General features: G+C 73.5%; 54 protein-coding genes, 1 tRNA gene, 1 pseudogene and 1 riboswitch (2 of these 57 only partly in view). Of the genes and pseudogenes, 22 read left to right on the top strand and 34 right to left on the bottom strand.

All coding sequences use genetic code 11. From position 1 onward, the window contains the following. The 3 genes in view from G339_RS35155 to G339_RS0124185 are tightly spaced (at most 23 nt apart) and all read right to left on the bottom strand, a layout consistent with a single transcriptional unit that may run on beyond the window. Positions 1-1,668: the 5' portion of a heavy metal translocating P-type ATPase gene (locus tag G339_RS35155; protein WP_019633647.1), read on the bottom strand. Its footprint begins 633 nt before the window's first position; 1,668 of the gene's 2,301 nt are visible here — the first part of the coding sequence; the start codon lies at positions 1,666-1,668; its stop codon lies off the left edge, out of view. A gap of 23 nt (positions 1,669-1,691) precedes the next feature. Then, on the bottom strand, positions 1,692-2,570 hold the full coding sequence (locus tag G339_RS0124190) for a hypothetical protein (RefSeq protein ID WP_019633646.1): 879 nt from the start codon (positions 2,568-2,570) through the stop codon (positions 1,692-1,694). Positions 2,571-2,577: 7 nt separating this feature from the next. Beyond that, a complete protein-coding gene (locus G339_RS0124185) occupies positions 2,578-2,784 on the bottom strand; it encodes a heavy-metal-associated domain-containing protein (protein WP_019633645.1) in 207 nt (68 codons plus the stop codon). Positions 2,785-3,078: 294 nt separating this feature from the next. Between G339_RS0124185 and G339_RS0124180 the strand changes: the two genes are divergently transcribed. Together G339_RS0124180 and G339_RS0124175 are read left to right on the top strand one after the other, a co-directional pair. Continuing rightward, entirely contained in the window at positions 3,079-3,942 is an 864-nt protein-coding gene (locus tag G339_RS0124180; protein WP_019633644.1) for an Fpg/Nei family DNA glycosylase, read from the top strand. Positions 3,943-4,012: 70 nt separating this feature from the next. Next, positions 4,013-4,861, top strand: coding sequence for an SAM-dependent methyltransferase (locus G339_RS0124175; RefSeq protein ID WP_026341735.1), 849 nt, complete (start codon positions 4,013-4,015; stop codon positions 4,859-4,861). A 1-nt stretch (position 4,862) separates the two neighbouring features. Here G339_RS0124175 and G339_RS0124170 read toward each other — a convergent pair whose 3' ends face one another. Together G339_RS0124170 and G339_RS0124165 are read right to left on the bottom strand one after the other, a co-directional pair. After that, positions 4,863-5,402 (bottom strand): cysteine hydrolase family protein, encoded by a 540-nt coding sequence (locus tag G339_RS0124170; RefSeq protein WP_019633642.1) that lies wholly within the window; start codon positions 5,400-5,402, stop codon positions 4,863-4,865. 28 nt (positions 5,403-5,430) lie between these two features. After that, positions 5,431-5,829 (bottom strand): SSI family serine proteinase inhibitor, encoded by a 399-nt coding sequence (locus G339_RS0124165; protein ID WP_240489884.1) that lies wholly within the window; start codon positions 5,827-5,829, stop codon positions 5,431-5,433. Between the two features lie 88 nt (positions 5,830-5,917). Here G339_RS0124165 and G339_RS0124160 point away from each other — a divergent pair, with 88 nt between their 5' ends. Further along, positions 5,918-6,253: a rhodanese-like domain-containing protein gene (locus G339_RS0124160; RefSeq protein ID WP_019633640.1), complete on the top strand. Its 336-nt coding sequence runs from the start codon at positions 5,918-5,920 to the stop codon at positions 6,251-6,253. Between the two features lie 11 nt (positions 6,254-6,264). Here G339_RS0124160 and G339_RS37080 read toward each other — a convergent pair whose 3' ends face one another. Together G339_RS37080 and G339_RS0124150 are read right to left on the bottom strand one after the other, a co-directional pair. Next, positions 6,265-7,173: a hypothetical protein gene (locus G339_RS37080; protein WP_019633639.1), complete on the bottom strand. Its 909-nt coding sequence runs from the start codon at positions 7,171-7,173 to the stop codon at positions 6,265-6,267. After that, on the bottom strand, positions 7,170-7,718 hold the full coding sequence (locus tag G339_RS0124150) for an RNA polymerase sigma factor (protein WP_019633638.1): 549 nt from the start codon (positions 7,716-7,718) through the stop codon (positions 7,170-7,172). Before G339_RS0124150 ends, G339_RS37080 begins: the two co-directional genes overlap by 4 nt. A 129-nt stretch (positions 7,719-7,847) precedes the next feature. Beyond that, positions 7,848-7,962, top strand: a riboswitch (TPP riboswitch). Here G339_RS0124150 and G339_RS0124145 point away from each other — a divergent pair. From G339_RS0124145 to G339_RS0124135, 3 genes are all read left to right on the top strand, one after another. Further along, on the top strand, positions 7,955-9,298 hold the full coding sequence (locus G339_RS0124145; protein WP_019633637.1) for a purine-cytosine permease family protein: 1,344 nt from the start codon (positions 7,955-7,957) through the stop codon (positions 9,296-9,298). (Overlaps the previous riboswitch by 8 nt.) A gap of 77 nt (positions 9,299-9,375) precedes the next feature. Then, a complete protein-coding gene (locus G339_RS0124140; RefSeq protein ID WP_019633636.1) occupies positions 9,376-11,262 on the top strand; it encodes a PAS domain-containing sensor histidine kinase in 1,887 nt (628 codons plus the stop codon). A 401-nt stretch (positions 11,263-11,663) separates the two neighbouring features. Continuing rightward, the gene (locus G339_RS0124135; RefSeq protein WP_240489883.1) at positions 11,664-12,188 is read left to right on the top strand and encodes an ATP-binding protein; all 525 of its coding nucleotides are present in this window, start codon (positions 11,664-11,666) and stop codon (positions 12,186-12,188) included. Positions 12,189-12,319: 131 nt separating this feature from the next. Here the strand turns inward: G339_RS0124135 and G339_RS0124130 are convergent, their stop codons facing one another. The 3 genes from G339_RS0124130 to G339_RS0124120 are packed head-to-tail and all read right to left on the bottom strand — an operon-like array spanning position 12,320 to position 14,937. After that, complete coding sequence (locus G339_RS0124130) at positions 12,320-13,558, bottom strand: arginine deiminase (protein WP_019633634.1); 1,239 nt, start codon at positions 13,556-13,558, stop codon at positions 12,320-12,322. A gap of 35 nt (positions 13,559-13,593) precedes the next feature. Continuing rightward, positions 13,594-14,340: an SDR family NAD(P)-dependent oxidoreductase gene (locus tag G339_RS0124125; RefSeq protein WP_019633633.1), complete on the bottom strand. Its 747-nt coding sequence runs from the start codon at positions 14,338-14,340 to the stop codon at positions 13,594-13,596. A 24-nt stretch (positions 14,341-14,364) separates the two neighbouring features. Further along, a complete protein-coding gene (locus G339_RS0124120) occupies positions 14,365-14,937 on the bottom strand; it encodes a TetR/AcrR family transcriptional regulator (RefSeq protein WP_019633632.1) in 573 nt (190 codons plus the stop codon). 58 nt (positions 14,938-14,995) lie between these two features. On the opposite strand from G339_RS0124120, the gene G339_RS38155 reads away from it, so the two are divergent. Beyond that, complete coding sequence (locus tag G339_RS38155; protein ID WP_157407983.1) at positions 14,996-17,245, top strand: MFS transporter; 2,250 nt, start codon at positions 14,996-14,998, stop codon at positions 17,243-17,245. Between the two features lie 144 nt (positions 17,246-17,389). Then, a complete protein-coding gene (locus tag G339_RS0124100; protein WP_019633628.1) occupies positions 17,390-18,289 on the top strand; it encodes an endonuclease/exonuclease/phosphatase family protein in 900 nt (299 codons plus the stop codon). 34 nt (positions 18,290-18,323) lie between these two features. On the opposite strand, the gene G339_RS0124095 is transcribed toward G339_RS0124100, so the two are convergent. Continuing rightward, positions 18,324-19,880: a long-chain-fatty-acid--CoA ligase gene (locus G339_RS0124095; protein ID WP_019633627.1), complete on the bottom strand. Its 1,557-nt coding sequence runs from the start codon at positions 19,878-19,880 to the stop codon at positions 18,324-18,326. A gap of 89 nt (positions 19,881-19,969) precedes the next feature. Continuing rightward, positions 19,970-20,140, bottom strand: coding sequence for a hypothetical protein (locus G339_RS39550; RefSeq protein ID WP_019633626.1), 171 nt, complete (start codon positions 20,138-20,140; stop codon positions 19,970-19,972). Between the two features lie 359 nt (positions 20,141-20,499). Between G339_RS39550 and G339_RS40915 the strand changes: the two genes are divergently transcribed. Together G339_RS40915 and G339_RS0124080 are read left to right on the top strand one after the other, a co-directional pair. After that, complete coding sequence (locus tag G339_RS40915; protein WP_019633625.1) at positions 20,500-21,342, top strand: M23 family metallopeptidase; 843 nt, start codon at positions 20,500-20,502, stop codon at positions 21,340-21,342. Next, the gene (locus G339_RS0124080) at positions 21,342-22,157 is read left to right on the top strand and encodes a peptidoglycan-binding domain-containing protein (protein WP_019633624.1); all 816 of its coding nucleotides are present in this window, start codon (positions 21,342-21,344) and stop codon (positions 22,155-22,157) included. The genes G339_RS40915 and G339_RS0124080 overlap by 1 nt, the downstream gene beginning before the upstream one ends. Before the next feature lie 47 nt (positions 22,158-22,204). Here G339_RS0124080 and G339_RS40605 read toward each other — a convergent pair whose 3' ends face one another. Together G339_RS40605 and G339_RS40600 are read right to left on the bottom strand one after the other, a co-directional pair. Continuing rightward, entirely contained in the window at positions 22,205-23,005 is an 801-nt protein-coding gene (locus G339_RS40605; RefSeq protein ID WP_019633623.1) for a GNAT family N-acetyltransferase, read from the bottom strand. Then, a complete protein-coding gene (locus G339_RS40600) occupies positions 23,006-23,338 on the bottom strand; it encodes a hypothetical protein (RefSeq protein ID WP_019633622.1) in 333 nt (110 codons plus the stop codon). It abuts the gene before it with no gap. Between the two features lie 102 nt (positions 23,339-23,440). Between G339_RS40600 and G339_RS40595 the strand changes: the two genes are divergently transcribed. Together G339_RS40595 and G339_RS0124060 are read left to right on the top strand one after the other, a co-directional pair. Further along, positions 23,441-24,220: an aminotransferase class IV family protein gene (locus tag G339_RS40595; RefSeq protein ID WP_019633621.1), complete on the top strand. Its 780-nt coding sequence runs from the start codon at positions 23,441-23,443 to the stop codon at positions 24,218-24,220. Between the two features lie 212 nt (positions 24,221-24,432). Continuing rightward, positions 24,433-24,843 (top strand): hypothetical protein, encoded by a 411-nt coding sequence (locus G339_RS0124060; RefSeq protein WP_019633620.1) that lies wholly within the window; start codon positions 24,433-24,435, stop codon positions 24,841-24,843. 161 nt (positions 24,844-25,004) lie between these two features. On the opposite strand, the gene G339_RS0124055 is transcribed toward G339_RS0124060, so the two are convergent. The 3 genes from G339_RS0124055 to G339_RS39130 form a co-directional block, all read right to left on the bottom strand. After that, positions 25,005-25,814 (bottom strand): SAM-dependent methyltransferase, encoded by an 810-nt coding sequence (locus tag G339_RS0124055; RefSeq protein WP_019633619.1) that lies wholly within the window; start codon positions 25,812-25,814, stop codon positions 25,005-25,007. A 108-nt stretch (positions 25,815-25,922) separates the two neighbouring features. Beyond that, positions 25,923-26,285 carry a cupin domain-containing protein gene (locus tag G339_RS0124050; RefSeq protein WP_019633618.1) on the bottom strand — a complete coding sequence of 121 codons (363 nt, stop codon included), beginning with the start codon at positions 26,283-26,285 and terminating at the stop codon, positions 25,923-25,925. 36 nt (positions 26,286-26,321) lie between these two features. Then, positions 26,322-28,640 carry a nucleotide-binding protein gene (locus G339_RS39130; RefSeq protein ID WP_240489882.1) on the bottom strand — a complete coding sequence of 773 codons (2,319 nt, stop codon included), beginning with the start codon at positions 28,638-28,640 and terminating at the stop codon, positions 26,322-26,324. Positions 28,641-28,820: 180 nt separating this feature from the next. Between G339_RS39130 and G339_RS0124040 the strand changes: the two genes are divergently transcribed. Together G339_RS0124040 and G339_RS0124035 are read left to right on the top strand one after the other, a co-directional pair. After that, positions 28,821-29,777: an NAD(P)H-quinone oxidoreductase gene (locus G339_RS0124040; protein ID WP_019633615.1), complete on the top strand. Its 957-nt coding sequence runs from the start codon at positions 28,821-28,823 to the stop codon at positions 29,775-29,777. A gap of 13 nt (positions 29,778-29,790) precedes the next feature. Then, entirely contained in the window at positions 29,791-30,342 is a 552-nt protein-coding gene (locus G339_RS0124035) for a bacterial proteasome activator family protein (RefSeq protein WP_019633614.1), read from the top strand. On the opposite strand, the gene G339_RS0124030 is transcribed toward G339_RS0124035, so the two are convergent. Continuing rightward, positions 30,339-31,139: an HAD family hydrolase gene (locus G339_RS0124030; RefSeq protein WP_019633613.1), complete on the bottom strand. Its 801-nt coding sequence runs from the start codon at positions 31,137-31,139 to the stop codon at positions 30,339-30,341. The two genes, G339_RS0124035 and G339_RS0124030, sit on opposite strands and share 4 nt — an antisense overlap. A gap of 77 nt (positions 31,140-31,216) precedes the next feature. Between G339_RS0124030 and G339_RS35125 the strand changes: the two genes are divergently transcribed. After that, positions 31,217-32,077, top strand: coding sequence for a tyrosine-protein phosphatase (locus tag G339_RS35125; protein ID WP_084693389.1), 861 nt, complete (start codon positions 31,217-31,219; stop codon positions 32,075-32,077). 10 nt (positions 32,078-32,087) lie between these two features. Here the strand turns inward: G339_RS35125 and serS are convergent, their stop codons facing one another. Next, a complete protein-coding gene (serS, locus tag G339_RS0124020; protein ID WP_019633611.1) occupies positions 32,088-33,350 on the bottom strand; it encodes a serine--tRNA ligase in 1,263 nt (420 codons plus the stop codon). Positions 33,351-33,882: 532 nt separating this feature from the next. Between serS and G339_RS0124010 the strand changes: the two genes are divergently transcribed. Further along, positions 33,883-34,065: a hypothetical protein gene (locus G339_RS0124010; protein ID WP_019633609.1), complete on the top strand. Its 183-nt coding sequence runs from the start codon at positions 33,883-33,885 to the stop codon at positions 34,063-34,065. A gap of 142 nt (positions 34,066-34,207) precedes the next feature. On the opposite strand, the gene G339_RS0124005 is transcribed toward G339_RS0124010, so the two are convergent. From G339_RS0124005 to G339_RS0123975, 6 genes are all read right to left on the bottom strand, one after another. Continuing rightward, positions 34,208-34,726: a hypothetical protein gene (locus tag G339_RS0124005; RefSeq protein ID WP_019633608.1), complete on the bottom strand. Its 519-nt coding sequence runs from the start codon at positions 34,724-34,726 to the stop codon at positions 34,208-34,210. A gap of 107 nt (positions 34,727-34,833) precedes the next feature. Beyond that, positions 34,834-35,259, bottom strand: a complete 426-nt coding sequence (locus G339_RS37075; RefSeq protein WP_157407981.1) for a hypothetical protein — start codon at positions 35,257-35,259, stop codon at positions 34,834-34,836. Positions 35,260-35,433: 174 nt separating this feature from the next. Further along, complete coding sequence (locus G339_RS37070; RefSeq protein WP_157407980.1) at positions 35,434-36,708, bottom strand: hypothetical protein; 1,275 nt, start codon at positions 36,706-36,708, stop codon at positions 35,434-35,436. A 220-nt stretch (positions 36,709-36,928) separates the two neighbouring features. Next, entirely contained in the window at positions 36,929-37,855 is a 927-nt protein-coding gene (pheA, locus tag G339_RS0123985) for a prephenate dehydratase (RefSeq protein ID WP_019633605.1), read from the bottom strand. A gap of 55 nt (positions 37,856-37,910) precedes the next feature. Continuing rightward, entirely contained in the window at positions 37,911-38,396 is a 486-nt protein-coding gene (locus G339_RS35110; protein WP_019633604.1) for a DUF4446 family protein, read from the bottom strand. Next, a complete protein-coding gene (locus tag G339_RS0123975) occupies positions 38,396-39,751 on the bottom strand; it encodes a glycosyltransferase 87 family protein (RefSeq protein ID WP_019633603.1) in 1,356 nt (451 codons plus the stop codon). Before G339_RS0123975 ends, G339_RS35110 begins: the two co-directional genes overlap by 1 nt. Positions 39,752-39,790: 39 nt before the next feature. Here G339_RS0123975 and G339_RS0123970 point away from each other — a divergent pair, with 39 nt between their 5' ends. Continuing rightward, the gene (locus G339_RS0123970) at positions 39,791-42,007 is read left to right on the top strand and encodes a hypothetical protein (protein WP_205625624.1); all 2,217 of its coding nucleotides are present in this window, start codon (positions 39,791-39,793) and stop codon (positions 42,005-42,007) included. A 523-nt stretch (positions 42,008-42,530) separates the two neighbouring features. Here the strand turns inward: G339_RS0123970 and mptB are convergent. The 3 genes and pseudogenes from mptB to G339_RS35105 form a co-directional block, all read right to left on the bottom strand. After that, positions 42,531-43,364, bottom strand: a pseudogene (gene mptB, locus G339_RS41210) (polyprenol phosphomannose-dependent alpha 1,6 mannosyltransferase MptB); the annotation flags it as partial. Then, on the bottom strand, positions 43,361-44,098 hold the full coding sequence (locus G339_RS0123960) for a glycosyltransferase family 2 protein (RefSeq protein ID WP_033324133.1): 738 nt from the start codon (positions 44,096-44,098) through the stop codon (positions 43,361-43,363). The pseudogene mptB and the gene G339_RS0123960, both read right to left, overlap by 4 nt. A gap of 46 nt (positions 44,099-44,144) precedes the next feature. Beyond that, on the bottom strand, positions 44,145-44,480 hold the full coding sequence (locus tag G339_RS35105) for an STAS domain-containing protein (RefSeq protein ID WP_051107950.1): 336 nt from the start codon (positions 44,478-44,480) through the stop codon (positions 44,145-44,147). A 239-nt stretch (positions 44,481-44,719) separates the two neighbouring features. Between G339_RS35105 and G339_RS0123950 the strand changes: the two genes are divergently transcribed. Further along, positions 44,720-45,094: a hypothetical protein gene (locus G339_RS0123950; protein ID WP_019633598.1), complete on the top strand. Its 375-nt coding sequence runs from the start codon at positions 44,720-44,722 to the stop codon at positions 45,092-45,094. Between the two features lie 11 nt (positions 45,095-45,105). Here G339_RS0123950 and G339_RS0123945 read toward each other — a convergent pair whose 3' ends face one another. Both G339_RS0123945 and G339_RS0123940 read right to left on the bottom strand, forming a co-directional pair. After that, a complete protein-coding gene (locus G339_RS0123945; RefSeq protein ID WP_019633597.1) occupies positions 45,106-46,527 on the bottom strand; it encodes an FG-GAP-like repeat-containing protein in 1,422 nt (473 codons plus the stop codon). A 467-nt stretch (positions 46,528-46,994) separates the two neighbouring features. Beyond that, a tRNA-Ser gene (locus tag G339_RS0123940) sits at positions 46,995-47,084 on the bottom strand. Between the two features lie 225 nt (positions 47,085-47,309). Here G339_RS0123940 and G339_RS0123935 point away from each other — a divergent pair. Genes G339_RS0123935 through G339_RS39545 form a run of 3 tightly spaced genes read left to right on the top strand, consistent with a single transcriptional unit; the run spans position 47,310 to position 49,416 of the window. Then, a complete protein-coding gene (locus tag G339_RS0123935) occupies positions 47,310-48,329 on the top strand; it encodes an isopenicillin N synthase family dioxygenase (RefSeq protein WP_019633596.1) in 1,020 nt (339 codons plus the stop codon). Positions 48,330-48,366: 37 nt separating this feature from the next. After that, positions 48,367-49,203: an alanyl-tRNA editing protein gene (locus G339_RS0123930; RefSeq protein ID WP_019633595.1), complete on the top strand. Its 837-nt coding sequence runs from the start codon at positions 48,367-48,369 to the stop codon at positions 49,201-49,203. A 42-nt stretch (positions 49,204-49,245) separates the two neighbouring features. Continuing rightward, positions 49,246-49,416: a hypothetical protein gene (locus G339_RS39545; protein ID WP_019633594.1), complete on the top strand. Its 171-nt coding sequence runs from the start codon at positions 49,246-49,248 to the stop codon at positions 49,414-49,416. A gap of 52 nt (positions 49,417-49,468) precedes the next feature. On the opposite strand, the gene G339_RS0123920 is transcribed toward G339_RS39545, so the two are convergent. Beyond that, positions 49,469-50,923, bottom strand: coding sequence for an MFS transporter (locus G339_RS0123920; protein WP_019633593.1), 1,455 nt, complete (start codon positions 50,921-50,923; stop codon positions 49,469-49,471). A gap of 66 nt (positions 50,924-50,989) precedes the next feature. Here G339_RS0123920 and G339_RS0123915 point away from each other — a divergent pair, with 66 nt between their 5' ends. Continuing rightward, entirely contained in the window at positions 50,990-51,577 is a 588-nt protein-coding gene (locus G339_RS0123915) for a TetR/AcrR family transcriptional regulator (protein WP_019633592.1), read from the top strand. A 20-nt stretch (positions 51,578-51,597) separates the two neighbouring features. Here the strand turns inward: G339_RS0123915 and G339_RS0123910 are convergent, their stop codons facing one another. The 3 genes from G339_RS0123910 to G339_RS0123900 all read right to left on the bottom strand — a co-directional run. Further along, positions 51,598-53,370, bottom strand: coding sequence for a S9 family peptidase (locus G339_RS0123910; RefSeq protein ID WP_026341731.1), 1,773 nt, complete (start codon positions 53,368-53,370; stop codon positions 51,598-51,600). Positions 53,371-53,400: 30 nt separating this feature from the next. Next, complete coding sequence (locus G339_RS40015; protein ID WP_205625622.1) at positions 53,401-54,612, bottom strand: serine hydrolase; 1,212 nt, start codon at positions 54,610-54,612, stop codon at positions 53,401-53,403. A gap of 295 nt (positions 54,613-54,907) precedes the next feature. Next, positions 54,908-55,563 carry the 3' portion of a MerR family transcriptional regulator gene (locus G339_RS0123900; RefSeq protein WP_240489881.1) on the bottom strand. Its footprint extends 100 nt past the window's final position, so only the last 656 of its 756 coding nucleotides appear in the window; its start codon lies beyond the right edge, outside the window; its stop codon occupies positions 54,908-54,910.

The raw sequence follows: 55,563 nt of genomic DNA, 5'->3' as shown, positions 1-55,563 counted from the left end.
GCCGACCGCGACGGCCGTCCGCCCCGCCGCGCGCGCCGCGGTCATGGCGCGTTCCAGCTCGGGCGGCAGGTGCTGCGACCACTCCGCGAGCAGCGCGGGCCGCCCGACGATCACGCCGTGCCCGTTGATGACGCCCTGCACGCCGAGGCCGTCGATCGCCTGGAAGTCCGCGACGGGCGCGAGCGGGCCGGTGCGCTCGGCCGCCGCGCGGGCGACGGCGCGGGCGATCGGGTGCTCGGACGCGTCCTCCAGCGCCCCCGCCAGGCGGAGGGCCTCGTCGGCGTCCACGCCCTCGGCCGGGACGACGTCGATGAGCGCCATCGTGCCGGTCGTGACCGTGCCGGTCTTGTCGAGGACGACCGTGTCGATCCGGCGCGTGGACTCCAGCACCTCCGGGCCCTTGATCAGGATGCCGAGCTGCGCGCCCCGGCCCGTCCCGACCAGCAGCGCGGTCGGCGTCGCCAGGCCCAGCGCGCACGGGCACGCGATGATCAGGACGGCGACGGCGGCGGTGAACGCGGCCGCGACCGACCCGCCCGTCCCGAGCCAGAACCCGAGCGTCGCGACGGCCAGCGCGATCACGACCGGGACGAACACCCCGGAGATCCGGTCCGCGAGCCGCTGGACGCGCGCCTTGCCGTTCTGCGCGTCCTCCACGAGCCGCGCCATCTGCGCGAGCTGGGTGTCGGCGCCGACGCGCGTCGCGCGGACCAGCAGCCGCCCGCCCGCGTTGACGGTCGCGCCCGCGACCGCGTCGCCCGGCCCGACCTCGGCGGGCACCGACTCGCCGGTCAGCAGGGACGCGTCCACGGCGGACGAGCCCTCGGCGACGACGCCGTCCGTGGCGATCTTCTCGCCGGGGCGGACGACGAACACGTCCCCGACCGCCAGCGCGTCGATCGGGACGCGCTGCTCCCGGCCGTTCCGCACGACCGCGACGTCCTTCGCGCCGAGTTCCAGCAGCGCCCGCAGCGCCGAGCCCGCCCGCCGCTTGGACCGCGCCTCGAAGTAGCGGCCCGCGAGGATGAACGCGACGACGCCCGCCGCCGCCTCCAGGTAGATGTTCGACGAGCCGTCCGAGCGCGTCATCGTGAACTCGAACCCGTGCCGCATCCCGGGCTCGCCCGCGTCGCCGAGGAACAGCGCCCACAGCGACCAGCCGAACGCGGCGAGCGTGCCGACCGACACGAGCGTGTCCATCGTCGCCGCGCCGTGCCGCAGGTTCGTCCACGCGGCGCGGTGGAACGGCCAGCCGCCGTACACGACGACCGGGGCCGCCAGCGTCAGCGACAGCCACTGCCAGTTCGTGAACTGCAGCGCCGGGACCATCGCCATCGCGATGACGGGGACGGCCAGGACGACGGCGGTGACGAGGCGGTTCCGCAGCGGGGCCAGCTCGTCCGGCGCGGGCGCGGCCGGCGCGCCCTCGGGCTCGGGCGGGGGCGGCGGCTCGGCGGTGTAGCCGGCCTTCTCGACCGTCGCGATCAGGTCGTCCAGGGTGACCCCCGCGGGGTATTCGACCCGGGCCTTCTCCGTGGCGTAGTTGACGGTCGCCGTCACGCCGTCGATCTTGTTCAGCCGCTTCTCGACACGGGCCGCGCAGGACGCGCAGGTCATGCCGCCGATGGACAGCTCGATCCTGCTGTCCGGCGCGGTGTCGGCAGACATCGTGGTGCTCCTCTCGGTCCGTGTCAGTGGTCGGCGGCGGTGGCGGTGAACTCGGCGGTGCGGACCTTGCCGTCGTGCTGGAAGTCCAGGAACAGACGGTAGGCGCCCGGTCCGGGCACTTCCGCGTGGAACGAGATGTCCGGGCCCGGCTCCGTGGTGCCGTCGCCGGGCTCGCCCATCGGGTGGACGTGCAGGTACGCGAGGTCGCCGCGGCGGATCGCGACGAGGTGGCCGTACGCCTCCAGGTAGGGCTGGAGGTCGGTGACGGGCTTCCCGTCCCGCTCGACGTGCAGCGTCAGCGGGCTCGCCGCGCCCGCGACGAGGTCGCCCCGCAGGGTGACGCGGTAGCCGTCGACCTCCGCGACGCGCTCGTCGCTTCCGAGCGGGTGCGGCCGGTAGTCGCCGGGGACGTCCAGATCAGCGCCGAGCGTGACCTGCTCGTGCGCCCCGGCGGGCTGGACGTCGGTGAAGATCCGGTAGCTGCCCGCGTCCGGCAGGTTCAGCGGGACGGACCAGACGCCCGCCGCGTCGCGGACGGGATGCAGGTGGCGGTAGTCCGACAGGTCGCGCCGCACGGCGATGAGGTGCAGTTCCTTGCCGTGCAGCGGCGTGTACCGGGTGACGGGCGCGCCGTCCGGGCCGGTCACGCGGAAGCGGAACTCGGTCGGGCGGCCCGCGGGGACCGTCGTCGTCTCGGGGACCAGGGTGTAGCCGTCCGCCGACGCCTCGAGCCCGCCCGGCCGGGGAGCCGTCCCGTGCGCGCCGTGGTTCATCGTGTTCATGTGACCGCCCTTCTCGTCGGTCGCGCCCACGGGACCGGCGAGCGTGCCGATCCCGAGGGCCGCGGCGAAGACGGCGGCCAGCCCGGTCCCGTAGGCGCCGAGCCTGGTCGCGGTGTTCATGGCACGCTCACGCCTTCAGTTCGTATCCGGCCTCCTCGACGGCGGCCCGGACCTGGGCGTCGTCGAGGGGCGCGTCGCTGGTGACGGTGACGGCGCCGGTCGACAGCTCGACCTCGACGCCGGTGACGCCGGGCACCTGCCCGACCTCCTCCTTGACGGAGTTCACGCAGTGCCCGCAGGTCATGCCGGTGACGGTGTAGGTGGCGGCGGTCATGTCCACTCCTTCTCATTTACCCCTAGGGGGTATGTCGTGCGCCTCATCGTGGCACAACCGGACGTGAGCGACAACCCCTACCCCCTAGGGGTTATTTCGTGACCCCGGTCATGTTCGCGGCGGTCCGGGTTATCCACAGGTCGGGTGCGGAGTGGCGGACGCGGGACTCTGGGGCTTTGTCAGGCTTTGTCGAGGTTAAGGGGATACGGCCCCGGTCCCCATGCGCGACCCCCGAGTTATCCACAACTCCGTCCACAGGTGTCCACAGGCTTGTGGATCACTGATACTGGAGGCATGCCCGAGCTGCCCGAGGTCGAGTCGCTGGCCGGTTTCCTGCGGGAACACGCGGTCGGCCGCACCGTCGCGCGCGTCGAGGTCGTCGCGATCTCCGCGCTCAAGACCTACGATCCGCCGATCACGGCGCTCGGCGGGCTGACCGTCACCGGCGTCGCCCGGCACGGCAAGTTCCTCGACCTCGACGTGGACGGGCTGCACCTCGTCGTCCACCTGGCGCGGGCGGGCTGGCTGCGCTGGCGCGACGAGCTGCCCGAGCGGCCGGTGCGGCCGGGCGGGCGCAACCCGCTCGCCGTCCGCGTCCACCTGGCCGACGGGTCCGGGTTCGACCTGACCGAGGCCGGGACGAAGAAGGGCCTCGCGGTGTACCTCGTCCGCGACCCGGCGGACGTCCCGGGCGTCGCCTCGCTCGGCCCCGACCCGCTGGACGACGCGTTCACCCCGGCCGCGCTCGGCGCGATCCTCGCGGGCCGCCGCACGCAGGTCAAGGGCGTCCTGCGGGACCAGAAGATCATCGCCGGGATCGGGAAAGCCTACTCCGACGAGGTGCTGCACGCCGCCCGCATGTCGCCGTTCAAGATCGCCGCCTCACTGACCGAGGACGAGGTCGAGCGGCTGCACGCCGCGATCGGCTCGACGCTGCGCGCCGCCGTCGCCCGCGCCGAGGGCGTCGCCGCGCGCGACCTCAAGAGCGAGAAGAAGTCCGGCCTGCGCGTCCACGGCCGCACCGGCGAGAAGTGCCCGGTCTGCGGCGACGTGATCCGCGAGGTGTCCTTCGCGGACTCGTCCCTCCAGTACTGCCCCACCTGCCAGACCGGCGGAAAGCCGTTGGCCGACCGCCGCATGTCCCGTTTGCTGAAGTAGTCGCCGCCAATTCCGGGCCGATTCGCTAGGGTTTCGACCGACAGCGCACCGACGTCCCGGGGAGCGGTCCGTGACCACCGATGAACCCTTCGTCGACATTCCCACCGATGTGCCGACGTCGGCGCGGATCTACGCCTGGAATCTCGGCGGCAAGGACAATTTCGAGATCGACCGGCAGTTCGCCCTGAGAAACGGCCCGGCGTTCCCCGAGACCGTGGACATCACCCGGCAGAACCGGCTGTTCCTGTACCGGGCGGTGCGGTACCTGGCCGTCGAGGCGGGAATCCGGCAGTTCGTGGACCTCGGCTGCGGGCTCCCGACCGAGAACAACGTCCACCAGGTCGCGCAGCGGTTCGCCCCGGACGCCCGCGTCGTCTACGTCGACGTGGACCCGATCGTGGCCGTCCACGCCCGCGCGCTGCTCGCCGACGACGATTCCACGGCGTTCGTCACCGCCGACATGCGCGACCAGGAAGCGATCATCGAGCACCCGAAGTTCCGGCGGCTCATCGACCTGGACGAGCCGGTCGCCGTGCTGTTCCTGTCGGTCGGCCACCATCTCCCCGACGCCGACGACCCGCGCCGCGTCCTGCGCGCCGTGATCGACCGCGCGCCGGTGAACAGCCATCTGGTGTTCACGCAGGTCGCCTATCTGAACGCCGAGCGCGGCGCCGCGATGACGGAATTGATGAACTCGGCCGGCATTCCCTGGCAGACGCGTTCCCCCGCCGAGATCGACGCGCTGCTGGACGGTTTCGAGCCGGTCGCGCCGGGCCTCGGCGACGTCAAGGAATGGCGGCCGGACCCGGACCAGCCGCCGCTCGCGCCCGTCCCCGCGGAACTGGCCGACTACGTGGGCGCGTCCGAGCGGCGCAAGGAACTGATCGAGTACGGCGGCGTGCTGCGCAAGGCCGACTGAGTCACGCCAGGCACGCGGCGGCCGTCGTCACGTCCGCGCGCATGTTGCGCTCCATCATCGCCAGGGCGGCGTCGCCCAGGCGCGGGTCGATCGAGGCGACCGCGTCGCGCGGGACCTTCACCGTCAGGTGGCGGATGTAGGCGTCCAGCGCGGTGTAGAGGATGCACTGCTCGGTGACCTGGCCCGTCAGGACGATCTCGCTGATCTCGGCGTTCGCGAGGATGTACTCCAGCGGCGTCCCGAAGAACGCGCTGTGCCGCACCTTCGGCAGGAACGCGCAGTCGTCGGGCGGGACGATCGGCTTGATCAGGTCGGGCCGCTCGCCCTGGAACGCGGCGGTGACGAGGTCGTCGCGGGTGGCGGAGAAGTCCCCGTGGTTGTCGTTGACGTAGATCACGCGCGCGTCGTCGCGGGTGCGGGCGCGCCCGATCAGGCCGGCGAGCGGCTCGGTGATCCGCGCGGCGCTGGCCTGGAGGAGTCCCGCGTCCTCGTGGCGGTAGGGGTTCAGCATGTCGATGACGACGACGGCGACGGTGCTCATGGACGCCCCCTTCCCCGCGGGGCGCGGATCAAGGGCGTTTCGCGCCGTCCCCGAACAGCGGCGCCAGCTTCTCCCACCGGCTGATCTCGCAGCCGTTGGTCCGCTTGAACGTCCACGTGACCGACCGCCGGTCGAACGTGCCCTTGACGGTCGCGGTCTGCGGGCCGCCGTAGATCTCCGTACACATCCGGTCGGGGCCGGGGGCGGTGAAGACGTCGGCGGGCGCGGCCTTCAGCGCCGCGCACGCGCGGTCGGCCGCGGGCAGGTCGCCGCCGACGGGATCGCAGGTCAGCGCCCAGGTCTTCGGCGCGGCGTCTTTCGACGCCCTGACCTGTACCGTCAGGCTCGTGGCCGGGGCGCCGGACGGCCGGACGGACGTCCCGCCGCCCGCGTGCTCCGAACCGCACGCCGCCAATGACAGGATCATGGCGACAACGGGCGCTGTGTGGATGAACGTCCGGTACCGCATGCGATATTCGACGCGCGGGAGCGCCGCGCGGTTCCAAGGAGGTCCGATGTTTCTCGGGGAAGACGTCCCCGCGGTGGACGCGGCGGAGGTCCCGGCCGACGCGTACCTGCTGGACGTCCGCGAGCAGGACGAGTGGATCGCGGGCCACGCGCCCGAGGCCGTCCACATCCCGATGCGGGACCTCGGCGACCGCGCCGCGGAGATCCCCCGGGACCGCGAGGTCTTCGTGATCTGCCGGTCCGGGGGACGGTCCGCGCAGGTGACGGTCGCGCTGAACCAGGCGGGCTGGCTCGCCAGGAACGTCGCGGGCGGGATGCAGCGCTGGGCGCAGGCGGGCCGCCCGATGGACTCGGAGCTGGGCGGCCCGCCGCAGGTCGTCTGAGCGGACGCCCGTCAGCGGCCGGGCGTCGGAGTGGCCCGCACCGGCGGGGCCGCCGCCGGACCGGCGTCGCCCGACTTCTTCGGCCCGACCCACAGCCGGACCTGGCCGGGGGCCAGCGGGTCCGCGTCGTGGACGTACCAGCCGTCGGGGATCTCGGCGCGGCCGACGTTCTTGCCGATCACCGAGCCGTCCGCCTGAGCTTCGTCGATGTGGAACTCCGGCACGGCGATCCCCCGGGACTCGATCCGGCGCAGCGCGGCCGCGACCGTCAGGCCGCGCACGTCCGTGCCGTGCAGCGCCTCGCCGGGCGCGAAGGCGCTGGCCGTCGAGTCGTAGCGCTCACCGGGCCGCGCCTTCCGGCCGAACACCACCGTCGCCTTGCCCCGGAAGTCGGCCGGGACGCGCAGCGCGATCGGGCACGCGCCGCCGCCCGTCACGCACTTGCCGTCCTTGATCGGCTTGATCCGGCTCCCGTCCAGCATCAGGACCGTGTTGACGATGCTCGGCGACGCCGGGAGCAGCTTGAGCGAGATGTCGAACCCCCGCTCGGCGAACTCGCGCCGGTACCGCGCCGGGTCGGCGGTCGGGTCCTTGATCTCGACGTCGATGTACTTGCCGTGCGGCACGAACGACAGCGCCGCGACCTGCTTGATCGCGGACGGCGCGGGCGCGGGGGCGGGCGAGCCGCCGCCCGGCACGAGCAGCGCCGCCGCCGTCGCGGCCGCCGCGAGCCCGACGCCGACCGGCAGCGCGAGCCGCAGCCGCGGCACGCGCCGGGCGCGGGGCGCGGCCTCCGGCTCCGGCTCCGCCGCCATGATCCGCTGGGCCAGGTCGCGGCGCGTGTCCCCGCCGACCGCCCCGGCGATCTCGGCGTCCGTGGGCGCGAGCCGCCGGACGAGGGAATCGAGGTCGGTGGTCATGCGTACTCCTTCTTCGGTCGGACGGCCGGGGCGACCCCGTGCTGTTCCAGTTCGCGGGCGAAGCGGCGGCGGGCGCGGTGCAGCCTGATCCGGACGGCGTTGCGGGAGACGCCGAGGACGGCCGCGATCTCCCCGGCGTCCAGGCCCTCCCACGCGACGAGCGACAGCAGCTCGCGGTCGCCGTCGCGCAGCCCCCGGAAGGCGGCGGCGACCCCGCCGGGGCCGTCGTCGGCCGGCGCGGCGGCCGCGAGGTCGCCGCCCAGCTCCGCGCCGACGCGCGCGGCGAGGTCCCGGCGGCGGTGCTCGCCGCGCCGCTGGTTGGCGAGGGTGTTGCGGGCGACGCGGTACAGCCAGTAGCGCGCCTGCTCGCCGGGCGGGACGTCCGCGAGCCGCCGCCAGGCGACCAGGAACGTCTCGGCCACGGCGTCGGCGGCGTCGTGCGGGTCGTCCGCGCGGCGGCGCACGAACCCGGTGATCGCGTCGAAGTGGGCGTCGTACAGGGCGCGGAACCGCTCTTCTTCGGGCGGATGGTCGGTTTCTCGCAAGCGGCGGTCTCCTCGTGCGGCGCGCTGGGCGCGGTGGGCCGGACGACCGGTGAATGTCCGGCACCGCGCGGTGCATTTCGCCCCGGCACGCGACACGTGCCGGATCTTTCGCGCTGTACGATGCGATTTGACCGTATCCGCGGGAGCTTGGGCCAAGCCAGGCTGAGAGGGCGACACACGGGCGTCGCCGACCGCATGAACCTGTCCGGGTAATGCCGGCGTAGGGAGAGTGTCCTGTGACGTCCGCAGTCAAGGCGCGTGCCGACGAGGTCCCGTACACGCTGGACGAGCCCGCGCCGAAGGTCCTCGGCTTCTGGGACCAGAGCGCGTTCTGGGCGAACCTCGGCGTCAGCCTGTTCGCGTTCTCCGGCGCGTACACCGTCCTCGCGCCGGACGCCGACGGCCGCCCGACGATGTCGATCATGGCGGGGATCGTGGCGATGGCCGTCGGCACCGCGATCGGCGGGCTGATGCTCGGCCTGGCCGCCGCGCCCGGCGCACGCACCGGGCAGCCCGCGATGGTGCTGCTGCGCGGCCTGTTCGGCGCGCGGCTGTCGTACGTCCCGACCGTGCTGAACATCGCGCAGCTCATCGGGTGGGGGACGTTCGAGCTGATCGTCATCGCCGACGCCGCCCGCGCGCTGTGGGACGGCGTCCCGCGCTGGGGCTACGTCGTCGCGGCGGGCGTCCTGACGACGGCGCTCACGATCCGGCCGCTCGGCTCGGTGCGGCTGCTGCGCCGGTACGTGACGGTCGCGGTGCTGGTCGCGCTCGTCTACTTCTACGCGCAGCTCCTGCGCGAGCCGCTGCCCGACCTGAACCACGGCTCGTGGGGCGGGTTCTGGACGGGCGCGGACGCGGCGCTCGCCGTCTCGATCTCCTGGGTGCCCGTCGCCGCCGACTACACGCGGCACGCCCGCAGCGCGCGCGGCGCGTTCGGCGCGGCGGCGGTCGGCTATTCGGCGACGCAGATCATCGCGTACGTGCTGGGCCTGCTGGCGCTCGCGCTCGTCGCGGGCGACTCGGCGCGCGTCTTCGACCCGTTCCTGCATGTCACGCTCGGCGTCCTGTTCTTCGCCGTGTTCGTACTGCGCGAAGCCGACCAGTCGTTCGCGAACGTGTACTCGACGGCCGTGTCGATCCAGAACCTCGTGCCGCGCGCGGACCGGCGCATCCTGTCCGTCGCGCTCGGCGTCGGGATCACCGCGCTCGCACTGCTGCTGGACATCGGGGACTACGCCGGATTCCTGTCGCTCATCGGCTCGGTGTTCGTGCCGCTGCTCGGCGTGCTCGCGGCCGACTTCTTCCTCGGCAGCGGCCGGCGCGGCTGGGACACCGGCCGCGCGGCCCCGTCCCGCTGGACGATGATCGCCGCATGGGCGGTCGGGTTCGCCGCCTACCAGCTCATCTACCCGGGCTCGATCGGGTGGTGGACGAGGCTGTGGACGGACATCGCCGACGCGCTCCACTTCACCCCGCAGAGCTGGATGAGCGCCTCGCTGCTCTCGTTCGCCGTCGCGGCCGTCGCGGCGCTCGTGATCGGCCGGGTCTTCCGCCGGGTCGACCGCGCGGCGGTGTGATCCGCCGCGCGCACCGCCTCTGACGTGGAAACCTTTCGGCGAAGGTCACCCTCGCGGCGGCCCCGCGCGGTGGCACGATGGCTGGCGTGCCGTCCCACGACCCGATCGCCCGCGCCGTCATCGAGAGCGCGGCCGACGCCATCGTGGCCGTGGACGCCCGGTCCCGCGTCACCGTCTGGAACCCGGCGGCGGAGCGGATGTTCGGCTGGTCGGCGGCGCAGGTCGTCGGGCAGGTCCCGCCGATCGTGCCGCACGAGCTGAAGGCCGAGCACAACGCGGTGCAGGAGCGGCTGCTGACCCGTCCCGAGGGCGACGGCGGCCAGATCTCCATCGCGACGCGGCGGCTGCGCCGCGACGGCCGCCTCATCGACGTCCGCATCGACACCAGCCTGCTCAAGGACGGCGGCGGCGCGCCGCTCGGCTGGGTGATGGTGTACCACCCGGCCGAGGAGGACGAGGCGCTGCAGCGGCACATGGCCGAACGGGCGCGGCTGGTGCGGCGGCTCAACGACATCGTCGCGGACCTCAACGCCGAGCTGGACCTGGACGTCGTCCTCGACCGGATCACCGCGGCGCTGATCGAGCTGACCGGCGCGGACGCGGGCGGTTTCGTCCGCATCCAGGACGACCGGCTGTGCCTGGTCAGCCTGTCCGGGCTGCCCGAGCGGATGCGCGGCACGACCGCCGACCGGGAGACGAGCCTGGTCGGGGAGCTGCTGCGGTCGGAGAAGGCCGTCATGCTCGCGACCGGGAAGGAGCGCATCGGCGACCTGATCTGGTCGGAGCTGGAGGGTTTGACGGCGGTCGCGCTCGGCCTGTCGTTCCTGAAGAACGAGCCGTACGGCGCGCTGTACGCGCTGTTCTCCGGCCGCAAGGTCGGCCACACCGAGCTGGAGCTGCTGGAACTCCTCGCCGGGCACGCGGGCGTCGCGGTCGGGAACGCCGTCGCGTACGCGGAGGTCGTGCGGCAGCGCGCGCACGAGCGCGCGGTGATCGACTCCAGCGCGGACGGGATCGCGGTGCTCGACCGGGACGGCATCGTCCGCCAGTGGAACCCGGCGGCGCACGCGCTGACCGGCATCGCGGCGGCGGACGCGGTGGGCGGCAGGCTGCCGTTCGACGTCCCGCCGCCCGGCGAGAGCCGCACGTTCCGCGCCGACTCCGGGACGTGGCTGAGCGCCGTCGCCGCCGAGATCGAGGAGACGGGCGAGCGCGTCGTGGACTTCCACGACGTCTCGGAGTCCAAGGCGCTGGAGGAGGCCAAGGACCTGTTCCTGGCGACGACGAGCCACGAGCTGCGCACGCCGATCACGGTCGTGCAGGGGTTCGCGAGCACGCTCGTCCGCCGCTGGGACGACCTCCCGGACGCCGACCGGCGCGCGGCCGTCGCGACGATCGCCGAGCGCGCGCAGTCCCTCGGCCGCCTGGTGGAGCACCTGCTGCTCGGCGCGCGGGCGGGCGCGGACGAGCTGGCCGTCACCATCGAGGACTTCGACGTCACGCGCGTGCTGCGCGGGGTGACGGGCGGGTTCCGGTCGCTGTCGGGGCGGCACCGGGTGGCGCTGCACGTCGAGCCGGACCTGCCCGCCGTGCGCGGGGACGCGATGGCGACCGACATCGTCCTCGGCCAGCTCCTGGAGAACGCGTTCAAGTACTCGCCGGACGGCGGCGCGGTCGTCGTGCGGGCGGGCCGCGCCGGGCCGGACGTGGTGATCACCGTGGACGACGACGGCATCGGCATCCCGCCGGAGGACCGGGAGCGGGTCTTCGAGCGTTTCGTGCAGGGCGAGGCGGGGGACCGCCGCCGATTCGGCGGCATCGGCCTGGGCCTCTACATCGTGCGGCGGCTGACGGAGGCGCAGGGCGGCTCGATCGCCGCGCACCCGCGGGCGGGCGGCGGTACGCGGATGCGGCTCGTGCTCCGCGCGGCCGCGCGCCGCGAGGGTGAGGAAACAGTGCCGTAACGGGTCGAACCGGACTCGGTGCGCGGGCGTCTGAACCGGTGTTCTACCCTCCTTCCAGGCCGGGTTCCGTGCCTGGTCGAGGGCGCTTTCACATGATCTTGCCGGCGGCCCGGCGGGCATCGCGCGGAAATGTGTGGTGTCGCCACGGTGTGACGGACGAAACGTATGCGTGAGGAGTATTCCGTCCGGCGCTGGATAGATCCACTGTGGGTTCCCGCTGGAGGTGGAGTTTTCCGTTGGCCGTCGCGACCGGGGGTGGACGTGGTGTACGCAGGACGTTCCGCTCGTGGGGCGCGGCTCGAATCCGTCCGAACGGGTTTCCGGACCGGCGCAACCGGGCATTTCGGTCGTACCGGAAGGGTGGCGACGGCACCGGCCCCCGCCACCCGAGAGACGGGGAGGTGAGACCGACGAGCGTCGCCATGCTCCCGCACGCGCCCGCCAGCGTCGCGCTCGCCCGCAGGCGCCTGCGCTCCGAACTGACCGACGCCGGAGTCTGCGACTCCGCGGTGGACGACGCGAACCTGATCGTCAGCGAGCTGCTGAGCAACGCGCTCCGGCACGCCCGCCCGCTCGCGTCCGGCAAGATCAAACTGGCCTGGTTCCGGCGCGGCGACACCATCGAGGTGTCGGTCAGCGACGGCGGCGCGAGCACCGAGCCGCGCTGCGGGCCGAGCACGCTGTCCTCGCTCGGCGGCCGCGGCCTCGGGATCGTCGAGAGCCTCGCGCAGCGCTGGGGCGTCCGGCACGACAACGGCGCCACCACCGTGTGGGCGCTGGTGGACGCGCCGTCCGCCGCCGCGCCCGCGGGCGCCCGGGTGACCGCGCCGGTCGGCGCGGCCGCCATCGCCGACTTCGCCGACCTGCCCGACCTGGACGACGAGTCCCGGCCGAGCGGTCCGGCCACCCGCGCCTACCCCGCCTGAAACGCCGTTCGGGGGGCCTTGTAGGGTCCTGCCCAAGCTCGGGCGCTGTCGTGCCCCCGTCGGCACCGCCCGAGCGTCCAACTCCGCCGAACCGCCCCGGACCGCGCCTGGTCCGGGGCGGTTTCCGCGTTTCAGTCCGCGACGGGCGTCGCCGTCGGAGCGGGCGGCGGGTCGCGCAGGATCGGGCACGACATGCAGCGCGGGCCGCCGCGCCCGCTGCCGAGTTCGCTGCCGCTGATCCGGATGACCTCGATCCCGGCCTTCTCCAACTGCTCGTTGGTCTCGACGTTGCGCTCGTACGCCACGGCCAGGCGCGGCGCGACGGCCAGCGTGTTGTTACCGTCGTCCCACTGCTCGCGCTCGGCCGTCACCGGGTCCAGGCCGGTGTCGATCACCTTGAGCCGGTCCAGGCCCATCGCGTCGGCGGCGGCGCGCAGGAACGGGCGCGGCTCCGCGACGCGCAGGCCGCCGTCGCCGTCCGCCGTCACCGGGTACGCGGTCAGCGAGTCCGCGACCGGCGGGTACATCAGGACGGTGTCCACGTCGACCATCGTGCAGACGGTGTCCAGGTGCATCGTGGCGCGGCGCTGCGCGATCGGGACGGCCAGCACCGTCCGCGCGAGCCCGGCCGCGAACACCTGCCGGGCCAGCCGCTCGGCCCCGGCGGGCGTCGTCCGCTCCCCGACCCCGACCGCGATCACGCCGGGCGCGAGCAGCAGCAGGTCGCCGCCCTCGACGTGCTCCAGCGACGGGTCGTACACGCGCTCGACGTGCGCGAACCGCGGATGGTGCCGGTAGATCAGCCCCGTCAGCGCCGACTCGCGGCGGCGCGCGGGCATCGCCAGGCTCGTCACCGCGACGCGCTCGCCGATCCACGCGCTGCTGTCGCGGGTGAACAGCAGGCTCGGCAGCGGGTCGATGATGAAGTCCGCGCGGTCCATCAGCCGGTAGACCAGGCCGCGGCCGGTCTTCAGCTCCTCGTGCGCCAGGCCCGCGACGAGGATCGCCGCCAGGTCCTCCGGGTCCTGCGCGCACAGGTGCTCGCGGACGATCGCGCGGAGCCGGTCGCCCCAGCGGCGGTCCGCGACCGCCTCCGCGACGGCCTGGTCGCGCGCCGCCCCGAACTCCAGCACCTCCTGCAGCAGCTCGGTGACGTACAGGACCTCGACGCCCCGGTCGCGCAGCGCCTGCGCGAACGCGTCGTGCTCCTCCTGCGCGCGGCCCACCCACGGGATCGCGTCGAACAGGAGCTTGTCGTTGTTGCGCGGGGTCAGGCGCTTCAGCTCCGCCCCCGGCCGGTGCATGAGGACGGTCCGCAGGCGGCCGACCTCGCTGGTGACCCGGTGCTCGCTGGCCGTTGTCTCCGTCACCCTTCGCAGTCTAGGCGGCGACATTTTCGTGGCCGTCAGGCGGTGGCGCCGCCGTCCACGACGTAGTCCTGGCCGACGACGAACGACGACGCGTCCGACGCCAGCCACAGCACGGCCGCGACGACCTCGCCGGGCGTCGCGACGCGGCCGAGGGGGTTGCCGGTCCGCATCCGGGCCGCTCGCTCCGCCTCCGTCTCGCCGGGGCGCAGCGACATCGGGGTGTCGATCGCGCCGGGGCTGACCGCGTTGATCCGGATTCCCTCGCCGATGTACTCCAGCGCGGTGTTCCTGGTCAGCGCGCTGACCGCCGCCTTCGCCGCCGTGTACGGGCCGAGGCCCGCCAGCCGCCGGTGCGCGCCGATGTTGGACGCGGTGTTGACGATGACGCCGCCGCCCCGCTCGCGCATCGCGGCGATCTCGTACTTCATCGAGAGGAAGACGCCTGTCGCGTTCGTGGCGAGGACGGCGTCCCAGTTCTCCTCGTCCTGGTCCGCCAGCGGGGCAGCCGCGCCGCGGACACCCGCGTTGTTGAACGCCACGTCGAGCCGGCCGTGCCGCTCCAGCACCGTCGCGACCATGCGCCGCACGCTCGCGGGCTCGGTGACGTCCGCGAGGACGCCGGACGCCCGCGCGCCCGCCGCCTCGACCGTGCGCGCGACGGCTGCCTCGTCCCGGCCCGCCGCGACCACGTCCGCGCCGGCCCCGGCGAACGCGACGGCGGCGGCGCGGCCGAGGCCGCCGCTCGCCCCGGTGATGAGGACCGTCTTACCGGTGAAGTCCATGACAACCCGCCTTATCTGGATCGGTCAGTCCTGAATGGCGGCCATCGTCTGCTCGACGGCGTCCCAGAGGCGGCGCGGATCGGCGTCCGCGCGCCCGACGACGCGCAGGCCCTGCGCGACGACGAGCAGGAAGCGCGCCAGCGCGCGGGGGTCGCGGTCGGCCGGGATCTCGCCCTGCGCGCGGGCGCGGACGAGCGCGGCGGCCAGCGCCGCCTCCAGGCCGTCCCACGCCGCCGCGACCCGCCGCGCCGCCGCCGCGTCGCGCGGCGCCAGCTCGACCGCCGTGTTGACGACCATGCAGCCGCGCCGGTCGGCCAGGTCGGCGGCCACGTAGGACGCGAGCAGCGCCCGGACGGCGGGCAGCGCCGGGCCGGGGCGGGCCAGCGACTCGACCGGGTCGGCGCGGTCGCGGTAGCGCTCCAGCGCGCGCAGGAACAGGTCGTGCTTGCCGCCGAACGTCGCGTAGAGGCTGGCCCGGCCGATGCCGAGGCGCGCCACGAGGTCGGCCATCGACGTCGCCTCGTAGCCGCGTTCCCAGAACAGTTCCAGGGCCGCGTCGAGGGCGGCGTCCGGATCGAACTCCTTGGTTCTCGCCACGGCCGGGAGCGTAGCCCTATCTGGAACGATCGGTCAATTCAATGGGGATGATCGGAAAGTGTCCGACCTGGGACGCTCCGCACTGAGGCGCGGATCAGGTCCGCAATGTCACGATGCGGAGATGTCGGATCGCTCCCTGCCCCTGCACCTCACCGCCGCGACGCTCCTCCGGGTCTCGGCGGAAGGGCTGGCGACGGCGCTGGTGCTGACCGTCCAGGCGCGGACGGACGACGCGGCGTCCGCCGGGTTCCTCCAGACGGCGATGACGCTGCCGTACGTCCTCAGCGGCCCGGTCATCGGGCACGTCCTCGACCGGACGCGCCGCCCCGGCCGGTTCGTCGCCGGAATCGCCGGGCTCTACGCGGTGGCGACGGCGGCGCTCCTGCTCCTGGCCGGGGACGCGCCGCTCCCGCTCGCGCTGACCGTCGCGGCCGTCATCGGCCTGACCGAACCCGTCGTGGTCGCCCTGACCGGCCTGCTGCCCCGCTTCGTCCCCGAGCGACGGCTCCCGCGCGCCTACGGCCTGGAAGCCTCCAGCTACAACATCGCCGCCATCGCGGGCCCCGGCGTGGCGGCCTTCATCGCCTCCGCCTCCGGCGGCGAGTTCGCGGGCATCCCCATCGTCGCCGGAGCCCTCCTGGGCACCCTGGCGCTGACGTTCCTCCCCACCGCGAAAACCCGAACCCCCAACCACCCCGACGCGCCCCCGAACCCGAAAACACCCACCAGCCCAACCCCGAACACGAACGCACCCCCGCCCCTGAACACGGGCGCAACCTCAGACCTGAGCGCAAGCACAGGCATGGGCATAACCCTGGACGCATTCGCACCCCCTTCCGATGCCCCCACACCCGGCACAGAACGACCCACGCCAACCAAGACCCCGGACGCAACCGCCGACGTCAGCGCGGCCCGCACTGCACCAGACCCGGGCGTGAACGCGTGTGCGAATACGAGCGCGGGCGCACGCGTGAGCGCGAGCGTCGGCGGCGACGCGAGCGCTGAAGAGGGAGATACGGACACGGGCTGTGCCGTGCCGGACACGCGCGCGGACACGGGCGGGGGCGCGGCCTGCGCTGAGCCGGACGCGGGCGTGGACCCGGGTTCGGGCGCGAAGACGAGCGCAGGTACGGGCGTGAGCGCAGCCACAGGCGCGGATGCACGTGCGAGTGGAGACGCGGACGCGGGTCAAGTCAGGCCGGGCCTGGGTGTGGATTCGGGTTGGGGTGCGAACACGAGTGCTGGCGAGGGCGTGAGCGCGGCGCCAGGTGCGGAAGCGGCCAGCGATGCGAGCTCGGAAGTGGGCTGCGGCGGCGCGGGCGGCGATGCGAACGCGGGCGGGGACACGGGCGCAGGCGGGAACACGGGCGGGGGCGCGGGATGTGGTGCGCCGAATGCGGATGCGGGCGTGGACGCAGACGCTGACACGGGTGCGAGTGCGGGCGCGGGCGTAAATGCGGGCGCGCATGTGGGCGCGAGCGCTGGTGTAGGTGCCAATGCTGGCTTGGGTGCCAGCGTGGGTGAGGGTGCGCATGCGGGCGCCAGTGGGAGTGCGGGCGCGGGTGCAGGCGCGGACGTGAGCGCGGGCGCGGGTGGGGGTGCGGGTGCGGGTGTCAGCGCGGGCGCCGAGGCGGAGGGCGGGAACCCGCAGCGGGCCGGTGAAGCCGTCGGGTTGCGGGATGTGCTCGCGGGCGGGGCTTCCGTGCTCGCGCGCAACCGGGTGCTGCGCGGCCTGACCGTCGCCACGACGCTCGCGAGTCTCGGGCTCGGCGGCATCGCCGTCACCGCCGTCCTGCTCGGCCGCCATCTCGGGGGCGACGAGGCGGCGGGCGGGCGGCTGCTCGTCGCGATGGCCGCCGGGTCGCTGCTGGGCTCGCTCGCGTCGAGCCGTCTGCTCACGGTCAGGCACGCGCAGTCCGTCATGCTGTTCGGGCTCGCCGCGTTCGGCACGGCGCTCGGCGCGCTCGCCGTCGTCCCGTCCGTCGGCTGGGCGGCGGTCGCGTTCGCGGCGGCGGGCCTGTCGGAGGGCCCGGCGTTCGCGGCGACGCTGCTGCTGCGGCAGCGCGAGGCCCCGCCGGGCCGGCTCGGCCAGGTCAACACGACGGCGGGCAGCCTGAAGATCGGTGCGTCCGCGATCGGCGCGGCGCTGACGGGGACGTTCGCCGACTCGGCCGGCCCCGTCGTCCTCATCGCGGGCATCGCCGCGTTCCCGCTGCTCGGCGCGTTGACGGGCTGGGCGCTGCTCGCGGCGCGGCCCGCCGCCGGGTACCGCCGGAGCGCGCCGCGGAGTGTGGAGGGCGAGTCCTGAACCGGGCCGGAAACGGCGGCGCGGGCGAATCATCCCGGTACGGTCCGTCCCAAGTTGAGTGACCGGGTGGTCCGGAACCGCTGGCGGGTGAGGATCTTGATGTGGTGAGATTTCGGGACAACCCCCGCTGAACCACCCCCTGGAGTGCCGTTGCGTGCCCCCCGCGCTCTGATCCCCCTGCTCGCCGTGTGCGGAGCCGCCGCCGTCGTCGGCTTCGCCGGAGCGGGCGCGGCCATCGAGAAGGGGGGCGGCGCGCCCGCGCTCGACAACGGCGTCGAGGACCCCCCGGAACCCGCGACGATCACCGCGATGACGTGGGACGTCTGCGGCGACGCCGCGCCCGGCTGCCCGCTCGGCGCGCGGCCCGGCGAGCTGGTCCGCGCGGTCGAGCGCGAGGCGCGCGGCAACACGGTCGGTGGCCGCCGCGTGAAGGCCGAGGCCGTCCTGCTCCAGCGCGTCTGCTCCGCGCAGGTCACCGAGCTCAAGAACTCCGCGGCCTTCAAGGGCTGGGCCTGGGAGTTCGCCCCCGACGACGAGCGCGGCGCGTGCGCGAACGGGCAGGGCCGACCGGGCGTCGCGCTCGGCGGTTCGACCGCGCTCGGCGACGTCCGCAAGGTCCGGCTGCCCGCGCCGAAAGGCCACGGCCGGGCGGCCGTGTGCGCGACGTCCGGCACGTGGCGCACCCGCCTGTGCTCCGCCCGGTTCAGCGCGACGGCCGAGGACCCGCGCGGCGAGTGGCGGCGCAAACAGGCCGCCGAGCTGGCCGAGGCGGCCGGTCCGGGCCGCGTCGTGTTCGGCGGCGACCTGGTCGACCAGCCCGCCGCGCGTCCGCTCGACGCCCTGTACCGCGACTTCGCCGAGTGCGACCAGGGCCCGAAGCAGCGCGACGGCGGCAAGACGCGGCAGAACTGGACGGGCGCGGCCGTCGAGAAGACCGACTACCTGTTCGTGAACCAGGAGGCCGCCGTGTCGTGCGGCGTCCCGCGCACCGCGAACCGCTCGTCCGACCACCGGCCGATGACGGCGGTCGTCACGTTCGACTGACGGCGGGGGCCGCCCGGCGGACGGCCCCCGGCGCTCAGTGGACGGCCCGCTCCTGCCCCGCCCAGTACGGCTCCCGCAACTCGCGCTTGAGGATCTTGCCGGTGGGGTTGCGGGGGATCGCGTCGCGGATCTCGACCGACGTCGGGCACTTGAAGTGCGCGAGGTGCTCGCGGCAGTAGGCGATCAGCTCGGCCTCGGTCACGTCCCCGGCGGCGACGACGATGGCCTTCGGCGTCTCGCCCCACCGGTCGCTCGGTACGCCGATGACCGCGCAGTCCGTCACCTGCGGGTGGCCCATCAGGGCGTTCTCGACCTCGGCGGGATAGATGTTCTCGCCGCCCGAGATGATCATGTCCTTGACGCGGTCGTGGATGTAGAGGTAGCCGTCCTCGTCGAGGTAGCCGACGTCGCCGGTGCGGAAGAAGCCGTCCGGCAGGATCGACGCGGCGGTCGCGTCCGGCAGGTCCCAGTAGCCGACGAACATCTGCGGCCCCCGGCACAGCACCTCCCCGACCTGCCCGGTCGGGACCTCCGCCAGCGTCGCCGGGTCGACGATCTTGATCTCCGCGATCGGGTACGGCAGGCCCGCGCTGCGCAGCCGGTGCGCGTTCGGGCCGTCCGGGTCGTGGTCGTCGGGCGGCAGGTAGGTGATCGCGCCGGTGGTCTCCGTCAGCCCGTACACCTGCATGAACTCGACGTGGGGGAGGAGCCGCATCGCGCCGCGCAGCACGTCCTCGCTGATCGGGGACGCGCCGTACAGGACGAGCCGGAGGCTGCTCAGGTCCGCCTCCGCGACCTCGGGCACGAGCTGGAAGAACTGCAGCAGCACCGGGACGACGAACACGTGCGTCACGCCGAACCGCTCGATCTCGCGCGCGATCCGCGTCGGGTCGGGTTCGCGCGTGATGACGCCCGTGACGCCGTTGTAGATCGCGCTGATCGCCAGGATGTTCCCGGCGATGTGGTACATCGGCATCGCCGTCATGATCACGGCGTCGTCGGGCAGGTCCCACAGCGTCCGCCCGATCGGCAGGACCGACTCGTAGCTGGCGTGCGTCAGCATCACGCCCTTCGGGCGGCCCGTCGTGCCCGACGAGTAGAGCTGCGCGAACACGTCCTCCGAGGCCGGGACGTGCGCGGGCGGAACCGCCTCGAACCCGCCGGTCCACGCCGCGTAGTCGGTGTATCCGTGGTCCTCGCCGCCGATGACGACGAACAGCTCCGCGTGCTCCAGCCGCCCGGCCACCGCGTCCAGCACCGGCACGAACTCGGGGCCGACGATCAGCACCTTCGCGCGGGCGTTGTCGACGATGTAGGCGACCTCGTCCGGCGCGAGCCGGTAGTTCACCGGGACCTGCGCGGCCCCGAGCCGGGCGGCGGCGAAGAGCTGCTCGGCGTACTCCAGCGAGTTCTTGTCCAGGAAGGCGACGCGGTCGCCCGGCCCGACCCCGGCCGCGGCGAGCGCGGCCGCCGCCCGGTCGACGCGCCGGTCGAACTCCGCGTAGGTGACCGCCTCGTCGCCCGCGTGGTAGGCGATCCGGTCGGGATGCTGGCGCGCGCGCTCGCGCAGAACATCGGTCAGGCCCGCCATCGGGAGCCCCTTTCGCCGTGTGACCACCGTCTCATCGACGCATCATCCGGTGAACGGCGTTCGGGGGCAAGAGGTTCCCGGGGCCGGCCTCAGCCGCTCTTGGACGACTTGGCGACGAGCGTCACGACGAGGTACACGACGGCGGCGATGGCGCCGACGACGACGAAGAACTTCAGCAGCGAGAACAGCCAGCCGAGGAGCGTGAAGGCCAGCCAGATGGCGAGGATGACACCGATGACCGTGAGAATTGTCCGTCCCATGAACACCACCGTATGCGGCCGGGGATAGGCCGTCATCACTCTGCGGTAGGACCCGCGACCGAGACCCGGGGCGGACGCCGACCCCGAGAACCCCCTCGGGGGCGACCCCGAGCCGGGGCCGTATCGCCGAATCGCGGCGTCCCAGATCCCGTTTCCCGCGCCGCGGCCTATCGGGGCCGGACGTTGGAAAACGTTCACGAAGTGGGTTCCGGCCGGGCCGGGTCACCACGCGGACGGGCCGTATATCCCGCGTGTTACGGCAGAGGTAATGACCTTCTCACTGGAAAGATCGCACGCGTCGGCCGACGATGTCGGTGATCGAATCCGCGCTCCCCCCGCGCAGCGGAGGTAACGACCCCATGCGAATCATCCGAAGACTGGCCCTGGCCGTGGCCGGGACGCTGGCGGCCCTCGGCGTCGTCGTCCCGGCGCAGGACGCCGTCGCCGCGCCGAACTTCCAGGTCCCGTTCTCCTGCGGCACGACGGTGACGGCGGCGACGTTCTCCGGGCACAGCCCGGCCTACGCCGTCGACTTCCAGAAATCGAACATCAACGGGATGGCGGTGCTGGCCTCGGCCTCGGGCACCGTCTCCCGCGTCGCGAACGAGGGCAGCACCAGCTACGGCCGGTGGATCGAGATCAACCACGGCGGCGGCTACACCACCCGCTACGCGCACCTGTCGGTGCAGTCGGTCTCGGTCGGGCAGTCGGTGTCCCTCGGCCAGAAGATCGGCAACGCCGGCGCCACCGGTAACGTGACCGGCCCGCACCTGCACTACGAGCAGCGGCTCAACGGGACCGTCCAGAAGGCCGTGCTCGACGGCCGGGCGGTGCCCTACTACGCCCACACGGATTTCACCAGCAACAACAATTGCGGCGGCAATCCGTACACGCCGACTGAGGTCTGCGGATCGGGTTACTCGGTGATCGACTCGTACGCGCTGACCGGCGGCCGCGTCTACCTTCTCTACAATTCCGGGTCCAAGAGGAACTGCGTGACGACGATCAAGTCGACGAACGTCGGAACGGCGTCCGCGGTGTCCGCCCACGTCCAGGCGCAGGGCGGCTCCAAGGTGACGGACTCGGGGAACTTCGCCTACTACGCCGGGCCGGTCACGGTCGCCGCGGCCTCGACCTGCGTGCAGTGGGGCGGATCGGTCGGCTCGTCGTCGTACACCAGCCCGTACGAGCACTGCGGCTGATGCGGCGGCGAATCGCGGCGGTCGCGCTGCTGGCGGTGCTCGGCTCGGCCGTCGCCGCGCCCGCCCGGGCGGCCCTGCCCACCGTCGACATGGAAGCGGTGATCAAGGCGGCGCAGATCGACCCGCGCCGTCCCGACACCGCGCTGACGCCCGGCGCGCAGGCCAGCGTGCTCCAGGTCGAGCAGGCCCTCGATGCCAAGAACCTCCTGGACCCGGCCTACGTGGACGGGCACTTCGGCACCAAGACCGTCGAGGCGTACGCCGCCTACCAGCGGTCCCTCGGCTACTCGGGGCTGGACGCGTCCGGGCTGCCGGGACGGACGTCGCTGCAGCTCCTCGGTGACGGCCGCTACACGGTCACCAACACGATCACGCCCGGCAGCCGCGTCACGTACCGAGGCGTGACGGTCAACACCCGCACCAAGACGATGCTGGCCGCCGCTGAAACCCTGCTGTCCCGGACGTTCGTCCTCACGCAGGGCTCGTACAACGCGGGCGGCGACCCGGCCTCGGCGGGCACGCACGACGGCGGCGGCGTCGTGGACATCTCCGTGTCCGGCATGTCCGGCGCCACCCGCACGAACGTGGTGCGCGCCCTCCGCCAGGTCGGCTTCGCGGCCTGGCTGCGCACGCCGGCCCAGGCGGACTGGCCGTACCACATCCACGCCGTGGCGATCTCCGACACCGACCAGTCCCCGCAGGCGCAGCACCAGGCGGGCGACTACTACCTGGGCCAGAACGGCCTCGCCAACCGAGGCCCCGACGACGGCCCCCAGGTCCCGAAGGTCACCTGGGAAGAACACCAACGCGCCTGACCCATCCCCGGCCGGGCACCCCACCCGGCCGGGGGACCTCGCGAGCCCTACGAGGCGGCGCGGTAGTGGTACTGGCAGACCTCGGTGAACCTTGCCCCGTCGTACAACCGCAGCGCAGCCTCGTTGTCGCGCTCGACTTGGAGGTACATGCGGTCGATGCCCTGCTGAGCCGCCCAGTCGGCGAGCGCGCCGAGCACCGACCGTGCCGCCCCCCGCCCGCGCGCGGCGGGCAGCGTCGCCATGCCGAACACGCCCGCCCATCCCGCGTCGGCGACCGCGCGACCCACCGCGACGACGGCGCCGTCATCCAGCACGGACGCGAACGCGGACGGCGCTCGCACGCGGCCGAGCAACGCGAACTCGGAACGGATGCCAGGACGTGAGAGGTCCACAGGCGCGCCAACGGCGTCTACGCCCACATGAGCCGCGGGCTCGCCGTGACCGTGAACGGCGTACCAAGCATCCAGCCAGTGCGCGTCGGGCCGATCGGCCACGCGGACTCGCAACGCCGAAGCACGCCGGGCGACATCGGCCGTCGATGCCGTCCGCAGGGACATCAGGCCATGCCGCCGGTAGCCGCGTTCGTCCAGAACGGCGTCGAGGCCATCCGGGCACGCGCCTGGACTGATCTGGAATCGCGCAGTCGAGTCGCGCCGCGCGTAGAACTCCTCGGCGCGCTCGACGCGGCGCAGAAGGTCGCCCGAGCGGCCACCGGAATGCGGCAGCACCGTGCCGATCCACCAAGACGACGCGGGGGCGTGGCGCAACCACCAGCCCCCGGCGTCTTCGACCCGCTCGGCGGGCAGCGCTCGCGCCGCGCGTTCCTGGAGCGCCCGGACCAGGGGCACTCAGATCGTGCCGGCGCCCGCGCACATGCCGCAGTACGAGCCCGTGTCGGGGTCCTTCTTGGTGCCCTTGCAGCGCGGGCACTGCGCCGAGCCGGCCTGCGGGATGTCGGGGCGCGGGCCGGTCGGAATCCACTCCCGCGACCACGGGGCCTTCGGCGGGGACGGCGGCCTGCCGCTCGCGAGCAGCTCGTCGTAGGCCGCGCGGACGCCCGGCATCTCGCCGCCGCCCGGCACGGTCGGGCCGTACATCCCCGCGCCGCCCGACACGACCTCGCCGCCGCGCGGAGCCTGCGAGGACGGGACCTGGGACTTGCGCCTGTTCGCGTCGCTCATCGGTCGCCTTTCGCCGACACCGGTGCCGCTTCGAGGGTAACCGCGCGACTACAACGCTTCCAGAGGTGCGGCCGAACCGTTCTGCGATGGGAAGGTGGTCGCGTGGCGGAACTCGACGGCGTGCCGGTGACGGCGGACCAGCTCGCGGCGCTCGCACTCGTCAATTACGGGCATTTCACGACGATGCTCGTGGAGCGGCGGGGCGTGCGCGGCCTGGCGGCGCACCTGGAACGGCTGCGGCGCGACTGCCGCGCGGTCTTCGGAGCGGACCTGGACGTCGCGCGCGTGCGAGCCCTCGTCCGCCGGGCGACGGCCGACCGCACGGACCCGTGCGTCGCCCGCGTCACCGTCTTCGACCCCGACACAGATCTGGGAAACCCCGGCGCCCCCGGCCATCCCCGCATCCTGGTGACGACCCGCAAAGCAGCAACCACGCCGCCCCCGCCGCTGCGCCTCCGGACCACCGCCTTCATCCGCGAGACCCCCGAGGTGAAGCACGTCGGCCTGTTCGGCGCACTGTGGCAGCGCCGCACCGCCCGCGCCGAAGGGTACGACGACGCGCTCTTCCACGATCCCACGTCGTCCATTTCCGAAGGCCCGACCTGGAACATCGCCTTCATCACCGGTGACCGCGTCATCTGGCCGACGTCCCCCGCACTCCCCGGCATCACCGCGCTCCTCTTGGCGAACTCCTACGAGCGGACGGAACGAGCCCCCGTGAGCCTCGCGGACCTACCCCGCTTCGACGCCGCCGTCGCCACCAACGCCACCTTCGGCATCCGCGAAGTCATTCGTATCGACACCATCGACTACCCACCCGCCAACCCGCTGCTCACCACCCTCCGCTCCCGCTACACGACCATCCCCCGCACCCCTCTTTGATTGTCGGCCGCACCCCGTATCGTCCTCCGCATGGGAGGGGACGATGGGATTTTCCGGCTCGATACTGTGCGTGTGGGATGCGAGGCGCACGAGCGCGCTGAAAACGCTGCAACCGTGGGCGAATACCGACCCACTCGATCTCAGCGGCGGATGGACACGGCACGACGGGCCGTCGGAGTTCGAAGACTGGGGCGCGGTCCCCGGCCGCACTGGTGCGCGAAACGGGTTCTCCCGTCCTCGGCGCGTACGTCTTCGACAGCGACGGCGCGTACATCGTCGGTGCTGACCCGGCCAACGGCGTTTGGGCCGCATGGGTAAGGATCGAGGACGTCATCCCGCATCTCTGCCCGCCCCCGGTCGAATGGGCGGACGGAGAGGATGAGCCCGTCATCCTGGAAGACGACACGGATTATCTCGCCGAAGTCGCGGAGTTGCGTGCTGCCTTGGAACGCGGTGCCTATCCGGTCGGAGAAGCTGCGCGGCGCGCCGTCCTGTGGGCTGGGCAGTGGGGAAGTTCGGCCACCGCAAGCGTCATTGAACAGATCCTTGTAACGCGGGAAGACTTCGCGGAGGAGACGTTCTGGAATCTCGCGAAGGCGCTCGGCGTGCGTGCCCGTTCGTAGGGAACTTAAGTCCCGCGTTGGTTGAAGTTCCGCGCGACCGCTGTGGCTGCCAGCCACAGCCCCTACGTCCAGTACGAAAGGTCATCCGGCCCGAAGTTGACAGGCCGAATGAAGTTCGGGCACTTACGCGGAGCGAGTGACCCCTACGCGTCCGGCGGACGTCAGGGTTTGCGGGCGATGCCGCCGAACATCAGGCGCTGGCCGACGCTCAGGTCGGTGGGGGCCGGGCCGTCCGGCCGCCAGAGGGGGAGTGGGACGACGCCCGGCTCCAGCAGTTCGAGGCCGTCGAAGTATGCGGTGATCTCCTCGGGCGTGCGGAAGCGGCCGGTGCCGAGCAGCGCGAGGTACTTCTGCTCCGCGTCCCGCGACTCCTCGCTGGACGCGCAGAAGTGCGTCACGAACAGGTGGCTGCCGGACGGGACCGCGTCCATGAAGGTGTCGACGATCCGCTGCGGCCCCTCGTCGTCGTGCAGGTGGTGAAGGATGCCGACCATCATCACGCCGACCGGCTGCGAGAAGTCGATCAGTCGGCGGACCTCCGGGGCCGCGAGGATCGCCTCCGGCTCGCGCAGGTCGGCGGTGACGACGCCGGTGCGGTCGTTCTCCGCGAGCAGCGCGCGGCCGTGCGCGAGGACGATCGGGTCGTTGTCCACGTACACGACGCGGCACGACGGGTCCGTCGCCTGCGCGACATGGTGGGTGTTCTGCACGGTCGGCAGCCCCGACCCGAGGTCGAGGAACTGCCGGATGCCGGCCTCGCCCGCCAGGTAGCGGACGCCGCGCCCCAGAACCTCGCGGTTGTAGGTGGCGACGTCGTAGATCTCCGGGACGACCTTGACGATCTCGTCCACGAACGCCCGGTCGACCTCGAAGTTGTCCTTGCCGCGCAGCACGACGTCGTAGGTCCGCGCGATGCTGGGCTTGGTGACGTCGATCCCGAGGGACGCCCAGTCGGTCTGCCGGTCCGCCATGCGTCACTCCTCGCGCGCCACTCACCGCTGACTAGGACGCATCGTAGAAGCCGCGCCCCGGCCCTGTCCGGCGCTTCGTGATCTTTCGCGGGAAACCGGAACGAAGCCTCAGACCGCGTATCCGGGGACGGACGGCCAGCGGACCGTCATGACGACCGTCCCGTCCTCCTCCGCCTCCCACGAGTGGTCGACGCCGCGCGCCCACACGCAGTACTCGCCACGCTCGGACAGCACCACGTCCCGGCCGGGGAACTCCAGGCGGAACCGGCCGCTGATCAGCACCAGCAGCGCCGTCCGCGTCTCGCCGCGCGCCCACTCGGCGCGCCGGTCGCCCCGGTCGTGGACGCCCCACTTGATCTCGACGTCCTCGCTGTGCCGGATGTCGCCGGGCGGTTTGAAGTGCCCGAGCAGCCAGCCCCGGTCCGTCGCGGCGTCGTCCGCCGCCCTGCCCACGTAGATTCCGTCCCCCACGGACCGCGACTCTAGCCGCCCGCGGGGCGTTCCACGTCAGGACGGACGCTGGTGGACGAATCCGTCGCCGACCACGGCGGCCAGCGTCAGATACGCCTCCCGGGTGGCCGGGGCGAGCGCGTCCAGTTCGAGCTCCGCGCCCTCTTCCAGGTGGTCGTCGTAGGGGACGCGGACGACGGCGCGGCAGCGGCTCTCGAAGTGCGCCTGCAGTTTGTCCAGGTCGACCTGGCTGCGCGTCCGGTTCCGCACCATCGACAGCACCACCACGCCGTTGCGCACCAGGTGCCCGTGGTCGTGCGCCTCCAGCCAGTCGAGCGTCGCGCTCGCGGACCGCGCGCCGTCCACCGACGGCGAGCTGACCAGGACGAGCTGGTCCGCCAGCGCCAGCACGCCCGCCATCGCCGAGTGCAGGAGGCCCGTCCCGCAGTCGGTGATGCAGATCGAGTAGAACTGCTCCAGCACCGCCGCGACGGCCGAGTAGTCCTCCGCGCTGAACGCCTCGCTGACCGCCGGGTCGCGGTCGGACGCCAGGACCTCCAGCCGCGCCTCGTTCTGCGACGTGAACGCCCGGACGTCCGCGTACCGCTGGACCTGGTCGCGGTTGTTCAGCAGGTCGCGGACCGTCGCCGCCGTCTCCAGCCGCACCTTGTCCGACAGCGTGCCGCGGTCGGGGTTGGCGTCGACGGCGATGACGCGGTCACCGCGCAGCGAGCCCAGCATCGACCCGAGACCCGTCGTGGTGGTCGTCTTGCCGACGCCGCCCTTCAGCGACATCACCGCGACGCGGTGGTGCCCGCCGACGACGGTCGTCCGCGCCCGCTCGATGAGGTCCTTGCGGCGCAGCTCGGTGGACGACTCGCCGGGGTGGATGTTGCCGCCGCTGGCCTTGTAGACCGCGCGCCGCCAGCCGCCGGACGGGGCGATGCGCCGCTCGCCGAGCAGGTTCTCCGAGCTGAGGCTCTCCGCGTTCTGCGGGGCCTGCTCGTACGCGCCGGGCGGCGGGTAGCCGTCCTGCGGGAAACCACCGGACGGTCCCTGCGGCGGCCCGGCGTAACCCTGCTGCGGAGGCCCCGCCGGGAACCCCTGCTGCGCCGGCGGCGGTCCCTGCCGGAACCCGGGCGGGCCCTGCTGAACGTTGGGCGGCACGCCCTGCGGCGGACCGGGCGGCGGACCGACAGGCGGCCCCTGCTGGCCGCCCTGCGGAAACCCCTGAGGTCCACTGGACAGCGGACCTTGCTGAACACCGGGCGGCGGACCCTGCTGCGGCGGACCGGACGGCCCCTGCGGCCCACCGAGCGGCGATCCCTGAGAAGCGGACGGCCCGTGCGGCCCACCGAGCGGCGGGCCCTGAGGGGCCGGCGGCCCCTGCGGCCCACCGGGCGGCGGACCCTGAGAAGCGGACGGTCCCTGCGGCGCACCGGGCGGCGGACCCGGCGGAAACCCCTGCTGGCCCGGCGGCGGCCCCGGCGGCGCGGACGGGTAAGGCGGCAGCCGGTCGAGCGGCGGCGCGTCCGGCCCGTTCCCGAACGGCGGACGCCCCGGCCCGGGCGGCGGCGGACCCTGCTCGAACGGCCCACCGGGCGCGGGCCGTCCGGCCTCGTACGGCGGCGGCCCCGGCGGCGGACCCTGCGGCGGCGGCCCGGCGAACGGCCCCGTCCCACCGGGCGGCGGCGCGTTGAACGGCCCCGGCCCGCCAGACGGCGGCCCCTGCGGGGGCCCGCCCGCGAACGGCGCGGGCCCGGGCGTGAACGGCCGCGCCGTCTCAGCCGGAGCGGACGGATATCCCGGCAGCTCACGAGCCTGCGTGGCGTCATCGTCCGGCGAACCCGCGGCGCCGGACGGCCCCCGGTCCTCGGCGAACGGCGGCGCGGGCGCCACGAAGGGCGGCAGCGGCGCGTCGTCGTCGTTCTCGCCGGACCGCGACTCCCACGGCGACGGAGCGGGCCGCTCCTTCACCTGCGTCGCGTCGTCCGGACTCGCGGCGGGCGGCGGCTCGGCGATCGTCGCGTCATCCGGAGCGGGCGCGGGCGGCGGCGCACCCATGAACGGCGGCTCGGGGCTGACCGCGTACGGCGGCGGCGCCAGCGGCTCGGCGAACGGCGGCGGCCCGGCGGGCGCGCCCGGCGGCGGCTGCCCGAAGTCCTGCGGGGGCCTGCCCGGCGCACCGTTCGACGGCGGCGCGGCCAGCCAGGGGTTCGACGGCTCGGCGGGCGGCTGCGGCTGCGACGGCGCGGCGGCGGCTCCGGGCGGCTCGATCTTGCCGGTCGCCGGTTCGGCGTCGGACTCGCCGCTCATCGCGTCGAGCGAGGCCAGCCGCTCCTCCAGGGAACGCCCGTCGTGATCGTTCCTTGCCACCGTCTCTCCTCTCGGCCGCGTTCTCAACGATCGTCACCGGAGTAGGTCAGCATCGCCCCACGGCAGGATACCCGGCGGCAAAAGACCAGCATCGCTGCTGCAAAGCCGAATCGGCAACGTCTCATAGATGAACGGCGAAGGGAAATCGGCCGTGGTGGACCGCCCGGTAGCGTGAGGATCATGCATGCCATCGTGATCCGTGAGCCGGGCGACGCGGATGTCCTGACCTGGACCCGGGTGCCCGATCCCGAGCCCGCGCCCGGCGAGGTCGTCGTGGCGGTCGCGGCGGCCGGCGTCAACCGCGCCGACGTCATGCAGCGGCTCGGCTTCTACCCGCCGCCGCCGGGCGCGCCGGACTACCCCGGCCTGGAGGTGTCCGGGACGGTCGAGGCGGTCGGCCCCGGCGTCTCCGACTGGCGCGTCGGCGACCGCGTGTGCGCGCTGCTGGCGGGCGGCGGCTACGCGGAGCGCGTCGCGGTCCCGGCGGGCCAGCTCCTGCCCGTCCCGGACGGCGTCGACCTGGTGGACGCGGCGGCGCTGCCGGAAGTCGTCTGCACGGTCTGGTCGAACGTCTTCCAGCTCGCGAGGCTCGCGGCGGGCGAGCGGTTCCTGGTCCACGGCGGCGGCAGCGGCATCGGCACGATGGCGATCCAGCTCGCCCGCGAGTTCGGCGCGCGCGTCGCCTGCACGGTCGGCAGCGAGCGCAAGGCGGACGCGTGCCGCGCGCTCGGCGCGGGCGACGCGGTCGACTACCGCGAGGACGACTTCGTCGAGTACGGCCCGTTCGACGTGATCCTGGACAATATGGGGGCCAAGTACCTTCCCCGGAACGTGCGGGCGCTCGCGACCGGCGGCCGCCTCGTCGTCATCGGGCTGCAGGGCGGCGCGACGGGCGAGCTGGACCTCGGCGCGCTGCTCGCCAAGCGCGCGTCCGTCCACGCCACGGGCCTGCGCGCGCGGCCGGCGGCGGAGAAGGCGGCGGTGGTGGCGGGCGTCCGCGAGCACGTGTGGCCGCTGCTGGAGTCGGGCAGGGTGCGGCCGGTGGTCGACCGGACGGTCCGGATCGAGGAGGCGGCGCTCGCGCACCGGCTCCTGGAGGACAGCGTCCACGTCGGGAAGATTCTTCTGGTCGTGTGAGAATCGAGGGATTATGACTGAGGAGCAGCAGAACGGTCCGGACCAGGAACCGCAGGTACTCGTCGTCGGCCCGAACGGCATCGCGCTGAGCGGCGCCGGGGACGGCGAGGAGGGCGGCGAGAAGTCCGTCGCGGAGATGGTCGAGCAGCCCGCGAAGGTCATGCGGATCGGCGGCATGATCCGGCAGCTGCTCGACGAGGTGAAGGCCGCCCCGCTGGACGAGGCGAGCCGCGCGCGGCTCCGCGAGATCCACCAGTCCTCCATCAAGGAGCTGAAGGACGGGCTGGCCCCCGAACTGGTCCAGGAGCTGGAGCGGCTGTCGCTGCCGTTCGCCGAGGACCAGGTGCCGAGCGAGGGCGAGCTGCGGATCGCCCAGGCGCAGCTCGTCGGCTGGCTGGAGGGCCTGTTCCACGGCATCCAGACGACGCTGTTCGCGCAGCAGATGGCGGCGCGGGCGCAGCTTGAGCAGATGCGGCGCGCGCTTCCGGCCGGGATGACGCCGGGCGGCGCGGGCGGCGGCGGCCAGGACGAGCGCGGCGGTTCGCACTCCGGGCCGTACCTCTAGGGGAAGAGCCGTTCGAGGACCTGGGCGACGCCGTCCTCGTCGTTGCGCGCCGCGCGGTTCGTGACGGCGTCGAGCACCAGCGGGTGCGCGTTGGCGACGCCGTAGGACGTGCCCGCCCAGGTCAGCATCGGCAGGTCGTTGGGCATGTCGCCGAACGCGGCGACGTCCGCGGCGGCCACGCCGAGTTCGGCGCAGAACGCGGCGAGCGCGCTAGCTTTGGTGACGCCGTGCGCGCTCATCTCCAGCAGGCCCCGGCCGGACGAGTGGGTGACGGTGACGAGGTCCCCGACGGTCTCGTGCGCGGTCGCCGCGAGCCGGTCGGGGTCGGCGGTCGGGTGGAACGCGAGCAGCTTGGTGCCGCCCCGGCTGACCAGCGTCTCGCCGTCCACGGGCCGCCCGCCGAGCGCGTCGGCATCCCAGCGGCCGAGGTTGTAGCGGGCCTCGAACACGAACCCGGTCGGGTACTCGACGGCGAACCGCAGTTCCGGGTCGGCCTTGCGGAGCCGTTCGACGGCGTCCGCGATCGTCTCGGGCTCGATCAGCCGGGCCTCAAGGACCCGCTCGGTGTGCAGGTCGTACAGCACCGCGCCGTTCGCGCAGATCGCCACGCCCCGGTGGCCGACCGCCTCGGCGATGTCGGTCATCCAGCGGGGCGGGCGGCCGGTGACCAGGACGAGCGTCGCGCCGGCCTGCTCCACGCGGGCGAGCGCCGCGACGGTGCGCCGGGAGACCGTTCCGTCCGAGCGCACGATCGTCCCGTCGAGGTCGGTGGCGATCAGTCGTGGTTGCGTGGTCATGGCACCTTCCTGGCGGGCGGCTGAACACACATTAGGCGACCTTCCGCGAATCCCGTTCGGGGCTCTACCGTTCCGCTATGCGCCTTTCATCCCCCCGTTGGTGCGTGCCCGCCGTCGCGGCCCCGCTGCTGATCCTTCCCCTTGCCGCCGCCGTGCCCGCGGCGGCCGCGCCCGCCCCGTCGATCGCGGTGGACGGGGCCGAGAACGTCCGCGCCGTCGGCGGCGAGACCACGGGCGACGGGCACACCGTCCGCACCGGGATCGTGTACCGGTCCGCCTCTCTCAGCAAGGTCACGGCGGCGGGCGTCGCCGCGCTCGCGAAACTGCGGCTCGGCGCGGCCGTGGACTTCCGCTCCACCGGGGAGGTGCTGTTCGGCGGGAAGGACGTCCTGCCCGCCGGGGTGACGGCGGTCGCCGCGCCGATCGACACGCTGTCGCCGTCGATCCTCGACCTCGGCGGCGACACCCTGACCGGCGCGTTCGGCGGCGGCGACCCGGCCGCCGCGATCATGGAGCTGTCGTACCGGGGGTTCGTCCACGACGCGTCCGCGCGCGCTCAGTTCGCCGCCGCGCTGAAGCGCATCGCCTCGGGCGACGGCCCGGTCCTCTACCACTGCACCGCCGGGAAGGACCGGACCGGCACCATGACCGCGATCCTGCTCACCGCGCTCGGCGTGGGCCGCGACCAGGTGTACGCCGACTACCTGCGCTCCAACGACGAGCTGGCCGCCGGGAACGAGAAGACGTTCGCGGCGCTGCGGCAGTTCGGCATCGACCCGTCGATCGTCGCGCCGCTGTTCACGGTCCGCGCGTCGTTCCTGGACGCCGCCTTCGACCAGATCGACCGCGACTACGGGAGCTTCGACGCGTTCCTGCGCGACGGCCTCGGCATCGACGCGGCGACGCTCGCGGAACTCCGGGCGCGGCTCCTCGCCTGAGCCTTCGGCGTCAGCGCTTCTTGACGGGCTCCAGCACGTCCTGCCCGAGGTATTTGCGCAGCGCCTCGGGTACCCGAACCGAACCGTCCGCCTGCTGGTGGTTCTCCAGAATCGCGACCATCCAGCGGGTCGTGGCGAGCGTGCCGTTCAGCGTCGCGACCGGCTGGTTCCTGCCGTCCGCGTCGCGGTGCCGCACCGACAGCCGCCGCGCCTGGAACTCGGTGCAGTTCGACGTCGAGGTGACCTCGCGGTACGTGCTCTGCGTCGGCACCCACGCCTCGCAGTCGTATTTGCGGGCCGCGCTGGAGCCGAGGTCGCCCGCCGCGACGTCGATCACCCGGTAGGGCAGCTCGACCGTCGCCAGCATCTCCTTCTCCCACTCCAGGAGTCGCAGGTGCTCGGCGTGCGCGTCCGCCGGGTCGCAGTAGGAGAACATCTCCACCTTGTCGAACTGGTGGACGCGGATGATGCCGCGCGTGTCCTTGCCGTACGACCCCGCCTCGCGCCGGAAGCACGACGACCACGCCGCGTACCGCCGCGGCAGCTCGTCGATGATCTCGTTCATGTGGTACGCGGCGAGCGGGACCTCCGACGTCCCGACCAGGTACAGGTCGTCGGCCTCCAGCCGGTACACCTCGGCGGCGTGCGCGCCGAGGAACCCGGTGCCCTCCATCGCCTCCGGCTTCACCAGGACCGGCGGGTACATGGGGACGAACCCGGCCGCCACCGCCTGCTCCATCGCCAGGTTCAGCAGCGCGTACTGCAGCCGCGCGCCGACGCCCGTCAGGTAGTAGAACCGCGCGCCCGCGACCTTGGCGCCGCGCTCCATGTCGATCGCGCCGAGGCTCTCGCCCAGTTCCAGGTGGTCCTTCGGCTCGAAGTCGAACACCGGCGGCTCGCCGACGTGCTCCAGCACGACGTAGTCGTCCTCGCCGCCCGCCGGGGCGCCGTCCTCGATGATGTTCGGGACGACCCGCAGCAGCGCGGTCAGCTCCTCGCCGAGCCGGTCCGCCTCGGCCTCGGCCTCCTTGACCTGCTGCGACAGCTCCTTGGCGCGGGCGAGCAGCTCGGCGCGCTCGTCGCCCTTCGCCCGGGACACGGACTTGCCGAAGCTCTTCTGCTCGGCCCGCAGCGTCTCGAACGAGGACTGCGCGGACCGCCGCCGCTCGTCCAGTTCCAGCAGGCGGCCGACGACGGCCTCGTCCTCCCCCCGCGCCCGCTGCGAAGCACGCAGCCGCTCGGGGTCCTCTCGAAGAGCTCGCAGGTCGATCACAGCCCCGAGGCTACCGGCCCCAGCCCCTTCCCCGCGCCCGAGTATCCCCCTCCAAAACCCCCGGGACGTTCCACGTGGAACGTCCCGGGGCGCGCTACTCAGCGGACGTCGACGTAGTCGGTGGGGCTGGTGGAGGCGGTGTAGGTGGTGCTGCCGTTGTAGACGGCGCGCCAGGTGCCGTCTTTTGACGCGGTGAAGATCTTTGTGAAGTGCCCTTGCTCGTCGTGCGAGTCGTGCCCCAGGAATTCCAGGTGGACGTGCCCGCTGCCTTGAACTGGATCTGGATCGTCGCGCCAGCGCCCGCGTAGTCGCCCGTCCGCTGCAGCCGCACCAGGAGCGTTCCGCCGAGATCGCCGCCGATGTGCTCGGGAATGGTGCCTTCCAGGTGAAGGCGGCCGTCCCGTTCTGTATGTCGAAGGTGCCGCTGATGAGCTTGCTGCCTTTGACGAACGGGATTTCGGGAATCGACGCCACCCACGCGCCGCTCTCATCAGGAATCCAGGTGTAGGAGTACGTCCGGTCGGCTGCGGAGATGGCGGTGTGGTCGATCGGCCTGCCGTCCTTCCATGTCCTGACCTCGACCGCCACGCCGCCGACACCGGTGATCGTGCCGTCCGCCAGGGTGCGCCTGACGACTCCGGTGACGGTGGCGGGCTCTCCGGCGGGCAGCGGCTTCGGGGCCTTGAACTCGGCCATGAAGGACACGGGGAGCTGATCGACGGTGAAGCTCACCTTTCTCAACGCCGCGCAGGACGAGCCGGTCGCGGAGAACCGCAGCTCGGTGGACGCGACATTGCTGAGGTTCGCCGTGAACCGGCCGTCGTCGGTGGTCGTGGGGCCCTGCCGACCGTCGACGATCACTGCCCCACCCGGGATGGGCCGGGCGCGTCATCGCGCGAGGTGCGGACGGTGCGGCGGCCGTCGACCGCGGCGTCGGGGTCCGCGAGGCTCAGACGCTTGTCCGGAGCCGTCGCCTCGATCTCCGTGACGTAGCAGTCTGTGTATCCGGTCTGTTGCGACTTGGATGTTCCATCCGCGTTCACGACCGTCACCAGCACGGAGACGGGCCCGGGGTGCCGGTCGGTGTCGGCGGTGTACTTCGCCGTCCAAGTGCTGTCCGTGTCGCTGCCGGACGTCCGGGTGAAGCCGTCCACGCTCTGGAACGTGGGTTCGCCGAGCGCGCGCCGGGTGAGGGCGGCACGGACGGACCGGACACCGGCGGGGTCGCTGGCGCGCACGGTGAGCGTGACCTCCCGCTTCGGGTCGAGACGGTCGTAGGTGACCTCGGCCCTGACCGTCGGCGTCGACGCGAGAGCCGGCGGGACGGTGAGGAGCGGGGCGGCGGTGATCGCGGCGGCGGCGAGGGACAAGGACATGCGTCTGCGCACGGGGCGGGCCTCCGGCTGGGGTCGGGACGGGCCGACGCGATCGAGGGCGAGTTGGGCGGATGCGGCCGCTCATCCGCCGATGCCTGGGGCACCGGTCAGCGCTTCCGCTTCCCGGGCCGCTTGGCTTTCCCCTTCTGGGTCGAGGCGGCCGGAACTGCGGTCGCGCGGCCGATCTGCCTGTTGGGCGTCACCGCGACGTTTGCCGGAGTCGTTTTGAGATGGTCGCCGGTGCGATCGACATCGCCGCTGGGCGCTGCGTTGTCCTCCCCGGTCGGTGTCGGCTCGGCGGTGGACGGTGAAGGCGTCGGCGCGCCAGTCGACGCGGTGTCGGCCGTCGAGTACTCGCGGATGGCGATGATGCGCTGCATGGGGAACCGCATCGTGTCGACGGCGGTGCCGTCGCGCTTGACCTCGCGCATGGTGACCATGTTCTGGTCGGTGTCGAGTTCGACGCGGCGGCCCGCCCGCGACGCCCGTACCCGGTAGATCACCGGAACTCCGGTCCCGTTGTCGACCGTCATCTCGATGGTGTCGCCTCGCATGCTGTTCCCTTCTGTCGGATGAACCGACGTCCAGCACAGCCGAGGGCGCAACCCGCCCGCCAACCGAATCCAGTTCTGTGGATAACTCCGGTGTCCGGGCCCCTGAATGCCGGTTTCCCGGACGACCTGGAAGCCGCCCGGGAACCCGGGTCGTCAGCGGACGTCGACGTAGTCGGTGCCGCTGGTCGAGCCGATGTAGGTGGTGCTCCCGCCGTAGACCGCGCGCCAGGTGCCGTCCTTGGACGCCGTGAAGTACTTGGCGAACGTTCCGGCCGAAGTCGTCTTCGTGGTCCCGAGCGTGGTCCAAGTGGACGAGCCCGCCGCCTTGAACTGGATCTGGATCGCCGCACCGGCCCCGGCGTGGATCCACTTCCCACCGACGTACCGGTTGAGCTTGCCGGCGACCTTGAGCGCCTTGCCCTTCGCCACCGGTTCCGGCGAGGCGTTGAACGCCGACGTGAACGCGGTCTTCACGCCCACCTGCACGTTGTCGGTGGAGCTGGTCGACGCGATGTAGGTGGCGCTGCCGCCGTACGATGCCCGCCACGTCCCGGACTTGGATGCCGTGAACGTCTTGCGGAACGCGCCCTTCTTGTCGGTCGTCGTCGTTCCGACCGTGGCCCACGCGGACGACCCGTCCGCCCGAAACTGAACGGCGACCTTCGCCCCGCTGGCCGGAACGAACGCCTGCGGGCTCTTACGCCGCAGCAGCGTCCCCGAAGCCGTCAGCTTTCCGCCCTTGGCCACGGGCTCGGGCGCGGCGTTGAACGACTGGAAGGCCGTCTCCGTCTTCACGTCCACGTAGTACGGCTCGCTCACGGACGGCAGGATCGTCTCGCTGCCGTCGTACCGGAAGCGGAAGTAACCGTCGTGACCTGCGACGAAGCCGTAGGTGAAGCCACCGTGGTCGTAGGTGTGCGCGTAGCCGACGTGCTTCCAGGTCTTCTTGTCAGTGGAGAACTCCACGGCAACCGTGGTGTCGATGATTCCGGCGTCCGGGCCGTATGACGGAAGGATCAGCCGCGCGCCGACGGTCGCGTCGAGTCCCTCGGCAGGCGGCAGGGGACGCTGGGTGAACCGCGTGAACCCGCTCAGGTTCTGGACGGAGAGGTAGCCGATGCAGCGGGCTTCATCGCCTGCGGAATTCGCCCAAACACCCCAGCTTTCGGCCCGGTCGCGAGCGGTGAAGGTGACCGAGTAGGTGCCATCGGCTGCGGTCTTGGTCAGGATCTGCTCGTCCGTCGTGGGGTAGGACACGCGGACGTCGAGCTGGTGCCCCGCGACCGGGGCGCCGTCCGCGCCGGTCAGCCGACCGCTGATGGTCACAGGGGCGTTCTGCGGCAGGATGCCGGACGGGTTCACCTGGGCCGTCAGGTTCGGCTGCCCGGCGCATTGCACGGCGGGCACCGTGTCCGCGTGGGCGGACACGGAAAGCAGGGGCAGCGCCACGAGCGCAGCGGTGGCCAAGGACAGGGGGAACGGTTTCCGCACGAAAGACGACCTCCGTCAGGGGGGATGGGGTCGGCGAACGCGTCTTCTGGGGGAGCGGGAGGGCTGCAAGAGCGCGTCGTCCCTTGCAGGACGCCGGGAAAGGGCGTGCGGAGCACGGGCGGCGCGTCTCGGAATGATCACGGCCGTTCGGCCGGAGTCAGGCGCGACGGCCCGTCCGGAGCGAGGCCAGCCAGGACGCGGCGGCCGCGAAGTCGGCGTCGTGCGTGCCCCGGCGGATGTCGGGCGAGATTCCGTCCGCGCGCGGGTAGGAGCCGATGAACCGGACGTCCGCGCAGATCCGCCGCAGCCCCATCAGCGCCTCGCCGACCCGCTCGTCGGCGACGTGGCCCTCGAAGTCCATCCAGAACAGGTACGAGCCGAGCCGCGCGCCGGTCGGGCGGGACTGGATCAGCGTCAGGTTGATCCCGCGCACGGAGAACTCGGTGAGGATCTCCAGCAGCGCGCCGGGGTGGTCGGCGCCGATGAACGCGACGACGGTGGTGCGGTCCGCGCCCGTCGGCGCGGGGGGCGTGCCGGGGCGGCGCAGCGCGATGAAGCGGGTGACGGCGTCGGCGACGTCGTGGATGTCCTCCGCGAGGACCGACAGGCCGTAGCGGGCGGCCGCGAACGAGCCGGCGAGCGCCGCGTCGTAGTGCCCGTCCGCGACGTGCTGCGCGGCCTCGGCGTTGGACGTCGCCGCGCGCCACTCGGCGTCGGGAACGTTCTCGGCGAGCCAGCGGCGGCACTGCGGCTGCGCGATCGGGTGCGAGGCGACGGTCTTGACGTCCTCGATGGCCGTGCCGGGTCGTACGAGCAGCGCGAACGACACCGGCAGGTTGACCTCCCCGACGATCTGGAGCGGCTCACCGGTGGCGAGTTCGTCCAGCGTGGTCGGGACGGAGCCCTCGACGGAGTTCTCCAGGGCGACGACGGCGACGTCCGCCTCGTCGCGGCGCAGCGCGTCGAGCACGGCGGGCACGGTGGCGAGCGGTAGGTGCTCGGCGTCGGCGGCACCCGGGAACCGCAGCAGGGCCGCCTCGGTGAACGTGCCCTGCGGCCCGAGATAGGCGTACCGCTGCGGCATCTGAATCAACTCCTCCGCCCCCGCGAGGAGCGCACGGTGTGGACGTGACCTCAGTTTACGCCCGGTGGGCGGGCGCGTCCGCCGGCGGCGCGACCGGCTCGTCCGGGCCGACGCTGAAGTCGGGCAGCGGGTCGTCCATCGTGACGATCGGCCCCTTGCCGAGCCGCGCGGCGCGCAGCGCCTGGTTCTCCTCGGGCGACAGGCCGTCCACCGGGTGGCCGCCCCGGACGGGCTTGGCGTAGGTGCGGGTCTCGGTGCGGCCGATGATCGAGCTGATGACGACGCCGTCGCCGCCCGCGTTGATCAGCGCGAGGGAGAAGGAGCGGTGCCCGGACATCTCCTTGAGCGCGTCGTAGTGGACGATCGCGAGGTCCCGCAGGGCCTTGTCGTCCACGCCCGTCCCGGTGGCGAACTGGAGCTGGCGGCGCAGGACGGTCGCGCACTCGTCCACGACATGGCTCGCGCGCCGGTGGGCGGCCACGGCGACCGAGAGACCGGCCACTCCGGCGACCAGCCCCGCCACGGCCACGGCGACAAGCATCACGGGGCGAGCGTACCGACCTCCGCGTCGCGGTGCGAAGGTTCCGGCCGATCCCGCGACGCCCGCAGCCGCCGGACGAGCCACACGCCGAGCACCGCGAGCAGCGCCAGCGCGCCGAGCCCGAACGCGTCCTGCAGCACCCGCCCGGCGACGCGGACGGCGAGCGCGTGGTCGCGGCCGGACAGCGCCGCGCCGCGCCACGGCAGCGGGAACAGGTAGTACAGCCAGACGACGGCCGCTACGACGCAGCGGCGCAGGTCGCGGCCGTCGCCGACGAGCGCGCCGAGTACCGCGATGACCCAGACGAGGTGGTGCATCCAGCCGATGGGGGAGAGCAGCACCGAGAGCAGACCGGTGATGGCGATCCCCGCGAGCAGCGCGCTGTAGGCGTCGGGTCCGGCCGAGCGGTCGGCGGCGCGCGTCAGGTCGGTGCCCGACCAGGGGCCGCCGGCGGTCCCGGCGAGGGCGTCGGCGGTGCGCGTCGCGCGGTACGCGAGCCGGAACCCGATCCACGCGACGGCCAGGACGAGCACGAGCCACAGCAGCGACCGGACCGGACCGTCCGGGATGACGTGCGCGAGCATCCCGTTGAGCGACTGGTTCGTCGTGCCATTGACGGCACCGGTCCGGTCGCCGCCCTGCAAGAACGCGCCGAACCAGTAGTCGCGCGAGTCGGACGGGAGCAGCGCGAACGCGCCCATCCACGCCGCGAGCGCCGTCAGCAGCGCGTTCCCGGCGGCCTCCCGGCGGCCCGAGATCCAGAACCAGATGAGGAAGACGCCCGGCACCAGCTTGATCGCGATGGCCAGGCCGACGAGCAGGCCGCGCGGCCAGCGCGGGCTGCGCGCGGCGCAGTCGGCCAGGCACAGCGCCATCAGCACGAACCCGACCTGCCCGAACCGCATCTGGTCGGACGCGGGCCACAGCCACGCGGTCGCGCCGACGAGCGCGCCCGCCGCGACCGGGGCCCAGCGGCCCGCGCGGCGGACCAGGTCGCGGAACGCGTACAGCACGGCGATGACGAGCGAGCCGTACATCAGGACCGTCCACGCCCACTGCGACGCCTTCCACGGCAGCAGGGTGAACGGCACGGCGAGCACCGCCGCGAACGGCGGGTAGGTGAACGGCAGGAACTGCGGCGGCTGCGTGAGGACGTCGTACAGCGGCGCGCCCCGCAGGATCGCCCGGCCGCCCTCCCGGTAGACCTCCAGGTCCACGAGACGCTGGTCGGGCGGGTTGTTCAGCCACTTGACGACGATCGGCGCGACGGCCACGGCCGCGACGAGCACGCCGAGCGCGACGATCCACGGCGGGTGCCCGCGCCCGCCGTCGCGCCCTCTGCTGCCTGCACGCATGGGTCCATCCTGGCGCAACCCGCCCACTAACCTGATCCCATGTCGCAGCACGGGGCGGGGACGGGGACGCGTCGATCGACGGTGGTCAGGGCGCTGATCGCCGTTCTCGGCGCGGTCGCCGCGGTGCTCGCGACCGCATCGGCGGCCCCGGCGGCCGCCGCTCCGGCGAGGCCCGGCACCGTGGTCATCGGCCTGCCGGGGATGATGTGGAGCGACGTCACCCGGGAGCGGACGCCCACTCTGTGGCGGCTCGCGGGCGAGGGCGGCGCGGCCAGCCTGTCGGTCCGCACGACGCGCCCCGGAACCTGCCCGACCGACGGCTGGCTGACGGTCTCGGCGGGCCAGCGGTCCCGGCTGGAGCCGGGCGACTGCCTGCTGCCCGCCGCGCCCTCGGCCGCGCCGAACGGCGGCGCGTCCGCCGCCGGATGGGCCGCGATCAAGAAGGACAACGCCGGGACGATCTACAGGTCCCGCGTCGGGCTCCTCGGCGACGCCGCGCACCGCGCGGGCGACTGCACGTTCGCGGTCGGCCCGGGCGCGGTGTACGGCCTCGCGGACGGCTCCGGCCGGGTGGACCGGTACGCGCCGTCGCCCGAGCGCGCGACGCCGCAGGACTGGGCGCGCTGCCGCCTGGCCGCCGTCGAGATCGACGACGTGTTCCGCGCCTACCAGGCGGCGGGCGTGGACACCGAGGGCGAGCAGGTGCCGGTGGCCGAGGCCGTCCGGGCGCGCGCGGCGAGCACGGCGGACCAGCGCGTCGCGGCGGTCCTGCGGTCCCTGCCGCCCGGCACGAACGTGCTGGTCGCGGGCCTGTCCGACATCGGCGTCCCGCCGCACCTGCGGATCGCCGCCGCGTGGACGACGCCGGGCGGCGCGTCCGCGTTCCCGCGCGGCCGCCTCACGTCGAGCGCGACGCACCGGGCGGGCCTGGTGACGCTGACCGACGTCACCGCGACGGCGCTGCGGCTGCTCGGCCTGCCGCAGCCGCAGGAGGCCGTCGGGTCGCCGTGGCGGTCGGCCCGGTCGGCGCAGGGCGCGACCGCGAAGATCGAGGCGCTGGAGGACCAGGACGTCGCCGCGCAGGCCATCCGCTCGGTGCAGGGCTCGTTCATCCGGACGCTGGTCGGCGCGCAGGTCGTGCTGCTCGGCGCGGCGTGGCTGCTGCTGCGCCGGCGCCCGAGGCCCGCGCGGCGGCGGCTCGTCCTCGGCGGCGCGCGGATCGTGGCGCTGCTCGGCGGTTCGACGCCGGTCGCGGCGTTCCTGGCGGGGGCGGTTCCGTGGTGGCGGACGTCCCACCCGGCCGCGGCGCTGATCGCCACCGTCACCGTGCTCGCCGCCGCGGTGACCGGGCTCGCGCTGGCCGGCCCGTGGCGGCGGTCGAAGCTCGCGCCGAGCCTGATCGTCGCCGCGGTGACGGCCGTCGTCCTCGGCGTGGACGTCATGACCGGCTCGCATCTGCAGTTGAACACGTTCCTCGGGTACACGGCGCTCGTCGCGGGCCGGTTCTACGGGTTCGGGAACCAGGCGTTCGCGCTGTTCGCGGCGGGCGCTGTCCTGACGGCGGCGTGGTCGGCCGAGTACGCGATCCGCGCGGGCCGCCGCTGGGCGGCGGGCGCGATCGTCGCGGCGGTCGGCGTCGCGGCGGTCGCGTTGGACGGCCTCCCGGCGTGGGGCAGCGACTTCGGCGGGGTCCTGGCGATGGTGCCGGTGTTCGCGGTGCTCGCCCTGGTCGTGGCGGGGCTGCGCGTCCGCTGGTGGTGGGCGGCCGGGTTCGGGGCGGTCGCGGTCGCGCTCGTCCTGCTGATCTCCTGGCTGAACGCGCGGAGCGCGAACCCGACGCACCTCGGCAAGTTCTGGAAGGACCTCGTCGCGGGGAACGGCTGGGAGGTCGTCGAGCGGAAGTTCAACGCGATGACCCGCACGCTGGGGTTCTGGCCGGTGACGATCGTGCTGGCGGTGGCGCTCGTCGCGCTGTACTTCGCCCTCGCCGATCCGGCGCGGTGGCGCGCCAAGCCGCTGGTGCTCGCCTACCGCGACACCGAGACGATGCGGGCCGCGCTGACCGCGGTCGTGTCGGTGGGGCTCGTCGGGGCGCTCGTCAACGACTCCGGCGTCATCATCCTGTCGGTGTCGCTGGTCCTCGCCGCGCCGCTGACGATCGCCGCGGCGCTGCGGTCCGTGGAGCGCGGTTCCCCGGCCCGCGCAGGCACAGCAGTGCGAAAGCCAGCACCACGGCCGTCAGCACCCACGGGATGACCTGGGCCCGGACGACCGCCGTGAGCCAGTGCAGGTCGTCGGGCAGTCCGATGATCTTCGGGCCGCGGGCGGGCAGGTAGGCCAGGCTCAGCGCGAACGTGTGCGCGAGGAACACCCCGTCGATCCGCGACAGCGGCAGCAGCGCCAGCAGCGCCCAGCCGTACCCGTCGTACCAGGGGAGGACGTACGGCGCGGTGCAGACCCAGCCGATGAGGAGCGCGGCGGCGACGCGGCGGTGGTCGTCGCGGGGGACGTCCGCCGTGACGGGCAGGCCCCGGTACAGCAGCAGCGCGAGCAGCAGGGCGACGGCGACCGCGGCGTACTTCACGACGTCCCGGTCGCCGGTGAGGTACACGTCCACCAGGTGCCACGGCGTCGCCCAGGAGACCATCTCGCTGGCCTGGCGGGTGCGGTCCAGGACGCGCGGCCCCGCGAGCCCGTACGCGACGGCGGCGACGACGCCCGCACCGGCGAACAGCGCCGCGAGCCGCCCGTACGCGCGCCGCCGCAGCAGCGCCCATGCCGGACCGCCGCCGACGAGCGCGGCGGGCAGCTTCACCGCCGCGCCGATCCCGACGAACACGCCCGTCAGCAGCGTGCGCGCGAGCGTCGGCCGCCCCGCGAACACCGCGAGCGCCGCGACCATCGGCGCGACCGCCCACAGATCGTTGTGCGCGCCCGCGACGAGCTGGTACATCACCAGCGGATTGCAGGTCCACAGCAGCGCGGCGCGGGTCCGGCCGCGCCCGTCGCGGGCCGTGCGATGCAGCAGCAGCGCCGTCGCCGCGAACGCGAGCGCGTTCAGCACCGACAGCAGGAAGACGGTGAGCCGCGCCGAGTCGCCGCCGAGCCACGACGCGAGCGCCTGCCCCGCCGTCGCGACCGGCCCGTACACCGAAGGGGTCGTCCGCCACTCCTCCGCCGCACCGGCCACGGGGTCGTGCGGCAGATCCGCGGTGGTGGTGGCGTACGGGTCGTGGCCGGTGACCGCCATCCGCCCGTACGCGGCGTAGTTGAGATGGTCCGACGAGCCGATCGGCGGCAGGAACGCCAGGACCGCCGCGATCAGCAGGCCCGTCAGCAGCAGCGGACGCGCCGCGACGCTCCAGCCGCGCCGAGCCGCGAGCAGGCAGAGGGCGAGCCCGGCCGCGCCCGCGGTGAGGGAGCCCGCGACGAGCGCGACCATCAGGTGCGGCGCGGGCCGGACGTCGAGAGAGAACGGCGGTCCGCCGCCCGGCAGCGCGGGCTCGAACAGCGACGGGCCGAGCAGGGCCGCCACGACTGTTCCGAGCAGGGCGGCGGCGATGAGGACGAGTCCGGCCGCCCCGGCCCGCCCGCCGGAACGCGCCTGGGTCACGCCCGTCGGCCGCGGCCCCGCCCGCGCAGCGCGTCGAGGCGCCCGGCGACGGCGGGTTCGCGGACCGCGAGGGCGCGCGCGACGTCCCGGAACTGCCGGGCGCGGTGCAGTTGGGCGCGCCAGTCGGTGCCGGTGGCGCGGTGCGCGAGCGGCACCTCGACCTCGGTGACGCGGAAGCCCTGCCGCAGCAGGTCGATCGTCAGGCCCGTCTCGACGCCGAACCCGGCGGCGAGCGGCCGCGCCGCCTCGAACGCGGCGCGCGTCAGGCAGCGCTGGCCGTTGAGCGGCTGCGTCGCGGTCCAGCCGGTGGCGCGCTGGATGCCCTCGCGGGACAGGCGGACGACGAAGCCGTGGCCGCCGAGCTTCACCGTGCTGGAGAACGCCGCGATCGTCATGTCCGCGTCGCCCGCGCGCACCGGCTCGACGAGCGGCGCGGCGTCGCGGGCGGTGTCGGCGAGGTCGGCGTCCAGGAAGAGCAGGTGGCGCGGCCGGTCGCCGTCGAGGAGGCGGACGGCCTCCGCGCCGGTCTCCATCGCCGCGCCCTTGCCCCGGTTGCGGGAGTGCCGCACGACCTTCGCCCCGGCCTTCTCCGCGGCCTCGGCGGTCCCGTCGGCGGACCCGTCGTCCACCACGACGACGAGGTCGACGCCGGGCAGGCCGGCGGCCGCGCCGACCGTCGCCGCGATCCGGTCGGCCTCGTCCTTCGCCGGAATGATCACCGCTACGTCCTGCATACCCGCGATCGTAGTGCGCGACGGGACGGACGGCGGTGAACGACGCTTATCCGGCGCCGAGCACGGGCACCGCGTCCACCACGGTGAACACCGTGTCGAGGCCGGTGACCTGGAGAATCCTGCGGACGGCGGTGCGGGGCGCGGCGAGCGCGAACGAGCCGCCGCACTCGGTGGCCCGCCTCATCGCCGACAGCAGCACGTTCATGCCGGTCGAGTCGCAGAAGTCGACGCCGCTCAGGTCGACGACGATCCGTTCGATGTCGTCGTGCAGTACGCCCGCGAGCGCGGTCTGCAGCCGCGGGGCCGTGTACAGGTCGAGTTCACCCGTCGCTGTGACGACGGTGTGACCTCCCTGCGATGCGGTTGAGACGTTTAGCTCCACGTCCGGCACACTACCGAGCGAACGGCCGCCGATCCAGATGGGCCGCCGCGACCCGCGCGCGCCGGGCGTGTCCGGGCGAGCCGCCCGCGCTGAACTGCGGCTACCACGGGGCGTGCGCGGACGGACACGGTCGTCCGGCTCGCCGATTCCGGCCCCGGCCGGGCACGGAGTGAGAGAACCTGAACGCGGCGGCGCCGGGGGGCGGCCGCCCGGGAGGGACGCATGGGGGTGCGCGGACGATGCAACGGTCCGGACGGGAGCCCGATCCGCGCGAGACGCGGCTGCGCGAACGGCTGGAAACGATCCGCGCGCGGTCGCTGAAGGCGGCGGGCTGGCGGGACGCGGCCCGGCACCTCGCCCCGCTGGTCAACGGGTCCGGGAGCGTAGCGGTCCGGGCCCGGCTGACGCGGGAGGACCTGGCGTTCCTCGGCTCGGCGCGGGACGACGTCCTCGCGCTGACGCGGCTCGGGCTGCGGCTCGCGGACCTGCACCGCCCGCAGGACGGCGGCGGGATCAGCAGCGATCCCGCCAGCCCCGTCCTGCGGTGCCGCACGTGCATGTGGCGCTGGCCGTGTCCGACCCTGCGCGCTGTGGAAGAGGCGCTGGGCCCCTGACGTTCCCCGGGTCAGCCGCCCAGGAGGATGCCGACGCGCGCGTTCTTCGAGCGGACGCCGAGCGCCGCCGCGCTCACCGCCGCCGCGCCCTTGGCCGTCACACCGGCCGCGGAGCCGCGCAGACAGGTCAGACCGCCGTTGCCGCCGTCCGCGTCGGGGATGCCCGCGGTGAGGTCGGCGCGGCCGTCGCCGTCGTGGTCGAGCAGCGCGACCTGCGCGCCCAGGTGCTCGTAGGCGCGCGCCGTGCCGGGCACGCCCGCCGTGCTCTTGGTGACGGCCTGCGCGCCGCGTCCGGCGAGCCCCGACGCGGACCCGTACAGGACGACGACCGCGCCGCTGTCGAACACGCGGCCCTGGTCGGCCTTCGGGACGCCGACGGCGAGGTCCGCGCGGCCGTCGCCGTTGACGTCCCCGGCCGCGAGCGCCGCTCCGAAGTCGTCCTCGACCGTGCTGACGCCGGGCACGCCCGCGCTGTTGCGGTGCAGCGCGTACGACCCGCCGAGGCCGAGCGGCGAGCCGCGGAAGACGGTGACGCTGCCGCCGACCCACGGGGAGTCGTAGGTGTCGCCGACCGCGACGTCCGCGCGGCCGTCGCCGTCGAAGTCCGCGACGGTGAGCGCGTGGACGTCGGTGTAGACGGTCTTGTTCCGGTCGAAGCCGCCCCAGGCGTTCGCGGTGTAGAGCGTGAGTCCGCGCCGGTGGGCCACCTCGGGGTCGTTGTCGTCGAACCAGGCGTAGACGACGTCGGCGCGGCCGTCGCCGTTGACGTCTCCCGCCGCGATCCAGGAACGGTCCACGTCATAGGACGACCTGGTGCCGTTGCGACCCGACGCCTTGCGCCCGGCGAACGACACCCACGTGTAGGTGCTGGTGCCCGGGACGGTGATGAACAGCTCGGGCCGTCCGTCGCCCTGGAGGTCGCCGGCCGTGAGCGACTCGCCGTAGCGGTGGCGCTTCCCGGCCGAGCCCTTCTCGCCGAACGAGGTCGCGCCCTTGAGCCCGGACGGCGATCCCCACAGGACCGTCACGGTCCCGGCGTCCGCGCCCGCGCCGGTGTCCTCGCCGGGCGCGCCCACGGCGAGGTCGGCGTAGCCGTCGCGGTCGAAGTCGGCGGACGTCACGGACGCGCCGAACAGGTCACCGGCCTCGGGCGCGCCGGGCACGCCCGCCGTCGCCTGCGTGATCACCTGCCGCTTGGTCGTGTTCAGTCCCGACTTCGACCCGTACACGACGGTGACGAATCCGGCTTTCTTCTTCTTGCCCACCGTGCCGTTCGGGCTGCCGACCGCGAGGTCGCGCCGTCCGTCGCCGTTGAAGTCGTAGGGCCTCGCCGCCGCCTTGGCCTGCGCGGGACCCGCCAGGGCGACCCCGGCCAGCCCGCTCGCACCGAGCGCGGCGGTGAGTGCCAGGGCATATGCCGCCCGAGAACGCACCGTTCGTTCCTCCAGGTCATACGCGTCCCACTAAAGGACGCGCCGTCCAATAACCCGAGGCGAACGCTACCCTGCGTAAGCGTCTCCTTATTCGACGTGACGCGCCCCACATCAGTGACCGGTTGGTCGGCTTTTGTGCAGGTCAGTGGACTCGCGGCTGCCACGTCGCCATCGCGGGCCTGCCGCGGTCGATGACCCAGATCACCGCTGAGGCGCTGGTCACAGGGCTGGTGCCTCAGCGGGTGACGCAAAGTGTTCGTGCGCGGCACGTCCATCGCCGTGTTCGCGTTCTGGATCGCCTTTTCGTGTGTCATCGCCACGGCACCCGATGGGATGGCCGGATTTCCGGCGGGGGTGTTCTTGCTGCCGGGAGTTTCACAGCGAGCCATCTCGAAATCACGAGCGGATTCGTCACGTCACGCGTCGCCTGGTTCACGTGAGAGTGCGGCCGACGCGGAGCGCGTGAGCGGAGGGTGTGGGATTCGAACCCACGGAGACGGGGACACCGCCTCAACGGCTTTCAAGGCCGCCGCACTCGTCCACTATGCGAACCCTCCAGGGCACGAACACCCTAGCAACTTCGGGGCGTCGGGCTCGCCCGGTTTCCGTGGTCCGGGTGAGGGGTGCGGGCGGTCTCGGGGGCGCGTTCGGGGCCATAGTTCACGCAAGCTTTACACGTGGTGATCGTTGCGGGTGATCGTGTGGTCCACCTTGGGTGACGTCTGGCGATCCGCGGAGCCGATGGCGTCGGTTTCGCGGAGTCACCCTGTGAAGGAGGAACCGTGCTGACCGTCCCCACCGTGGACATCTCGTCGTTTCGCCGCGGCGGCGATGAGGCCGAACGCGACGCCGTCGCGCGTGCCGTGGACCGTGCCGCGCGTGACGTCGGGTTCATGCAGGTCGTCGGGCACGGCGTGGACGCGGCGGCGCTCGCCGCGTTCACCGGCGCGATGGACGCGTTCTTCGCCCTCGACCCGGAGGCGAAGGCGAAGTACCGGTGCCCGCCCGGCGTCAACCGGGGCTACAGCCCGCCGAAGTCGGAGGCGCTGCGCGGCAGTCTCGGCCTGGCCAGCGCCGCCGACCTGTTCGAGGCCATGAACGTCGGGGCGACCCGGGACGACTTCCCCGGCCTCGACCTGCCTGCCGACGACTACGCCCCGAACGTCTTCCCGGCGGAGGTCCCCGGCTTCGAGGCCGCCGTCACCCGCTGGTTCGGCGAGGCGCAGACCGTCGCGCGCACGATGACTCGAGTCTTCGGGCGCGCGCTCGGTCTCGGCGAGGACTACTTCGCCGCGTTCACCGGCCACTCGGTGGACGTCCTGCGGATGAACAACTACCGGTTGCCGTCCGCCGACGCGGAGCTGGAGCCGGATCAGGAAGGGATGGGCGCGCACACCGACTACGGGATCGTCACCGTCCTGTGGGCCGATCCGGTGCCCGGCCTGGAGATCCACCTGCACGGAGAGTGGCACCCGGTGCTGCCGCGCGCGGACGGCCTGCTCGTGAACCTCGGTGACGCGCTCGCCCGCTGGACGAACGACCAGTGGATCTCCACGATGCACCGCGTCGCCCCGCCGCGGGTGGGCGGTCGGCTCGTTCCGCGCCGGTCCGCCGCGTTCTTCCACGACGGGGACGTCGACGCGGTGATCGAGTGCCTGCCGGGCTGCGTCACCGACGACCGCCCGGCCCTGTACGAGCCCGTCACGATCGGTGAGCATCTGCGCGCCAAGCTGGGCGGATCGCGCGGCGGCCGGTTGAACGGGTCGGCCCGGCGGGAGGCCGCCCGGCTCGGCGGGGGATGACGGGAAACGGCGAGGACGGGCTGCTAGCGTCGAGTGGGTGGGGGAGTTCGAGTCATCGACGCGCGTGACGTTCCCGGCGGGGGCGATGGTCGGCCGGTCGCACGTGCTGACGAGCGTGCCCGCAGACGGCGGACGCGGTGTCATCGTCGCCGAGAGTCCCTTCTACCCGCTCGACCCGTTCTGGCCGGACCAGCCCGGCGATGTCGGATACCTGCAGAGCGACGGGCTGGAAATGCGCGTCGTGGACTGCGTGACGGGCGCGGCCCGGAAGTCCGGCGGCGAGCTGCTGCTGGGCGTCGACGTCCCGGTCCGGCGCGGGCACCCCGACTGGCACTGGGTGGTCGTCCACGTGGTGGAGCGGTCGGTACCGCCCGGGACGGAGATCCGGATGCTCGTGGAGACCGACCGCCGCCGCGCGTTCTCCGCGGGGCACACCGCGTCCCATCTCACGGCGCTGGCGCTGAACGCGGCGCTCGCCGGGCGGTGGGAGGCGCCCGCCGGGACGGAACGGGACGGCCTCGGCCACCCGGACGTCGCGGCGTCGGGCGCGGTGAAGTCCCGGATCGTGCTGAACGGCAGCGTCGACACCTACCGGTTCCCGGGCCTCGCCGCCGAGACGCTGCCGGACGTCGCCAAGGACATGGAGGCGCGGCTGACGGCGTGGATCGACTCGGCGGCCCCCGTCGTGGTCGACGCCGCCGGCCCCGATCTCGGCGACCGCCGCGTCTGGCGCTGCGCGCTGCCGGACGGGACGGCCGCGCGCCCGTGCGGCGGGACGCACGTGAACCACCTCGGTGAGCTGGGCCGCGTCGCGGTGACGCTGGAGCCCGCGGAGGCGGGCGACGAACTGCTCGTCGAAGTCCGGACGTCGTAAATCATCTCTATCTCGGACAACTCTCCGTTACGCTCAGGCGGCATGGCTGAGACTCCCCAGGACCCCGCGGGTACCACGCACCAGTTCCAGCGGTTCGCGCAGAGCGGCACGCCCGACCGGTCGGGCCGCGTCAACCCCGCGCTCGTCATCGGTGCCGTCGTCGTGCTCGCGGTGCTGGTGGTGGTCGGTCTCGCCGTCGTCATGATCGCCTGACGGCGGAGCCCCCGCCGCGACGCGCCGGGGGTCGTCCGCGAGCCGGTCCGCGTCACGACGTCCGCGCGCCGCGCAGCAGGGCCGCGACCGCGACGGCCGCGACGGCGAGCGCGACCGACGCGCACAGCAGCGCCGCGCCCATCCCGTCCGCGAACGCCTGCCGCGCCTGCGCCGCGACCTGCGGTCCGAGCCGCACGGCCGCGCCCAGCGACTCGCGCGCGGGCCCGGTCACGTCCGCGCGGTACGCCGACTGGAGGACGCTGCCGAGCACCGCGATGCCGAGCGCGCCGCCCAGCTCACGCGCGAGGTCGTTCATCGCCGACCCGACGCCCTGCTCGGACGTCGGCAGCGCCTCGGTGATCGCCGCCGTCGCGGGCGTCATCGCCAGGCCCATCCCCGCGCCGAGCGGGAGCAGTCCGCCGAGCAGCGGCCAGTACGAGCTGCCCTCGTCCAGCGTCGACAGCACGAACAGCCCGCAGGCGGCGAGCAGCAGCCCGGCGGTGACCACCGGCCGGGGCCCGAGCTTCGCGGCCAGGCGCGGCGCGGCGCCGCGCGCGGCGGGCATCATCGCGGCGGCCATCGGCAGCAGGCTCACGGCCGCGACGATGGGCCGGTCTCCCTTCACGAGCTGCAGGTACTGCAGGACGATGAAGACGAACCCGAAGAACGCGAAGAACTGCAGCGTGATCGACAGCATGCCCGCCGCGAACGCCGGGACGCGGAACAGGCGCGGGTCGAACAGCGGGTTCGGCCGCCGCGCCTCCCACGCGACGAATCCGGCCAGCACGACGACGGCGACGGCGAGTCCGCCGAGAGTGCGCGCGCTCGTCCAGCCCTCGGTCGGCGCTTCGATCACCGAGTAGACGCCGACGCCGAGTCCGACGACGGTGATCAGCGCGCCGGGCACGTCGAGCCGGGGCGCGTCGGGATCGGCGGACTCGGGGATCACCGCCAGCGTCGCCGCGACGGCCGCGACCGCGAGGACGACGTTCAGCACGAACACCGACCGCCACGACCAGAACTCCAGCAGCGTGCCGGAGACGAGCAGCCCGACGACGGCGCTGGCGCCCGCGACCCCGGCCCACGCGCCGACCGCGCGCGTCCGCCGCTCCGCCGGGAACGTCGCGGTGATCGTGGAGAGCGTCGCGGGCATGACGAGCGCCGCGCCGACGCCGAGGACGCCGCGCATCGCGATGAGCCAGGCCGCGTCGTCCACCGCCATCGCGGCGGCGGACCCGGCCGCGAACACCGTCAGCCCGGCGAGCAGCGCCCGGCGGCGGCCGTACCGGTCGCCGATCGCGCCGCCGAGCAGCAGCAGGGACGCGAACACCAGCGCGTACGCGTCGATGATCCAGGAGAGCTGCGTCTGGCCGGCGTGGGTGGCGCGGGCGATGGACGGGATGGCGACGTTGAGCGACGCCACCGCCGACACGACGGTGGCGAGCGCGAGCATCACGACCGGCAGCACGGCCCGGTGGACCGTGCGCTCGGGTGTGGAGACGGTCATGAGAAGCCTCCTTGAGGGGAACGTCCCCTCGACTGTCGCGAGGTCCGCCAGTAGATTTCAACCGTGATGAATAAATCCCGGGGCCGTCGCCGGGGCAGCCCCGACACGCGCGCCGAGATCCTGGCAGTCGCGCAGCGCCGCTTCCTGGCCGACGGGTACGCGGCGACGACGCTGCGGTCCGTCGCGGCCGAGGCGGCCGTGGACACCGCGCTGATCAGCTACTTCTTCGGCTCCAAGAGCGGCCTGTTCGGCGCGACGCTCGGGCTGGCCGCGAACCCGCCGCAGGTCCTGTCCGGCGCGCTGCCGGGCGACCCCGCCCGGCTCCCCGAGCGCGTCCTGCGCGCCCTGCTGTCCGCGTGGGAGGACCCTGAGCAGGGCGGACGCCTGGTGATGATGATCGACGCCGCCATGCAGGACCCCGACCTGCTGCGGCTGCTGCGCGAGATCGTGGGCCGCGAGATGGTCGACCGCATCGCGGAGCACGTCGGCGGGGTGGACGCGCGGCACCGCGCCGCCGCGTTCGGCACGCAGCTCGCGGGGCTGATCTTCGCGCGCTACGTGCTGCGCGTCGAACCGGTCGCGTCGATGACGCCCGATGAATTAATCCGCCACCTGAGTCCGGGCCTGCGGGCGGCGCTGGCCCCCCGCCGCTGACGGCGGGGGGGGCGGCCGGGTCAGAGCCCGAGGTGCTTGCGGGCGAAGCTGATCTCGGCCTCCATCTGCTTGATCCGCTCCTCCACGACGAGCGAGCCGTGGCCCGCGTCGTAGCGGTAGGTGTCGTGCGGGACGCCGAGTTCGGCGAGCCGCGCCAGGTAGTTGTCGATCTGGCGGATCGGGCAGCGCGGGTCGTTCTCGCCCGCCAGGACCAGGACGGGCGCGGTCACCCGGTCGACGTAGGTGATCGGGGACGACGCGCGGTACAGGTCCGGGACGTCGTCGGGCGAGCCGCCGAACAGCGACCGGTCGAACGCGCGCAGGCCCTCCATCTCGTCCGCGTACGCGGCGACGTAGTCCGCGATCGGTACGGACGCGACCGCGACCGACCAGTCCTCCGGGTACACGCCGATGCCCAGCAGCGCCAGGTAGCCGCCCCACGAGCCGCCGGTCAGCGCGAGCCGCGCCGGGTCGGCGAGGCCGTTCTCGACGGCCCAGTCGCGGACGGCCTTCACGTCCTCCAGCTCGGTCAGGCCGACGCGGCGCTCGATCGCGTCGCGCCACGCCGAGCCGTAGCCCGTCGAACCCCGGTAGTTGACGCGGACGACCGCGAAGCCGTGGTCGACCCACGCGGCCGTCGCGGCGGTGAAGGAGTCGTCGTCCTGCGCCTGCGGGCCGCCGTGGACCTCGAACACCGTCGGGTACGGCGCGCTGCCCGTCGCGGGCCTGCTGACCAGGGCGTGGACGCGTCCGCCGGGGCCCTCCACCCACACGTCCTCGACCGGGACGGACGGCGGTGCGGGCTCGCCGGGCGGGACGAGCACGACCGCGCCGGACGTCGAGCGGATCACCGGCGGCTCGGCGGCCGACGACCAGGAGAACTCGACGGTGCCGTCCGGGCGCGGCACGGCGCCGCCGATCACGCCGCGCGGCGTGTCGATACGGGTGAGGGAGCCGTCCGCGAGGGCGTATCGGTACAGCTCGTCGCGTGCCTCGTGGTTGTGCCCGATGAGCAGCGCGGTGCCGTCGGTGTACCAGGACGCGACGGTCTCGCCGGGCAGGTCGAGGCTGATCTCGTGCTCCGCGCCGGTCAGCGGGTCCCAGATCAGGATCTCGTCGCGGCCGTGCCGCTCGTGGCCGACGAGGAGCCGCGCGTCGCCGGGGACGGGCGCGAACGCGCTGCCCCACACGCCCTTGCCGGGGCCGTCCCACAGGTCGGCGACCGTCGAGCCGTCGGGCGCGAGGACGCGCAGCGCCATGTGCCGGCTGTCGCCGTGCTCGCTGTGCCCGATGGCGATGAGCGCGCCGTCGTGGGAGAGCGCGGCGACGTGCGCGTCCTCGGAGTGCTCGTAGAGCGCGACGGGCGGCGCGCCGGGGCGGCACAGGTGGACCGAGCTGCCGTCGTCGACGGTCCGGCCGATGACCGCGAGGCCGTCCGCGCCGAGTTCCAGGCCGGACGGGTAGGACGCCGCCAGCTCGGGGACGGCCGGAACGGCTTCACCGCCGCCGAAGGGCTCCCGCATCCAGAAGCCGAATTCGTCTCCGTCCGAGTCGTTGAACCACCAGATCGACTCTCCGGGCGGATCAAGGGTGGCGATCCACGTGCCGTTGGGTCGATCGGTCACCTGTCGCCGGGTGTCGTGGCGGCGGTCCCAGGCGTAGACCTCCCAGGTTCCGGTCACGTTGGACCGGTACAGGCAGCGGTCGGGGGCGTCGCGCGCCCCGCGGGGCAGGCTCACTCGGGCCGCCCGGAACCGGGCCTTCCAGCGGATGTCGTCGGCGGGACCAGTCATGGGACCAGTATCGCGGGCGCTCGGCGGGGGTCAGGCGTCCGCCGGGACCGAACCGTCCGAGAGCTCCCAGCGGACGTGCGCGCGGTCGTCCGGAGCCGTTGCCGTCCGGCGGTTCCGGTTCAGCGCGCGGTGGACGGCGCGGGCGACCCGCTCGATCGTCGCGACGCCGTACGCCATCGTCGGCGTGTCCCGGGTCAGGACGACGATCAGGTAGTCGCGGCGCGGGCCGTCGAACGTCCCCACGCTGTGGACGCGCCACGCGCGGCCCTGGCGGGGCAGCCAGCCGTTCTTCACGTGCCAGACGACGTCGGCGGGACGTCCGGCGGTGACGCCCCAGCGCTGCGCGGGGATCACCCGGTGCATCAGCGCCAGCGCGTAGCGGCGGGCCTTGTCGCGCAGGACGGTGTTGTGGCGGGTGAGCAGGTTCAGCAGGCGCAGCTCGTCGTTCGCGGTGATCTGCGTGAGGCCCCAGTGCGCCGTGTTCAGCCGCGTGTGCCGCATTCGGGCACGGGCCAGGAAGCGGCGCGTCCGGGTGGGGCCGACCTCGTGGAACAGGGCGGTCGCGGCGTCGTTGTCGGATCGCGTGATCATCCGCTTGGCCAGGGAGCGTTCGCGGGGCGTCATGCGGCGGTGCGCGTCCTGGACCGCGCGCAGCAAGGTGGCGAGGATCGTCACCTTGACGACGCTCGCGCCGTCGTAGCGGCGGTTGCCCGCGACGCGGCAGACCAGGCCGTGCGACCGGTCGAGGACGGCGACGGACTCGGCGCCGGACCGGCCGCGCAGTGCGGCGGTGATCTGGCGGCCGAGCGCGGCGGCGAGCCTGCGATGCCGCGCCGACGCGCAGGGGCCGTTCGCGCGCCTCGGGCGGGGGCGCGCGCCCGGCCGTGTGCCAGGTCGCGCGCCGGGCTGTGTGCCGGACTCCTCGCTGGGCTGTGTGCCGGGCTCCGCGCGGGGGTCCGCGCCGGGGTCCGCGCCGGGGTCCGCGCCGGGCTGCGCGCTGGGCTGTGCGCCGGGGTCCGCGCTGGGGCGGGCGTTCGGCTGCGGGCCTGGCGGTGTGGCCGGTCGCGTGCTGCCACCGGGCTCGGCGGCTTCGCGCGATCCGGCCGTGCCGCCCGGTCCAGCCGTTCCGGCGGGTCCGGCCGGACTCGTGTTCCCGCGCGGACGGTGTGCTCCGCTCGTCGGGGAGGCGTCCGCCGTCCCGGCGACGGGCCGCGCCGGGTCGATGGTCGGGAAGGTCCGCATCGGCGTGTCCGGATCGACGCGCTGTGCGGAACCGGCGGGCCTCAGCGGGACGGCGGAAGCACCGGTGTCGGCCGATCCGGACGGCGGCGTTTTCTCCGTCCCGGCACCCGCGCTCGCGCCTGCGGTAGATCGCGGGTTCGCCGCGGCGACGGGTGCGGCGGGCAGCACGGCAGCCGCGGTGAGGAAGGCCAGTAGGGCCGCAGTCGGTGCGGAGGTCGGCGGGCGGCGGTGAGGTCCACGCATCCGTCCACGTTAATGATCATGGAACCAGGGGCGCGTCACGCGGACGGCAAGATCATTCCCGGGCCTCGGCGTAGTCCGCCAGCACCTCGTCGATCGCGGCGCGGACCTGCCGGTCCATCGACCGCGCGAACCCGGCCTCCACCGACACCTGCGCGCCCGGCCGCAGCCGCGCGAGGGTCTCGTCCAACGACGCCAGGTCCGTCCCGGTGTACTTCCCGACGACGTGCTCGGTGATCAGTCGGACGAACCGGGCGGCGAGGTCGTCCATCACGCGCTGGAGGTCGTCGCTGACCTCCAGCACCGCCGCCAGCGGCACGCCCGCGCGGACCAGCGTGACGGTCGCGTCGAGCTGGCGGCGGCTCCAGTGCGTGACACGGTCGCCGTCGACCCGGAGGTGTCCCAGCTCCACGGCCCGCTCGATCGCGCGCGGCTCGACCTCGCCGGGGAACAGCTCGGCCAGCTCCGCGAGCGTCATCGTCACCGGCGTCTCGTTCGACCACGGTGTGGTGACGGCCTTCTCCACGCCGAGCACAGTCGCGATGTCGCGCCCCTGCTCCCACGCCGACAGCAGCTCGCGGATGCCCTCCAGCGTGTGGCCCCGGTCGAGCAGGCTCGCGATCATGCGCAGCCGCGCGACGTGGTCCTCGGAGTACAGGCCGATCCGGCCGACCCGGCGCGGCGGGGGCAGCAGCTTGCGCTCCTGGTAGT

The organism is Actinomadura atramentaria DSM 43919 (assembly GCF_000381885.1).
GTDB classification, from domain to species: Bacteria; Actinomycetota; Actinomycetes; order Streptosporangiales; family Streptosporangiaceae; genus Spirillospora; species Spirillospora atramentaria.
The sequence above is the reverse complement of the archived record's forward strand: the minus strand, read 5'-3'. Positions and strand labels throughout refer to the sequence as shown.

Coding starts and splice junctions, on each gene's coding strand:
- G339_RS40015 (WP_205625622.1), bottom strand. CDS start 54,612: ATGCGGACCTTCCCGACCATCGACCCGGCGCGGCCCGTCGCCGGGACG.
- G339_RS0124140 (WP_019633636.1), top strand. CDS start 9,376: ATGGCTGGCGTGCCGTCCCACGACCCGATCGCCCGCGCCGTCATCGAG.
- G339_RS0124080 (WP_019633624.1), top strand. CDS start 21,342: ATGCGGCGGCGAATCGCGGCGGTCGCGCTGCTGGCGGTGCTCGGCTCG.
- G339_RS0124125 (WP_019633633.1), bottom strand. CDS start 14,340: ATGGACTTCACCGGTAAGACGGTCCTCATCACCGGGGCGAGCGGCGGC.
- G339_RS0124165 (WP_240489884.1), bottom strand. CDS start 5,829: ATGATCCTGTCATTGGCGGCGTGCGGTTCGGAGCACGCGGGCGGCGGG.
- G339_RS37075 (WP_157407981.1), bottom strand. CDS start 35,259: ATGACGGTCGACAACGGGACCGGAGTTCCGGTGATCTACCGGGTACGG.
- G339_RS40915 (WP_019633625.1), top strand. CDS start 20,500: ATGCGAATCATCCGAAGACTGGCCCTGGCCGTGGCCGGGACGCTGGCG.
- G339_RS39550 (WP_019633626.1), bottom strand. CDS start 20,140: ATGGGACGGACAATTCTCACGGTCATCGGTGTCATCCTCGCCATCTGG.
- G339_RS0124005 (WP_019633608.1), bottom strand. CDS start 34,726: ATGTCCTTGTCCCTCGCCGCCGCCGCGATCACCGCCGCCCCGCTCCTC.
- G339_RS0124180 (WP_019633644.1), top strand. CDS start 3,079: ATGCCCGAGCTGCCCGAGGTCGAGTCGCTGGCCGGTTTCCTGCGGGAA.
- G339_RS0123960 (WP_033324133.1), bottom strand. CDS start 44,098: ATGCAGGACGTAGCGGTGATCATTCCGGCGAAGGACGAGGCCGACCGG.
- G339_RS35110 (WP_019633604.1), bottom strand. CDS start 38,396: ATGCTTGTCGCCGTGGCCGTGGCGGGGCTGGTCGCCGGAGTGGCCGGT.
- G339_RS40600 (WP_019633622.1), bottom strand. CDS start 23,338: ATGAGCGACGCGAACAGGCGCAAGTCCCAGGTCCCGTCCTCGCAGGCT.
- G339_RS0124170 (WP_019633642.1), bottom strand. CDS start 5,402: ATGAGCACCGTCGCCGTCGTCGTCATCGACATGCTGAACCCCTACCGC.
- G339_RS0124040 (WP_019633615.1), top strand. CDS start 28,821: ATGCATGCCATCGTGATCCGTGAGCCGGGCGACGCGGATGTCCTGACC.
- G339_RS0124030 (WP_019633613.1), bottom strand. CDS start 31,139: ATGACCACGCAACCACGACTGATCGCCACCGACCTCGACGGGACGATC.
- pheA (WP_019633605.1), bottom strand. CDS start 37,855: ATGCCGCAGCGGTACGCCTATCTCGGGCCGCAGGGCACGTTCACCGAG.
- G339_RS0123970 (WP_205625624.1), top strand. CDS start 39,791: ATGTCGCAGCACGGGGCGGGGACGGGGACGCGTCGATCGACGGTGGTC.
- G339_RS0124160 (WP_019633640.1), top strand. CDS start 5,918: ATGTTTCTCGGGGAAGACGTCCCCGCGGTGGACGCGGCGGAGGTCCCG.
- G339_RS0123950 (WP_019633598.1), top strand. CDS start 44,720: ATGCAACGGTCCGGACGGGAGCCCGATCCGCGCGAGACGCGGCTGCGC.
- G339_RS0124010 (WP_019633609.1), top strand. CDS start 33,883: ATGGCGGTGTGGTCGATCGGCCTGCCGTCCTTCCATGTCCTGACCTCG.
- G339_RS39545 (WP_019633594.1), top strand. CDS start 49,246: ATGGCTGAGACTCCCCAGGACCCCGCGGGTACCACGCACCAGTTCCAG.
- G339_RS0124055 (WP_019633619.1), bottom strand. CDS start 25,814: ATGGCGGACCGGCAGACCGACTGGGCGTCCCTCGGGATCGACGTCACC.
- G339_RS0124095 (WP_019633627.1), bottom strand. CDS start 19,880: ATGGCGGGCCTGACCGATGTTCTGCGCGAGCGCGCGCGCCAGCATCCC.
- G339_RS0124185 (WP_019633645.1), bottom strand. CDS start 2,784: ATGACCGCCGCCACCTACACCGTCACCGGCATGACCTGCGGGCACTGC.
- G339_RS0124190 (WP_019633646.1), bottom strand. CDS start 2,570: ATGAACACCGCGACCAGGCTCGGCGCCTACGGGACCGGGCTGGCCGCC.
- G339_RS0124035 (WP_019633614.1), top strand. CDS start 29,791: ATGACTGAGGAGCAGCAGAACGGTCCGGACCAGGAACCGCAGGTACTC.
- G339_RS0123920 (WP_019633593.1), bottom strand. CDS start 50,923: ATGACCGTCTCCACACCCGAGCGCACGGTCCACCGGGCCGTGCTGCCG.
- G339_RS0123915 (WP_019633592.1), top strand. CDS start 50,990: ATGAATAAATCCCGGGGCCGTCGCCGGGGCAGCCCCGACACGCGCGCC.
- G339_RS37080 (WP_019633639.1), bottom strand. CDS start 7,173: ATGACCACCGACCTCGATTCCCTCGTCCGGCGGCTCGCGCCCACGGAC.
- G339_RS35125 (WP_084693389.1), top strand. CDS start 31,217: ATGCGCCTTTCATCCCCCCGTTGGTGCGTGCCCGCCGTCGCGGCCCCG.
- G339_RS0123975 (WP_019633603.1), bottom strand. CDS start 39,751: ATGCGTGCAGGCAGCAGAGGGCGCGACGGCGGGCGCGGGCACCCGCCG.
- G339_RS0123910 (WP_026341731.1), bottom strand. CDS start 53,370: ATGACTGGTCCCGCCGACGACATCCGCTGGAAGGCCCGGTTCCGGGCG.